Below are 56120 nucleotides of genomic sequence, written 5' to 3'. Positions count from 1 at the left end.
TTTGTTGCTAATTTGTGAAAAGTATCACAAACATCTTTCTTACCTTTGGAAAGGTGATAATATATAAGTGTAGTCAGAAACAAACAAGATCTTGTAAAAACTTATATTAATCCTAAGGGAGATGGAGTACCATGTTAAATCTTTTAAGAAAAAATACTATTGTCGCCGGGATTTTAGCTATCATTCGTGTTTATATAGGCTATGAATTTTTACATGCAGGTTATGGAAAAATAACAAGTGGCGGATTTGATGCAAGTGGATTTTTAAAAGGAGCGATTGCTTCTAGCACGGGTGAACACCCAGCAGTTCAAGGCTGGTGGGCAAAATTCTTAGAACAGGTTGCCTTGCCAAACGCGGATCTATTTTCTTTCTTAGTGCAATGGGGCGAAGTATTAGTCGGAATAGCCTTAATCCTAGGTCTTCTTACGAACTTTGCGACCCTAATGGGTATGGTCATGAATTTCTCTTTCTTGTTCAGTGGTACCGTGAGCACAAACGGACAAATGATTCTTTTAGCCTTCTTCGTCTTAGTTGCTGGAGCAAATGCCGGTAAATTCGGTGTAGATCGATATGTAATGCCCTATGTACGTAGGAACTTTGCAGCTAAAGGACATCATAAACAAGGCACAAATGCTGCGTAATGACAAAAAATGAGCGGAACTTTTTGTTCCCGCTCATTTTTTTGTGCCGTTACCCGAAGTGAAGTGGAAGAACCGTCCCCTGCTTCAGGCACCAGATTTCCTTCCAAGATATGCTTCCACAATTTTTGGGTCTTCTAATAAATTCTGTGCCGGGCCATGGATAATGACTTTTCCGGTCTCTAGTACGTAGCCATAATCAGCGGTCTTCAACGCCTGCTTCGCATTTTGTTCAACGACAAGCACCGTGGTTCCAGCATCCCTAATTTCTTTAATAATCTTAAAGATATCCGCGACAATCAAAGGAGCGAGTCCCATCGAAGGCTCGTCAAGCAGCAGCAGTTTAGGCTTTGACAGCAATGCCCGAGCAATCGCAAGCATTTGCTGCTGTCCTCCTGAAAGCGTGCCGCCAAGCTGAGCTTTCCTTTCCCGCAAGATCGGAAACCTCTCCATCACCGCTTCGATATCCTTTCCAATTTCCTTATCGTTACGCTGGTAAGCACCCATTTCCAGGTTCTCCAACACCGTCATGCCTGATAAAATCGCCCGGCCTTCCGGAACTAAAGAGACTCCTCTTTGCACAAGCTGGTCCGGCCTAAGCCCAGTTATATTTTCCCCTAAAAATTCGACGGAACCGTTTTTAGGCTTCAGCAACCCAGCGATCGTTTTCATGGTAGTCGTTTTACCGGCCCCGTTTGCACCGAGAATGGCCACAATTTTCCCTTGTTCCACTTCAAGGCTGACCCCTTTTAGCGCCTGGATTTTTCCGTAAAAGGTCTCGATTCCAGAAACTTTAAGCAATCTCCTCATCCCCCTCTGAACCGAGGTAGGCTTCAATAACCATCTGGTTGTTTTGAATTTCTTCAGGCGTGCCCTCAGCCAATTTTCTACCAAAGTTTAAAACGGTCATTTTATCACACAGCTTCATGACAAGTGGCATGTCATGTTCAATTAATAGGGTGGTAATGCCTCGTTCTTGAACCTTCTTAATTAAAAAAAACAATTCATCGGTTTCGGATTCATTCATCCCGGCGGCGGGTTCATCTAATAATAATAGTTTAGGGTCACTGGCTAAAGCTCGTGCAATTTCCAGCCTTCTTTGCTGCCCGTAAGCTAAGTTTTCAGAAATTGTCTCTTCGTATTCAGATAAGCCCACTAATTCTAGAAGTTCCATTGCCTTTACACGTAATCTTTCTTCTTCTGTACGCTGTGATTTTGTCCCAAAGACCCCGCTAAAAACGCCAGATTTGCTACGGGAATGCCCGCCGACCAATACATTTTCCATAGCTGTCATTTGTGAGAAAAGGCGAATGTTTTGAAAGGTTCGGCAGATGCCCTTATTGGTAATCTTATACGGTTTAAGACCGGTAATTTGTTCATCCAAAAAGGTAATTTCACCCGATGTCGGTGGGAACATATTGGTAATCATATTAAACATGGTCGTTTTTCCCGCTCCGTTTGGGCCGATCAGCCCATAGATTTCTCCTTCCTTGATGGAAAAAGAAACATCGGTTAAAGCAGAGATGCCGCCGAAATTCTTAGAGATGTTTTGAATGTTTAGAACCATGGTTACTCCTCCTTTTTCGCAGCTGCAACTTCTGTAGAAGGGGAACATCAATAATTCCCTGCGGGCGGAAGGCCATCATTAATACTAAAACAACCCCGTAAATCATATAACGATATTCGCTGATAAATCGTAGGACCTCTGGCATCAAAGTCATAAAGGTTGCTCCGAAAATAGAGCCCCAGATGACATCACTTCCACCGAATACCGCAAAAATAAGAATATCAACTGCGCGATGATAAGAGAAATCAGCCGGACTGATATATCCCATGATATGGGCAAATAATGCCCCTGCAAAGCCTGCGAAAACGGCACCTTGCGCAAAAGATAAAACTTTGTAATACGTGATATTAATTCCCATTGCCTCGGCTGCTTTTTCATCCATTTTGATAGCTGCAAAAGCCCGGCCGACACGAGATTTGTTTAGTCTAATCAAGAACCAGATGAGAAAAATAGTAATAAGTATCAATAGAATCAGGACCATTAAATAAACAAATTGATTGTTTCTTAGACCGATTGAAAGGGGACTGAATCCAGCATCCCTAGAAAACTTAAGCAATTCTCTACCAATTTGGGGGATACCTGAAAGACCGACTGCCCCTTTGGTAACCGACTCCCAATTGATGAGGAATACCCTTATGACTTCCCCGAATCCAAGTGTTGCAATGGCTAGATAAACCCCCGTTAGCCTAAGGGAGGGAATACCGATGAGAATACCGATCAGCCCGGCAACTACTGCCCCTGCAATGATGCCAGCGGCAATCGGCAAATCATAGTTAATGGTGAGTATCGCTGATGTGTAGGCGCCAATTCCCATAAACCCGGCAGACCCTAGCGAAAGCTGTCCGGAAGATAGGGTAATATAAATACTTAAGCCTAGAATAATGTTAATCATGATAAAAGATCCAACTTGAAGGTAGTATGGATTTATAAAATCTCCAAGCATATCATCACGGCCTTCCCTCTGATGTCTTTTGGCCAAATAATCCCTGCGGCCGTACTAAAAGGATCACGATGATTGCGAGGAAGGCAATAGCATCTCGATAACCCGAATCTCCATAGGCAACCATGAGTGTTTCCGCTAAACCAAGAATTAATCCTCCCGCCATTGCGCCTTTCACACTGCCCATTCCGCCCAAGATGATAATGGCAAGCCCCTTTAGCCCGATGGATAAGCCCATCTGCGGATTCACCGAGTTAAATGCCATTCCAACCAGGATGCCAGCAATTCCCCCCATAGCGGAGGCCATCACAACGGTTAAGGTAATGATCTGTTTTGTATTGACACCAAGGATACTGGCAGTGTCTAAGTTCTCCGCAGTCGCACGGAGCGCTTTCCCCGCTCTTGTTTTGGAAAGCCAATAGGAAAGGGCCATCATTAACATCACTGAAATCACAAAAATCACGATTTGCACTACGTATATGGTGATGGAACCGATTGTAAAATGAACTTCGGCAAAGGCATTTTTAAAAGGATGGTTTCCGGCACCGAATAAATGGTGTGATAGATTTTCTAGAAAAATCGATACCCCAATGGTGCTGATTAATGGGGCAAGATGGGAGACACCCTTTTTGCCGCGCAGCGGTCTTAATGCAAATTGCTCAAGCAAATACCCTAAAACAGCAGTGACAATGATGGCGGCAAGAAATGCCATCCAAATGGGTAAGCCCAATGTACCCGTTACCACGACGCCGATAAAAGCGCCAATCATAAAGATTTCGCCATGTGCCATATTAATGATGCCCAGAACTCCAAAAACAAGTGTAAATCCAAGGGCAACGATGGCATAAATGCTTCCAAGTGTTATTCCGTTTATTAATTGCTCCAACAGCAATTCATCTCACCCTTTAACTAAAAAATTTTCCCGTCATGATTTGCATAGGGACGGTTCTTCGATTTCCTGCTACATCAAGAACAGGTTATAGTAATGTAAGGAGGGCACTATTAAAGTGCCCTTCCATGTTCAGCCTATTTTTTATTCAAACAATTGGAATTTCCCATCTTTGATCATCAGAACGGTTGGTTCCATGACAACATCACCGTCTTTATCAAACGAGAAGTTACCAAGAATGCCAGGGAAGTCTTTGATTTCGGCAAGCGCATCGCGAAGTGCATCGCGGTCAGCTTCGCCGGCATTTTTTAATGCTTCCGCATAAATATATAGTGCATCGTAAGCTTGTGCAGCAAATTGGTCTGGCTTTTTCCCATATTCAGCATCAAATTTCTTTACAAAATCTTGTACCTTTTGATCTGGTTTGTCGGCAAACCAAGGTGTCGCAACAATTAATCCATCGGCAGCTTGTCCGGCAATATCAATTACCTGCGGCGAGTTAAATCCATTTCCGCCTACGAACGGTACATCAAGTCCAGCTTTTCTTGCTTGATCCATGATAACCGCGCCTTCATTGTATAATGCGGAACAAAGAATCAGATCCGGCTTAAGCCCTTTGATTTTGGTTAATTGGGCGTTGTAGTCTGACTGACCTTTTTGGAACGTTTCAATCGTTAAGATGTCAAGCCCCAAGTCTTCTGCTGCTTTTTTCATCGTATCAAATCCGGATTTTGTAAACACATCATCGTTCCCATAAAGGATGGCAACTTTCTTTGCACTGTTTTTATCAACCGCCTTTTTGAGTGCTGCCGGAATAGCCAGTGCTTCTGGTAAAGAGTTTCTGAAAACATAATCGCCAATCTGTGGAATTCCTTCAGCTGTTGTGGACGTACCCATAATCGGAATACCATTCATATCTGCTTCAGGACCTACAACGTTCATTTCAGTACTTAAAGTTGGCCCGATTAAGCCAACAATGTCATCGTCACTCATGACCTTTTGAGCGGCAGATAAGGCTTGCTCTTGTTTACCAGCTGAGTCTTCAATCACAAGGTCAATTTTGACATCGCCTTTTGCATTAATTTCCTTCTGAGCCAGTTTCAAACCATTGGTAATCGCTTCACCATAAGCAGCACCAGGGCCGGTAATATAGGAGATTACGCCAAGTTTCGCACTGACCGTATCTCCTTTAGCCGAATTGATCTTACTTGTTTTCTCAGAACTATTGCCGCTGCATGCTGTTAAAGCCAAAAGCAATAGAACAGCCATTAGTAGAAATCCTTTATTAAGATACCTTTTCATTTCTATCTCCCCCTTTTTAGAAAATTCTATATTATCTATTAAATAATAATATTCAAATAATGTAAACACCTTTCAACAGCAACTATATATTTGTTGTTAATTATCGGAATTTTCTTTATACTATCAAGATATACGTTATCATTTCGAGAATAGTTTAGGACAAGTGTTCTAGTGGCACCCGCGTTTTTTCTTAGTAAATGTAAATGGAGTTGAATGAATATGAAAGTAGCCCTTTTTGCCACCTGTTTAGTGGATATGTTCCGTACAGATGTTGGGAAGTCTACGGTTGAATTATTGGAATATCTCGGCTGTGAGGTGGAATTTCCGAAGGGACAAATTTGCTGCGGACAACCAGCCTATAATTCTGGCTATGTGAAAGACTCAAAAGAGGCAATGAAGCATATGATAGAAGTCTTTGAGAATGCTGAATATATTGTCAGTCCTTCGGGTTCTTGTGCCTATATGTTTAAAAAATACCCGGATGTATTTCAGGGAGATCCAATCTGGGAACCCCGAGCCAAAAAGGTCGCTGATAAGACCTATGAACTCACGCAATTTATCGTTGATGTCCTTCAAGTAGAGGATGTCGGTGCTGTTTTTGAAGGGGATGTAACCTATCATATGTCATGCCATATGACGCGTTTGTTTGGCGTGAAAAGCGCTCCACTGACCCTTTTATCGAATGTGCGCGGCTTAAAATACACACAACTGCCAAATAAGGACACTTGCTGCGGCTTTGGTGGAACCTTTTCTGTAAAAATGGAACAGATTTCTGAACAAATGGTGGATGAAAAGGTTCAGCATATTATTGAAACAGGCGCAGAATATTTAATTGGAGCGGATGAAGGTTGCCTTATGAATATTCGCGGACGGGCAGAACGCGTAGGGGCAAAAGTGGAAGTTCTGCATATTGCTGAAATCTTAAATAAACGTAAGATAGAGGTGAATTAATATGCCAATGAAAGTAGGTAGTGAGCCATTTAAGAGCCGTGTTGACGAAGGCATACAAAATACTTTCATGCGCGGAGCTGTATCAGGTGCACAGGATCGTTTAGAGGTTAATAGATTGAAAGCTGTAGATGAATTGGGCGACTGGGAAACATGGCGCTTACTAGGAGAGCAGATTCGCCGGCATGTTCTTGAGAATCTTGATTACTATCTGACACAGCTGAGCGACAATGTTGCCAAGCTTGGGGGATATGTGTACTTTGCTTCAACTGCTGAGGAAGCGCGTGACTATATTCTTAGTGTAGCTAAGCAAAAAGGTGCTAAAAAGATAGTCAAGTCAAAGTCGATGGTAACAGAAGAGATTGATCTCAACCATCATTTATTGGCAAACGGCATCGACGTGGTGGAAACCGATTTAGGAGAATATATTTTACAGCTTGATAACGATCTTCCCTCACATATTGTCGCACCTGCATTGCATCGCAATAAAGAACAAGTGCAGGAAAGCTTTCACCATCATCATGGCTATGAAGGTACATCGCGGCCTGAGGATTTGACAAAGCATGCGCGTAAAATGCTGCGGAATGATTATTTAACAGCTGATATCGGCATTACAGGGTGCAATTTTGCCGTTGCTGAAACAGGATCCGTGTGTATCGTAACAAATGAAGGGAATGCGGATCTTTCAACCTCTCTTCCACCAACACAAATTACCGTGATGGGGATGGAGCGTCTCGTACCGACCTTTGAGGAGCTAGAAGTGCTTGTTAACATGCTGACTAGAAGTGCCGTCGGACAAAAATTGCCTAGCTACGTTACCGTGCTAAGCGGTCCTCGTCATGAGGATGAAATCGATGGCCCTGAGGAATTTCATTTAGTTATTGTTGATAATGGACGTTCTGAAATAGTAGGGACCGAGTTTCAATCGATTTTACAATGTATCCGCTGTGGTGCTTGTGCTAATGTTTGTCCTGTATACCGCCATGTGGGCGGCCACTCCTACGGTTCGATTTATTCTGGCCCGGTGGGAGCGGTGCTTTCTCCGCTGCTTGGAGGGTATGATGACTATAAAGAATTGCCTTTCGCATCAACACTTTGCGGAGCATGTACCGACGTCTGTCCGGTGAAAATTCCGCTGCATGAATTGCTTCATCAACATCGTCAAGTCATTGTTGAAAAAGAAGGCCGCACTCCATTATCCGAACGCTTCCTCATGTCCATTTTTGGAATGGGTTCGTCTTCATCCGGCCTGTATAACATGGGTTCAAAAATAGCTTCAAAAGCATTAAGGCCCATTATTAAAGACAGCCACATTTCCAAAGGAGTAGGCCCGCTGAAAAATTGGATGGAAGCACGCGAGTTCCCTGCACCAAATAAAGAGCGTTTCCGCGACTGGTTTGAAAACAGATCGAAGGGAGGAAACGGATCATGACAGGCCAAATTCAAAATCGTCAAGCATTTATCGGAAAAATTTCACAGAAGCTGAAGCGCAGTGCAGTGCCGTCAGCTATCGAACGGCCACAGTGGGCATACACGCCGCAGTATAACGTATTGAGGGATAAAACACAGGACGAACTTCTGGAAGTTCTGCAGAAACAATGTAAATTGATCAATACAACCTGTAAGGTCACCCCGCTCGCTGATTTGCAAGAAGCTGTCTATGAGACGATTCAATCATATGGCGGCGGTCCGATCATCGCCTGGCAGGATGAGCGCGTTCAACAGTACGGATTATCCGACCTTTTCACTGAACGTCTGCCAAAAGAGCAGGTAGCTGTCCACATCTGGGATCCGGCAATCGGCCGTGAAAACATCTCGCTTGCTGAAACGGCTACTATCGGAATCACCATTGCAGAGCAGACACTTGCTGAATCGGGCACGGCTGTCCTTTTAAGCCATAAAAATCATGGCCGCACCGTAAGCTTTTTGCCGGAAAAATCAATTATTTTAATACCAAAGAGCACCATTGTACCAAGGATGACACAGGTGGCTGTTGATCTTCGCAAACGCATTTTGCAAGGTGAAAAGGTACCATCATGCATAAACTTTATATCTGGGCCAAGCAACTCAGCTGATATTGAAATGATCCTGGTCGTTGGTGTACACGGTCCAATGCGCATGACCTATATTGTTATTGATGATTTGTGAGAGGACAGCTCTAGAAGGAAAATGGGGGTCAGTCCTTCGGCAGGCACGTAAAAGCTTTAGTATACGAGGGACTAACCCCATTAACTCGTCGCTTTTGGCCATGTGTGACATAGTCGCCAAAGTTTCCAGCTTCATGAGGGACAAATCTAGTGGATTGTAAAAGGGATTAGTCCTTCATCGCCTTGATGAAGGCCAAATCTAGTGGACTGCAAAAGAGATTAGTCCTTCATCGGCTACATGAAGGCCAAATCTAGTGGACTGCAAAAGAGATTAGTCCTTCATCGGCTACATGAAGGCCAAATCTAGTGGACTGCAAAAGAGATTAGTCCTTCATCGGCTACATGAAGGCCAAATCTAGTGGATTGCAAAAGGGATTAGTCCATCATCGCCTTGATGAAGGCCAAATCTAGTGGATTGCAAAAGAGATTAGTCCATCATCGGCTACATGAAGGCCAAATCTAGTGGATTGTAACAAAGATTAGTCCTTCATAGTCTTTGATAAAAGATGTTACTTTACACTTTTCTCCGATGACGACATTCTTATTTTTCGGATTCAAAAAAACACGCTGATCTTATTCAGCGTGTTTCTTCCATTCTAGAAGCTTGAAACCTTTTCAAGGTCATCGGGATTTTTATGAACGGTAAGTCTTTCAAGCAGTTTCATGCTTTCCCGATTGACCCCTATAAGATTCACCTTTACTTCATTTTGCTGGTATTTCATGACTACTTTATCGATCGCACCGATGGCAGAGTCGTCCCAAAGGTGGGCGTGGGTTAAATCAATTTCAATTTCGGTTACGTCTTCTTTAAAATTAAAGTGATGGACAAAGTCTGTGACTGAAGCAAAGAAAAGCTGCCCTGATACTTGATAAATTTTTCTATGTGACCCTTTTGGGGATAACGTTTTAATCGTGACTTTTGAAATCTTTGAGGCAAAGAAAATAGCACTCAGGATAACTCCGCAAACCACTCCAATCGAGAGATTATCTGTTGCCACGACCGTAATGACGGTAACGATCATCACCACCGTATCCGATTTCGGCATAACGGTCACTTTTTTCAATGATGACCAATCAAACGTTCCAATGCAAACCATAAACATGACCGCTACTAATGCAGCCATCGGTATTCGAACAAGAACATTATTTAAAGAAACAATCAGGATCATTAAAAATACCGCAGCCCAAAAGGTCGAAAGTCTTCCACGGCCACCTGATTTCACATTGATCCCAGATTGCCCAATCATGGCACAACCGGCCATTCCGCCAAATAATCCCGATACCATGTTGGCGATCCCCTGGCCCCGTGCTTCTTTGTTTTTATCACTCGTGGTATCTGTCAGATCATCGACAATTTGCGCGGTTAACAGCGACTCGATTAATCCAACCACAGCGATGCCAAGTGAATAAGGAAAGACGATACGCAGTGTTTCGAGTGTAAATGGCACGTGAGGGAGCCAAAACGTAGGCAATGCTTGTTTCAATTGCCCTAAATCGCCGACCGTATTGACGTGCGCACCCGTTACTACCGCAATGATGGTAATGACAATAATTGCGACCAGTGGCGAAGGAACAGCTTTTGTGATTCGTGGAAACAGATAAATAATCGCTAATCCTCCTGCGACCATGGCGTACATGACCCAGGTTTGACCTTTAAAATGGGTTAATTGTGCCATAAAAATTAAAATAGCTAATGAATTGACAAAGCCAACCATGACCGAACGAGGAATGAATTTCATCAAACGAGCTACCTTCAGTGATCCGAAGATCATTTGAATCAACCCTGTTAGGATGGTAGCCGCTAATAAATATTCTAGTCCGTGGCCCTTCACTAAACCGCCCATTAATAGGGCGGTTGCTCCGGTAGCGGCAGAAATCATCGCAGGTCTGCCGCCCACAAAGGCAATTACAAGGGCAATGCAAAACGACGCATATAAGCCGACCATCGGATTTACACCCGCAATGATGGAAAAAGCAATCGCTTCTGGAATCAGGGCAAGGGCTACAACTGTACCTGAAAGAATGTCACCCTTTATATTCCCAAACCATTCATATTTAATTGTCTCTACATTCAACAATAAAACACCTCTTCTATTATTATTTTTGACTTTCAACTCTCATGAAAGCCGGGCCGTTGATAACATATGAAAGTATATATGAATGTGACGATTTTGTGAAGAGGAGAATTTTTCCGGAGGGTTCTAGATTTCAACTAGTAAATGGTTGGTTTAAGAGGAAAGCGGAATAGCAAAATGCAAGAAACCAGTTGGTTTGATTCCAGCTGGTTTCTTGCACTTTATATTCTCTCCCTCATCCGCTCGGGAAGAGTCTGAATCGACTGGACCACTAAATCAAGCTTTGCTTCAATTCGGTAAAGCAGATAGAGGGTCACCACAATCGGGAATCCCACCTGGCTAATGATTGGAATGAGCTGTTCCACTTTTCCCACCTCCTTCCCTGACTCTTAAAAAGAGGCCGGCTTCATTGGAATCCGACCTCTCCGTTATTAAGCAAGCTCGTAATCTGTTACATTGCGTTCGATCACTCGTGCTCCTTTTGCAGCAACAAATCTGCCGCTAGCGGTTGTGAACACATCAGATGTAATGATTTGAGCCATCGATAATTTTACAACTTCCTCATCAATGGGCTCTTTTGGACTATCGACCGAAATACGTGCCGTCTTCCCAAACTCCGTGCCAAATTCCAACTCCAACGTCTTTGCCATTTCTATTCACCTCCTCTCGGTTAAGTTTCCACTACTGTACTAGTAGCAATGGTGACAGGCACCATTCCCACTACGTCACTAGTAGAATTGGTGTCAGGCACCACTAGCCAATAATCTCGGAGCTGTCGTTGCGCTCGATTTTGTTTAGCTGGTCGTTGCATAGTCCTGCGATTGCTTGTGCTGCCTGCGATAGTTGATCTGCGGTTGCTGCTTTTGTGACGTTGCTAAACGTCTTTGCTTTGAGGATCGGCTTACCTTCGTCATCGATGCCGGCCTCAAACACTAAGCGAAGCTTCGTGCCTTCTAATAATGCTTGTGCCATTGTCTCTCACCACCTTTCACCTTTTATATAGATAGAAGTCGGCAGAAAGGTCGGGATGGAGAAAAATAATATAAATAGATTCGTAGGAATGCTGCTTTGAATAGTGCATTTAACATATTTGGTAAAAGAACTCTTATCGTAAGCCCATAAAAGTGTTAAAATATTTGGTATATATTATCGAATTCTGCCAAAAGAAGGTAACGCTATATGTCGAATAGACTCATTACAAATGAATCGTCTGCAGATTTTGTGCGGAGAAATGCAGGAGTTGGCCTTTAGATATGAATCTATCCCTTACTAATTTTCATAACCGTCGATTTGAATGGGTTTTTCAAGCGAAGACGGAATTTATTCAGCGCTTTGCAGGTAAAGCAGAGTCCTCCACCATAATAAAGGAAGTTTTGCAAACAGAGCTGGAAAGTCCTGAAGTGAATGAGTTGTCTGTCAATCGTCTAACGATAGTGTATAAAGAGGCAGACGAGGCAAGGAAGCTAGAGCTTGAGCAGTATAAAGAAAGAATGAAACAGCAGGATGAATTAATCACAAATCAACAGCTTTTACTAGATCGTAAAGTGGAAGAGGCTGAAGCGCAGTACAACCAAATTAGCAAGAATATCGAGGTCTATGAGGCTTTTTTGAAAAAGGTTGAATTAAAAAATATGGACCCTGACTATATCGGTGATTTGGTCAATGACATCATCGAATATACACCCCATCATAGAAAAGCGAGTGTCATAAATGATGATGTGTTACGATTGCAGGAAATGGTGGCAAGTGAGCTGGAGAATAAGTTTAGAAGAATCAAGCAGGAAGCGGGTATGTTAAAAATGGGGATCAGTCATCTATTAGAAATTCCCTATTTACCTCCGATTCCAAGGGTTGAGCAGAAAATTGACGCCTTTTGGCTAAAAAGCACCTATGAAAAAACAATATTGGAGATACGCGCTATTGCCTATGAATGGGTGACGGAAATGTATCATAACTATAATCTTCTCCTTACCCCTATTTTTAAGGCAGCCTTTGAGCAAAAGGACCATTTTTTCCAAGAGGCGGAGGCATTGAAGCTTGTTACTACCGAAAAAACAAGACGACTGGAAAGAGATTTAGCAAACTACCAAAAAGTAAAAGCCGAGCTTGATGCCCGCTATCAGAATGTTCATCAATTATGGAATCAGGACCGTGAGCATGCATTACAGCTGCAAGGCTGTTTAATCAAGTATTGGCTTGAGTATAAGGAAGAGTTACAGCGTCACTTCCACTATGGGAATGCTGAAGAACGATGGCTTGCGGCAAAATACTTGCAGCTACTAAGGCAAGACGGTGAGAAACTTATCAAATCGTTACATGAATGAGGAGGGCGGCAAAAGATGGGTACCACACAATCACCAACAAAAACGGAATACGATAAAGCAATGGATGAATTAAAGAAGTTAAACGATGATCTTTTTTACGATGACTTTAAGGAGAAAATCAAACTGTTAGAGGATCATCTCCTACAGCTAACCATGAATAGTACTTCTGATTTTAAAAAGGAAGCAGAATCCGTCGTTGAACAGGCTAATATGGTGGTCCGGCAAATGGAAACGCAAAAACAAGAAATCCGCGAGCTAATGGAAGCGGTTGAGAGCAGTAACAAGGAATTATTGGATCATGCTGTTGCCTCCATTGAATCTGTTTCTACGCATGTAACAGAATTTACTCAGAAGATATCGGATTCAGACGAAAGAAATAGACAATTTTTAGAGCAAAACGAAGCCTTTGTTACCCTTGCAAGAGGACAGATTGCACAAACCGAGGAAAAATTGGCTGCCCATATGGTGGCCTTTCAGCAAACCGAACGTCACTTGGAACAGCTGAGAACCTCGTATGAAGGCATGTTCCAAAAACATTCCGAGTCGATCAAAAGTATTATGGTGGTACGGGAAGAAGCGTTTATCGATAAAGTCGAGCGTCAGTTTGAAGAGTGGTCTGCAAAACAATCGGAGCAGGGCGAGGATCTGCAAAGACAAGTAGATGCTTTGATCAAGGCACAAAGCAAACAAAGCGTTGAAATGCTGGAAGCTATCTCGAATAAGATGGCTAGCAGGGAAGACGTAGCTGGTAGTGAAAAAAGAAATGCCCTTAAAATGAATGTTCTTCTGTCGGTTGTTGTGATTGAAGCTATTTTAATAGGGATTGGATTTTTTATGTAGAGTAGCGTCCATATCATTTTCCAAGGTGCGAGTCCTGCTGTTCTTAAGCAGTGGGACTCGCACCTTTTGTTTATAAGAGGGAACGGTCCTCATTCTGCCTGCCCACACGCCCATATGACCAGTAGAATACCTTGTTAAAAAGATTGTCATATGGAGGGAATAGATGATATGAAAAAACGCAAATGGTTTTGGAATGTTGTTTTAGGTACCATCATTTTGGTTCTCCCATTGCTTCTTGTTTTCTTCAACCATCAGACACCCCAGAATATTGTTCATTCGCCGCAATCAACACAAGAGAATTCAACCACTCATTGGGAACAGAGCCAAGAAACCTCAGCTAACGGGGAGAATCCACCCCCAGCTGATACAAGTACACAAGAGGAGCCGCCGCAAACAGACTCGGGGGATCAAGGAGAGCAGCCTCAAGAAAAACCAGCTCCCGAAGAAAAGCCAACTATTGTTTGGGGGATAGACACTGCTTCGAAAATAGACCAAGCCTTTCTACAGTGTGTAAAGGATAATTATGGAGAACCAGCTGTGATCGGGAGGTATTTGGAAACCAAAGAAGGCATATCAATGGGTTTAACTAAAGAGGAAGCCACTTTACTTCATGAGCAAGGGGCCAAGATCTTACCGATTTTCAACCATTTCACAGACGCAACCGGTTATGAAAATGGGGCTGCGGAGGCCAAGGAAGCCGTTTCCTATGCTCAAAAAATAGGAATTCCTGAAGGAGTTGCACTCTTTGCAGATATCGAACCAAAATATCCGGTCGATGAGGCCTTTATTCGCGGATGGGTGGAACCTCTAATGGAATCGCCTTATAAGCCGGGTATTTATGGGGTTCTCACACCTGAAAGTAAGTTGTCCGCTGCCTATCAATCGGCAGTTTCAAAAAATAAGCAGGTTCAAGATCAAACCATTCTTTGGAGCAGTAATCCAGACCCTGGTGTCACACCAAAGGATCAGGCACCAGCTTACGCGCCAGGCGCACCTGAAAATGTGAATATTTCCATCTGGCAATATGGAATTGATGGGAAGACGTGTAATATTGACACCAACCTTATCCAGTCTTCAGTTTTGGAATCGTTGTGGTAAGGGCCCAGTCCCGCTGCATAGTCAGTGGGACTGGAATCGTTCATTAGGATAATCTGCGATCCTGCGACCTGTGCTAACAATATAAAGTAGGGAATATGAGGCAGGTTTCAACTCTTTTATAGGCTCTTAATGAGACGAATCCTGAAATGCAGCAGGAGAACTGCTTCTGTGCTTTCCAAGTGTTTTCATCAATTGGAGATGCTGTATTCCGAAATAATTGTGCATTTTTTCATAGTAGGTAAAGATAGTTTGATAAAGTGAAGCGCCTTCCTTAGTTGGATAATATGTTTTTTCGATTGGCTGAGCCATATATTGGATTGCGTGTTGTATGTTGTTATAGCCACCATTTTCAGTGCCTGCTGCAACAGCTCCTAAAATTGCGGCACCAATAGCCGGGGCATGATCTGATTGGGAAACCTTAATCGGTTTATTTAGAATGTCCGCATAAATCTGCATTAATAGAGCATTCCGATTAGGTAATCCCCCGGAGGCTACGACTTCATTAATCTCCATACCCCATTTTTGATAGGTGTTCATAATGATTTTCGCACCAAATGCTGTACTTTCTAGATAGGCACGATAGATCTCTTCGGGCTTTGAATGAATGGTTAATCCAATCAAAACACCTGATAAATTAGAATCAGATAATATGGAGCGATTGCCGTTATGCCAATCAAGTGCAAGCATCCCATTCTCTCCAGGTGATAGGGCGCTTGCCTTTTCCTCTAATAGATCAAATACAGAGATACCTAACTTTTCTGCCTCAAGATTATAGGTTTGGGGAATGTGCCCGTTGACATATGAACCGAATAAATCACCGACAGCAGATTGCCCAGCTTCATATGCATACAATCCGGGGATAATGGCATCTTTGACGACACCAGAAATTCCGGGTATTTCCTTGAGTTCTGGATGAAGCATAAGGTGGCAAGTAGAAGTTCCCATAACCATTAGCATGGTATTTGGTTGAGATACTCCCGTTCCCAAAAGGGCCGAATGGGCATCAATAATACCAGTTGCAATTGGCAATCCGATGGGAAGTGACAGCTTATCGGCCCAAGGCTTTGTCAGGGAGCCGGCACATGTTCCGATATTTTTAACCTGCCCCTGTAATTTTTCAAGGAGAGTTGAACCGAATTTGCTATCAAGTTCGTGAAAAAACTCTTCAGGAAATCCCTCTGATTCATTCCAAAATGCTTTGAAACCTAAGGAACAATTATTTCTAGTGATGGTTGAAGTAAGGATGGAGACAATCCAATCCGATGCTTCCATAAAGTATGCGGTATTGGTAAATACGTCAGGGGCATTTTCGAAAACCTCTAAAATTTTCGGGATGGCCCATTCTTCGGAAACGTTATATCCTAATCTTCTTAACCATTTCTCTTTTCGCTGTGTTGCCAGGTGGACGATTTTCTCTGTTTGAGGCTTCGTGTGATGATGTTTCCAAAGTTTTACCCAGGCATGATGGGAATGCTGAAACGCTGGATCAAAGCATAACGGTGTTAATTCATAATCTACAGGTACTAGTGTAGATGAAGTAAAATCAACACCTAGACCGATGATTTGCTTTGGATTGATTTGAGCTTTTGTAATAGCGGAAGGAACTCCTTCTTCTAACACATCAAGATAGTCTTGTGGGTGCTGAAGTGCACTTCCTTTTGGAATCTGATTTGAATAAAAGGGTAAGGTTTCGGTTATAACATTATGACGATAGGGAACAATCTGTGTTGCCTTTATTTCTCCTGTATTGACATCTACGATAACAACTCTTCCTGATTCAGTGCCGTAATCAATACCGATTGAATAGTGTGAATCTCCCACTTACAAATGCACCTCCTTAAGTAAAGGTATTTTCAATGTTCTTTTTTTTTAGTTTAACAAGAGTGAGCAATAATGAGCAATATATTTTTAGAAAATTTTCCGTTTTTGCTCTATTTCACTTGACAATCCAATTTTTAAGCATATATTATTTATTTACAAGTGGAAATGAATAAAAATTTTATGTATATAAACATAAATGAACATTTCAATTGTTTTTTTATGGCATTGTATAAAATGGAGGAGGAGAAATATGCAGCAAAAGGCAGCAACAACCGTTATGTCGCGAACTTTTAGACTTGTTAAACCTGGGGAAGTAGAAGAAATGGCAATTGAGCGAACGATTCGGGATGGTGAAGTAGTCATTGAACCGTCAATTGCCAGTATATGCCACGCAGATTTACGTTATTACTTGGGGCAAAGAAGGGCTGAAGCCTTAGAGAAAAAGCTGCCTATGGCACTTCTTCATGAGGGAATCGGCAAAGTTATCGTTAGCAAAGCAAACGATTTGAAGGTAGGCCAGCGAGTGGTGATTGTTCCTAATATTCCGGGCAGCTTAATTGAAAAAGGTGTGTCAGAGGATTGTAGTTTTATCCGTGGGAATGATTTTAGAGAAAACTACAGCGAAAAGAATGAATTTCTGGGAAGCGGTTACGATGGGATCGCACAAAATTGCTTAGTCTTACCTGCTCAATGTGCCATCCCTATCCCTGATTCTATTCCAGATGAAATTGCGGTTCTTTGTGAACTGTGTACAGTATCTTACCGTGCGATTAGCCGGGTAAAAGAGCAGCTTATGGCATCAAACACGAAAGTGGCTGTATTTGGTGATGGGCCTGTTGGGTATTTGACGGCAGCTCTAATCAACCGAATTTACGGACTTGATTCTACTAGATTAAAAGTGTTTGGAGCCATCCCGGATAAGCTTGCCCATTTTCACTTTGCCGATTGTTCCATGGTGCAGGATTTTGACTTTTGTTCAGCAGAGAAAGTGGATATAGTGGTGGAATGTACAGGCGGGAAATTTAGTGAAAGTGCAGTAAATCAAGGAATTGATCTCCTCAAACGCGGCGGTTCCTTAATTCTTATGGGTGTAACCGAGGATAGGGTTCCGATTAATACCCGGGATGTTTTGGAAAAGGGATTGTCATTGTATGGGAGCAGCAGAAGTTCGATTCCGGACTTTCAGGCAGTGGTTTCCGCCATGCAGGATAGGGAGTACCAAAAATTACTACGTGCCATTCTTCCGACAGAATTTACACCTATTCGAACGGTGAATGACTTTAAAGAAGCGATGGATTCTGCAGGACAGCATAGGGGATGGAAGAAGGTAATTTTAGAGTTTAATTGGGCACAATAATCGTTATCATGAATGGATAGTCTATCGAACCGGATATTCTGGAAGATAGACTATTTTTTATGGGATGATTTGCAGGAAAAATGAAGGTTTAATTATGAATTATTCTTTAATAGTGTATTCAAACTGTTGACAATTAGAGCTTAATAAACATAATCTTAATATATCCTTAACAGAGATAAACAAAATTAAAAATATTTTTATATGGGAGTGATAATATTGCTAGCTGCCGAGAGAAAACTGAAAATCATTGAATATGTTAAGAAGAATAATGTTGCATCGGTATCTCAATTGTCAGAAGAATTCAATGTGCATGAAGCAACTATACGACGGGATCTGTCAGAAATAGAAAGGGAAGGTCGTTTAAGAAGAACCCATGGCGGCGTCGTGCTAGCTGATGGAATCAGTTCAGAACCGTCATTTACCGTCCGTGCCACTGAAAGGGTTGAAGAGAAAGAACGGATTGGTCAAAAGGCAGCGGAGCTGATTAATGAAGGTGAGTATATCATTCTGGACTCTGGAACGACCACACTGCAAATTGCAAAGAATTTAGTAAACAAAACGAATATAACAGTTGTTACAAATGATATAAATATTGCTGCAGAACTAAAGGATTCTAAAGGGATAAAAGTAATCGTAACGGGCGGGATTCTTTACCCTGAAAGTTTTATGTTAAATGGAATGGTTACCAATGATGTCTTAAAAACGATTCATGTCCATAAAGCGTTTGTTGGCACGCCGGCTATTCACCCCAAAGTTGGACTTACTCATTTTGAGGAACAGCTTGTTCCTGCCAAGATTGGGATGATTGAAGTAGCTGACGAAGTGATTGTCGTAACAGACCACACAAAAATAGGTGGGATTTCTCTCCATAAGGTAGCCTCCGTGGAGAAAATTCACAAGTTAGTAACGGGAATCGAAGTCTCAGAGCTACAAATCCAACTTTTTAAAGAGGCGGGGGTAAGTGTTTTAACTGCTTAAAGAGTCTATAGAGCATCTCTTCTATTTGTTAGTGATCTTCTTGATCGGTTCACTAACCAAAGAACGAGGTGTTTTTATTTTTAAAATAGTAGTTCAATACGTCGCGGAATTTACAAATTTTGTGAGTAGAAATAAACATTAATGAACATAATAGTTGTTTGTTTTGGTCTTTCCATTTAAAAATTCAGAAAAATTCAGAAAAAACATTGACAACTAATCGAATTTAGGATATTTTTTATTTAAACAAATTTTAAATACTAATGAACATTATTTTTTACAAAATAAACATTTATGAGTGAAAGGGCGCATAAAGTGCAATATAACTATCAATAAAGCAAATTTAGTTAAAGTTTATACTAGATTTCTAGATTGATCACAGATTCGCTTTCGTGATTCTTTATTTGGAAGGGCTTACAGTTATTCCTAAAGATATATTGGACATATGGTAACTATAATAGAATCAACATAAGATAAGGGGGAATTGTTCTTGGCATCCATCGAGTTTGTAAATGTAACAAAAGAATTTGATAAAAAGGCCATTATTAATAACTTGAATTTAACAATAGAAGATGGTAAATTCACCGTTTTAGTAGGTCCATCTGGGTGTGGGAAAACCACCCTTTTACGAATGATTGCAGGGATTGGCCCACAGACGTCTGGTTCTGTTCTCATTGACGGGAAGGACATTACGGATATTGCCCCCGGGAAAAGGGGAGTAGCAATGGTTTTTCAAAACTATGCCATTTACCCGACCATGTCCGTGCGAGAAAATATTGAATTTGGCTTAAAAAATAATAAGGTTAAAAAAGCGGAAAGAACTCAATTAGTAGAAAGCATTAGTGCTTCGGTTGGCCTATCAGAGTATCTGGATCGTAAGCCGTCTACTTTATCCGGCGGTCAGCGCCAGCGTATTGCGCTGGCTCGTGCGATGGTAAAAAACCCATCCGTATTTTTAATGGATGAGCCGCTTTCAAACCTTGATGCAAAACTTAGAGCGCAAATGCGAATTGATTTGATTGAATTACATAAAAAATTAGGAACGACTTTTGTTTATGTAACCCACGATCAAGTAGAGGCAATGTCGATGGCTGATACCATTGTTCTCATGAATCAGGGTCTTATACAACAAGAGGCGCCGCCAGAAACCATTTATCATGAGCCTGCTAATTTGTTTGTCGCACAGTTTATTGGTGTCCCACCGATGAACATTGGTGATTTAGGAGTAGATGGAGTGAAGTTTGGTTTTCGTCCAGAGAGTGCTGTAGGATCGCTTGAGAGAGTAGAAGCGCCATTTTCCATCCAAGGAGAGGTAGTAACAAGAGAAATGCTAGGTTCAGAGACTTTATATAAGATCAAATGCAAGGATGCTTCATTTATGATTAAGAGTCTAGAAGACCGGTTCGCTGTGAATCAAACAGTATATATTGGTGTTCCTGTAGAGAAAATGTACTTCTTTGGAGAGAACGGGGACCGAATTCAAAAGCATCATGAGAAGTATTCTGACTATATTAAGGCGCTAAGGGGTTTGTAGGATGAATAAAAGGAGAGTATGGGAAGCGATCCGGCCGTATGTAATGATTGGTCCCGCCATGATTGGTATTGGTCTTTTTGTTATATACCCACTTATCTATTTAATTTATTTAAGTTTCTATAAGTACAACTTGCTTAATAAATCGATGAGTAAATTCATTGGGCTTGATAATTACGTGCAAATTTTCAGCAGGGGCGATTTCTATAAATCACTATCCAATACAGTGATTTACACGGGTGGTGTCGTAATCTTAACGATGGCATTATCTTTACTCATTGCCATCTGGCTTAGTAAGAGGACACGCATTAATGCAATCGTACAAGCTGGTATTTTTACCCCGCACATCATTTCGATTGTATCCGTTTCCCTTATCTGGCTATGGATTATGGAACCAAATTTAGGGTTTCTCAACTATATTTTAAAAACGCTGCATTTGCCGACATCCCAATGGCTGCAAAGCTCAAAAACGGCGCTACTTTCGATTATTATCGTTTCTGTCTGGCAGGGAATCGGCTACTATTCACTCATTTTAGTTGCAGCCCTTCAAGGGGTATCGCCAACCATTTATGAAGCTGCGGCACTTGATAATGCCAGCAAATTTAAGGTGTTTCGCAAGATTACGTTACCGCTTATCTCTCCACAAATGTTTTTTATCCTTGTCATAATGACGATTGGATCGTTTAAGGTTTTTGATACGGTAAGAATTATGACGGGAGGCGGACCGAATAATGCAACCAACACCCTTGTTTACTATATTTATACGTTTAGAACCACCAATATTGGTTTTGCTGCAGCAACAGGGGTAGTATTAATGTTCATTATCGGAATATTAACAATCATCTATTTCCGCTTGATGGCAAAGAAGGTTCATTACCAATAGACGGTCACGACTTGGGGGTGCTGTTAGATGAAGAAATTGAAAGCCAAAAATATGTGGCTGACACTAGATACGATCTTAAAAATTGCGATATTACTTGCTTTTATCTTCCCGTTTTTATGGATGATTTCCACATCGCTGCAGACGTTGAAGGAAACGATGAATTTTCCGCCGACAATCATTCCGGAGATTCCGCAGTGGATTAACTTTGTTGATGCAATGACATCAGGGCCGTTTTTAACGTATGCGAAGAACTCCTTCATCATTACTTTTTCGATCATTATCATTCAGTTGCTCGTGATGATCCCGGCAGCCTATGCCTTTGCAAAATATGAATTTGCCGGTAAAAATATCTTATTTGGCTTAGTATTAATCGCTTTTATGATTCCGGGACAAATCACCTTTATTCCTATCTATTTAATGATGGCGGATTGGGGTATGATTCAAACGCTTTTACCGCAGATCTTGCCATTCATGGCGAATGCTTTTGGTATCTTCCTCTTGCGGCAGTATTTTATGCAAATTCCGGAAGAAATTATTGAGGCGGCCAGACTCGATAATGCCAATGAGTTTAAAATTATGTGGAAAATCATGGTGCCAATGTCAAAACCGGCATTAGCGACGATCGGGCTCTTCAGTTTTGTTAGCCATTGGAATGACTATTTCTGGCCGCTTGTGATGACAGACTCAAATGAAGTAAGACCCTTGACGCTTGGAATTTCCATGCTTAGGGAGACAGAGGGAATCAGTAATTGGCATATTATCATGGCGGGCAATGTGGTATTAGTGGTCCCGATTCTCATCGTCTACCTTTTCTGCTCAAAGCAAATTGTCAAAGCCTTTGTTTATTCAGGGATTAAATAAATCTTTAATCTCCTTAAAATAAAAAAATATATTAAAAAAACGGAGGGTGAGTTATGAAACGACTATTTTCACTTTGTGTTGCTGTACTGATGATCTTTTCTTTACTGGCAGCATGTAGCAGTAAGGAGGAAAAGACGGCTAGCACACCGAAAGATCAGGACAAACAGGAAGGTAAGACGACGATTCAGTTTTGGCACTCCCTTGGTGGGGTAAATGGGGAGTATATGGATGCCTTAATCAAACGGTTTAATGATAGTCAAGACAAAGTGGAAGTGGTGGGAACGTTCCAAGGTACATATGACGAGACTTCCACCAAGCTCCAACAAGCACTATCTGCGAACACTGCCCCAGATGTAGCTATGATTGAACGTGCCTATGTTCAAATGTTTGCAGAATCAGATGTGTTAGAGGATCTGAAGCCTTACTTTAAGAAAAGTGGTTTAAGTGAAGATGATTTTGCGAAAGGCTTGATGGGCCATTCAACTTTTAATAAAAAGTTGGTATCACTGCCTTTAAACAGATCAACGCCGATCCTCCATGTGAATAAAACGATGTTAGATGAAGCTGGACTTAAAGTTCCAACAACCTGGGATGAGTTGAAGGAAGTCTCCAATGCCTTGGTGCAAAAGGAAGGAAATGAAATTAAGCGTTATGGTTTGACCATGCCGTATGATACGTGGTATCCAATTGCGATGATTTCTCAATCAGGAGGAAAATTCTTTAATAAGGATAATACCTCTGATGGATTTAATAAAAACGGTATTGGTAAAGAAGTCTTTGGATATCTGAAAGATTTGCAAAAATCAGGTGCCCTTTACTATCCACCGGCACAGGATTCCGGAAATATCGTCAATCAAATGTTTTCGAGCGGTAAAGTGGCGATGATGTTCCAATCAACAGGAACCATTGGCGGTATCGCTCAAAATTCCGATTTTGAGTATGTTACGGCATTTTTACCGAAAAATGACGAGTATGCAACACCAACTGGCGGCGGCAACGTGTCCATGATAGCAAACAGTAAAAATAAAGAGGCAGCGTGGGAATTTATTCACTTTATGATGGATGATCCGCAGGGATTGCAACAATTTATCCTAGAATCCGGCTATCTTCCTTTTACAAAGAAAATGGCAGAATCAAAAGAGATTCAAGAACTATGGGCGAAAGAACCGAATCGTAAGACGGCATATGAACAATTAAAATATGCGACTGATACAAATAAAAATACGGCATGGCCAGAAATTATGCATGAATTCTTCTCCGCAATTGAAGCGATTATGTATGATGATGCCGATATTCAAAAATCGCTCGATACCTTTACGAAGGAAACGGAAAGAATCTTAGCCCAGTAATCTATTAACAAAGTAGAGCCTATCAGAAATACAGACACGATCATCATCCATTCTGTTTTTTGTAGATAGGCTCTTTCCTATTATTTTTGAAAAAGAAAGGGATGCAAAAAGTATGATAGAACGACTGAAAGAGGGCTCTTCCATTATTGTTGCTGGACATCGGGGATATAAATCTGCCTTTCCGGAAAATACCTTGCTTGGATTCCAACAGGCAATAGACTTGGGGGTAGAGATGCTTGAGTTCGATCTAAGGCTCTCAAAGGATAAAGTGCTAATGGTTATTCATGATGATTCGCTTGATCGAACCACAAATGGATCGGGGAAGGTCAGTGATTATTCTAAGAAGGAATTGAAGGAATTTGATGCCTGTAATGGGTTCAGTGATTTTGGGAAGCAGGAAATACCAACCTTTACTGAACTTTGTGAGCTGCTAAAGCCCTGCCAAGACATTTTATTAAATGTGGAAATTAAACCAAGTGTCGATGCAAAGGAAGTGGCGGATCAGGCGATTGCCATGCTAAAGGAGTATGGCTATCTCTCACGGTGCGTTTTCACGAGCTTCGATGCGGATATTGTTGCGTATATTCATGATGTATATGGTCTTAAAACGCAAGGATTTCCAGGAGAGATTATGTTTCATTTTGCACCGGGTGATAACGGCACTTACTCAAAAATGTGGGCGGTGGGTGTCAGTATGAAATTGTTAACGCCAGAAAGGGTTCAATTTTTTAAAGAGCAAGGAATTTTAGTTTGGTGTTACTGTCCTGATGATGAACAACAGGTACTGTATGCGCTGGAATGCGGGGCTACTTTATTGACCTGTAACAATCCTGTGCCAGCACTGTCCATTCGTGAAAAGGTAGGAAAATAACGGCGATAGGAAGATAGAGTATGTTAAGGGAGGAGGTGGACGCATGGATGCTATCTTCTCCATTGCAAGAGATTATGAGATGTATATTCGTGTAGTTGTTAGTACCATTCTCGGTTTTCTGATTGGATGGGACCGGGAGGCAAAGAATAAACCAGCAGGACTAAAAACCTATATGTATGTTTGTGTTGCAAGTACATTAATTACCTTGCTTTCTATTTACAGTGTGGATAAGTACGGTGATATGAATAGCTTGACACGAATGGATCCGATGCGATTGACTGCGCAAATTGTGTCTGGTTTGGGGTTTCTTGGTGCAGGTGTCATTCTAAAAGATGGAACGAGGGTAAAGGGACTGACTTCGGCTGCTATGATTCTCTTTGCAGGTGGAGTTGGGATAGGAATAGGTGCAGGGTTTTATGGGATTGTGATATTTTCGGTGTTCGTCTCACTCCTGCTGGCTAGGGTTGCCAGCTTTGTTGAGAAAAAAAAGACGGTCCGTCTAAATAAGCAACTTAAAGACAAGGGAGTAGGGGCGTAAAAAAATTGAACGTTCATTTATTATGCGGAGGTGCGAAGTGAAATTTGTACATGATTCTAGCAGGAAATTGAATGGTAATCGGTTGGGTAAAGGGTTGGTAGCGAAGGTGGTTGTAGGGGCACTGGCGCTTAGTCTATTTTCAATGGCACCATTGGATAGTAATGCAAAGCAGCCTATTCCTAATTCGAAGGTATTTGACCTAGCGGCTCCCGGAAAAGAATTGATTCGTGACAAGAGATTGTACAATGGCACAGTACAACAATCATTTGCCTTTGATAATGTCAATCAGCATATTTATATTGTTCAACTAATGGCCGGTGGACAGCAGCTGCCTGGGGAAGATTCACCTGTAAGCGGAACAAATCGTGGAAAGCAAGGGGATTTAACCTTAACCAAGCTTGATCTTGACGGTAACATATTAGGTCATATGTTTCTTAAAGGATTTGGCCATGGTGTCCAAATGGGGGTAGAAGTTGACGGGGATACGCCATATTTATGGACCGAAACGGATTCTGTTGCAGAAGGTAATGATGGTTGGGGAACCCAGCTTGCTAGATTTACATTTGAAGATGGAGCAATATTGACCCCGGATTCCCCGCAGCTCGAAAAACATCGCTTAATTGATGGGGCCGACCGTACAACGGTTAGTATCGATCCTGCTAATGAATTATTAACAATGCGTTATCGTAAAGAAGGAGTCTTCCATTTCGCTTTATTTGACTTAGAACAGGTGAAGCAGAACAACTATGTCCCTCTTGCTGATGTGCTCCAACCACCGATGGGGACCTTTCAAGGATTTACTTCTTATGGTGGGTACTTGTATACGTTAGAGGGTAATGCCTATGGCAGTAGTGGTTCAGTCGAGCCGTACGGTAATACGTATATCACTTCTGTAGATTGGAACACGGGAAAAGTAGTGGATCGAGCGTTATTCACTGGAGGAGATTCCCTTACCTTTAGAGAGCCAGAGGGCCTGGCCATCCGTATACCAAATATAAAGCACCCGCAAAAAGCCCAGCTTGGTGTAGGATTTGCCTCCAACTTCACTCCTGATAGATGGGGGAATGTTTATTACCTTGATCAACCTGTTCCGGAGGAAAGCCTAAAACGCTAATGTTGCATGAGAGCGGTTCAATACCGTAAACATACCAGCCAATTAGCTGCTTAATATAAAACTCTAACTTTCGGGGGTCACATCAATTTTATGCTAGTAGTGCCTTGCCCTTTTCAACGCTAAAATAAAAATGTGCAAAATTTTTGATTGCTCAAATTTAAAAAAATGTCAGAGCCTTCAATGGGCTCTGACATATGATTGGATAATGTTTATTAATAAATAATAACAGGTTCATTTTTGCTAAGATTGTCATAAACGGTTTTCATGATACTTGGCTGTGTGTTGACGCAGCCGCCTGATCCTGCGTTGAGGTAGGCATCGCTTTTCCAGTTTGTCCGCCAGCTTGCATCGTGAAACCCGCATCCACTGAGGGTGAATGGTGCCCAATATTGGACTTTAACGGAATAACTCCCACCATGACCTGCACTTGTTCCTTCGAGTATGGAGGGTGTTTCTTTGTACATGATATACCATACCCCAGGTGGTGTATCTTCTTTGGTGTCATGTCTGCCGGTCACCACATTGGTGGTGAGGGCTAATTTTCCATTTTTATAAATCCAAATGCGTTGTTCAGCAATGGACACTTCAGCGTAGGTGTCACCGATGCCGTCGTTGGCGGTGGTTTTAAAGCCTGTGCCGTAAGTGCTCCAGCCAACTCCGTAAACATGACTCGCTTCGAGTGACTTTTCCCCTTTTTCAAAAGCTGCCTTTACTTGCTCTGTTTCCTTATCAACTTTCAGTGCCCAGCCATAGGATTCCCCTTTTACGGATATGACCGAACCGGAATGGGTTTTAAAGGAAAAATTCTTTTTTAAGGTGGATTGGGCATTGTTAATTTCCGTTACCTTGTTTTTAATATCCGCTGGGTCAATCCTTACTTGCATATCCTTTGTCACGGTGGCGTTCTTTATTAAATCGCTGCCATTTAAGGTATACACAGTGTCCTGCACTTTATAATCAACGGTCCGTTGCACAAGTTCCTGCAACGTTTTCTTTTCCCTTTTTATAATCGGGTTGTCCGCTTTAATCGGTTGTATGTAGGCGGTCTTCAGATGGATTTCACTTGTATAATCATGGTTTTGGTAAGCCTTCATTAACTGAGCGACATCATGCTGCTTCCCATCCACGCTTTCAGAAACGATAATTTTCCCTTGTTCCAAGCGTGCCTCTGCATCTTTGGGAACTAGTAAGCTAGTATTCATGGAAATTAGCTTATCCTTTACAAGCTTTTTCAGTGTTTGGGTTCGGTACTGGTCGGTTTTGCTTGGCTGCAGCCTATAATTTTTTTCCTTTGAGGAAGGCCAAAACGTCTGCTGCCTTTTTAATAGTTTCTTCACACTAGGTAAATCCTTCGCCGTAAAGCCCATTTTCGTGTCTCTTCCATCGAAAATTTGCTCTTTTCCTACATAGACTTTATTTTTTAAAACAGATGACGCTAATTTTTTTAATGCCTGGTCAGCAGTTAGTCCGCCGACTTTTGTGTTGTTGATTGTGACATACTTATTGAACTGGGTGGATTGATGATAGTAGATACCTGCAAACACAATCGCTAAGATACCTATAACACTACTTACCATGATTATTTGAATTTTACGCAAGACCTTCACCTCGTTGGCGGAATAGAGCTTTATTATACCAAAAAAAGGAGAAATAAGGTGTGGTTCTTTGCTTTATTTTCTGCAGGCAATTACGGTGCCAAGTACCAGACAGTAGGTCAGTAGTTCACAATAACTTCAAGACTTTGTTGCTAATTTGTGAAAAGTATCACAAACACCTTTCTAACCTTTGGAAAGGTGATAATATATAAGTGTAGTCAGAAACAAACAAGATCTTGTAAAAACCTATTTTAATCCTAAGGGAGATGGAGTACCATGTTAAATCTTTTAAGAAAAAATACTATTGTCGCCGGGATTTTAGCTATCATTCGTGTTTATATAGGCTATGAATTTTTACATGCGGGTTATGGAAAAATAACAAGTGGCGGATTTGATGCAAGTGGATTTTTAAAAGGAGCGATTGCTTCTAGCACGGGTGAACACCCAGCAGTTCAAGGCTGGTGGGCAAAATTCTTAGAACAGGTTGCCTTGCCAAACGCGGATCTATTTTCTTTCTTAGTGCAATGGGGCGAAGTATTAGTCGGAATTGCCTTAATCCTAGGTCTTCTTACGAACTTTGCGACCCTGATGGGTATGGTCATGAATTTCTCTTTCTTGTTCAGTGGTACCGTGAGCACAAACGGACAAATGATTCTTTTAGCCTTCTTCGTCTTAGTTGCCGGAGCAAATGCTGGTAAATTCGGTGTAGATCGATATGTAATGCCCTATGTACGCAGAAACTTTGCAGCTAAAGGTTATCATAAACAAGACACAACACGTGTTTAAAACTGATTGAGTAGGGTGGAGACGTTAGTCTCCGCCCTACTTTTCTGGATGAACTTGTCATTTTTTTGCAAATACGTGTCGATATATTTTTTTAACAAGAATTTAGGGCTTTTTTCAAGTTAATAATTAAAATGGGCCGGTTTCCTCAAAGGAAACCGGCCTAACTTCTATATTAAACTAGCTCGTAATCTGTTACATTGCGCTCAACCACTCTAGCCCCCTTTGCAGCCACGAATCTTCCACTAGTAGTTGTGAAAATATCAGATGCCACAATCTGTGCCATTGATAGCTTTACCACCTCTTCATCAATCGGTTCCTTTGGATTATCAACCGTAATACGCGCAGTCTTCCCAAACTCAGTTCCAAATTGCAACTCTAAAGTCTTCGCCATTTTGCTCACCTCCCATCCCTTCTTTGATATAAACTAAGTGCCAATGTTGATATTGGTGACAGGCACCACTTATGGACACTTTCCGTGCGGGGTGGACATCCCGCGCCATTTCCTAGTCTACTAGCCTAGGATTTCCGAACTGTCGTTGCGTTCGACTTTGTTTAGTTTGTCGTTGCATAATACGGCGATTGCTTGTGCTGCCTGCGATAATTGATCTGCGGTAGCTGCTTTTGTGATGTTGTTAAATGATTTTGCTTTTAGGATCGGCTTGCCTTTATCATCGATGCCTGCTTCAAACAATAGACGAAGCTTTGTTCCTTCTAATAATGCTTGTGCCATTGTCACTCACCTCCTTTCACCTTATATATAGATAAAAGTGGGTAAAAGGGACATGGTGGATTGGAATTCGTTTGGATACGGATTTTTGTGCGATGAGCGACGAAAAAAACTTTTTACTAGTCATTTTTAGTAGAATTGCTTTTCATTTGCTTGATGAAGGACAAATCGCAGTGATTTTTTTAAGGATTAGTCCTTCATAGCCTGGATGAAGGACAAATCTCGGTGAGTTTTATAGGATTAGTCTTTCATAGCCTTGATGAAAGACAAATCCCAGTGATTTTTAAAAGATTAGTCCTTTCTCCATTTCCTCTGCCTTTAATGACGTTGAACAATGCAATCCCTCTTTGAGGGGAGATACAGGGATGTAGTGGATGCGAAAAAAACCTAGTAAGCTTTATCAATGTATAGAAACCGGTTTCCTACCTGTAGGTAATTATTTGAAATAATAGTTGATTATTTAGAAAAATAGATATATAATTTCTAAAGAAAGCGGTTTCCGCCACTAATATATAAACTTACTAAACTAATTATAGAAACCGGTTTCCAAAGTATAAGCCATTATCTTGTTTTTTGAAGAAGAGCTATTCGAAGGAGGTGGGGGGTACATAGTAAGCATTTCCAATTTATTTTTGTAGTAGCATTCCATAGTTGAAAGCCTAACAAAACAATAATAGGGGGAATCTCAATTGAAAAGCTTGAAAAAACTGGCTGCGATCGGATTATCAACGGCTCTGGCCTTGTCGCTAGCAGCATGTAATGGAAATGAAAAGGCCTCATCTGATAAGGGTGAAAGTGGAGATAAAAAGATCACCTTAAACTTCTGGGCATTTGGTGCTACAGGATATGAAGATTTAGCGAAAGCCTATGAGGCAGAAAACCCTGGTGTCAAAATAAAAGTGAGATCGGCTGAAACGGCTGAACATCATGATGCCTTATTTACCGCCCTATCCGCTGGAAGCGGGGCACCGGATATCACGATGTTGGAAATAGACCAACTAGATCGCTTTAAAGCGGCACAAGACCGCTTCGAAAACTTATATGATCTAGGTGCGAAGGATATTAAGGATCAGTACCTTGATTGGAAATGGAAAACAGGCGAGAACGACAAAGGTGATTTCTTAATTGGCTTGCCGACAGATATCGGCCCGAAAGCCTTATATTACCGGACAGATGTATTTGAGGCTGCAGGTCTGCCGACAAATCCAGAAGAAGTAACGGCATTGATCAGTTCACCAGCTGCATTTGAAGAAGCAGGGCTCAAAGTGAAAGAAAAAACAGGAAAGCCATTTGTAGATAGTATTGAAATGGCATTCAGAGCCTACTTAGACGGTGCGAAAGAAACATTCCTTAATCCTAAAGGGGAATTATTGCTAGAGAAGGATGGAAACTCTGTTAAAAAGGCCTATGATTATGCCGTGAAATTAAACAAATTAGGCGTTGTTGGTAAATTTGAAATGTGGTCACCAGAGTGGGCAAATGCCGTGAATAAAGGGGAATTTGCTGCTGAATTAGGAGCTGGCTGGTTAAAAGGCTGGATGGAAGGCAACGCGACAGAAGCTGTTGGTAAATGGAAAGTGGCAACACTGCCAACTGAATTTGCAGCAAACTGGGGCGGATCTTTCATCGCCATTCCAAGCGAAACCAAGCATGCGAAAGAAGCTTATAAATTTGCAGCATGGTTAATTTCTCCTGACAATCAATTGAAATCTTTCCAAGCCAAGGGACTTTTCCCTTCTGCACAGTCTGTATATGAAATGGATGCCTTTAAAAATAACCAAGATGCATTCTTTGGCGGCCAAGCAACTGCACCAGTATTTGCAAAAGCGGCACAAGATATTAATGGAGCAGTTTATAAAGGAGAAAAATACTTCCCGATCTATTCAGAAGTGTTGAACGCCTTGAAAAATGTTCAAAATAAGGGGACGGATCCTGAGAAAGAATGGAAAGATGCTGTTAAGCGCGCCGAAGGTTTGTTAAGCCGCTAATCTGATAGTTTACTAGAAATAAGGAAGGTGGATCTGGCGGATCCTGAAAGGTATGCGCCACTTCCACCTTTGATCTGAAACGAGGTGTGAAAATGGATCCAGTGAAGGCGAATCCCGTCAGTAATCATGTGAAAATAAAAAAGAAGCGATACAGGTCTGAAGCGAAAAAAGACATGATTTCAGGCTATTTATACATTGCGCCTTTCTTTATTATTTTTGCGATTATTGGCTTGTATCCGGTATTATTTAGTATTTATTTAGGATTTCAAAAATGGAACGGGCTAAGCCCTATGACATTTGTGGGATTGGATAATTTTAAACTTGTCTTAACAGACCCCCTTTTTTGGAAATCGGTTTATAATACGATTATCATGGGAATCATGGGCACGGCTCCGCAATTAGTGTTTGGAATCATTTTTGCCTATTTATTGAATCTGGCCTTTCTAAAATTTAAAAACTTCTTCAGAGTTACCATTTTTATGCCCTATATTACCTCAATGGTGGCAGTAGCCCTGATTTTCAGTGTGCTGTTTAGTGACCATGAATCCTCTTTGGCCAATTATGTTTTGAGTCTCGCTGGACTTGATCCGGTGAATTGGGGCAGTTCTGAATGGGGAACGAAAATTGCGATATCCATTATGGTCTTTTGGCGATGGGTCGGCTATAACACCATTATTTACCTCGCCGGAATTCAAAGTATCCCAAATGATTTGTATGAAGCCGCCACGATAGATGGGGCAAATAAATTCCAGCAGCTCCTCTATATTACGATGCCGATGTTGAAGCCGTTTATTGTTCTCACTGTCTTTACCTCAACGGTTGGGGCACTGCAGTTATTTTCTGAGCCGACCGTCTTTTTAGGAACGAGTGCCTTTACGAGGGATGAGGCGATGACGATTGTGATGTATTTGTATCGTGATGCTTTTAAATTACAATCCTTTGGTACGGCTTCCGCTACCGCGATCATTTTATTAGTGTTAATTTCAGCGTTTGCGGCCATCAATGTATTCTTAACGTCCGGTATTGGCCGAAAAAGGAGGAAAGGACAATGACAAATAGGGAAAAAACAAGAAAGTTGTCCGTTGGCAAACTCCTGGTTTATGTATTTTTATCCCTTGCTGCGTTATTATCGTTGTTTCCGTTTTATTGGATGTTTGTGATGGCCACGAGTCCAAGCTCAGCCTATAACTCGATACCGCCCACGATTACGCCAGGAAGCTTGCTGGTTGAAAACTTTAAAAAGGTTTTAAATCAAATTGACTTCTTCCAATCGATGTGGAATTCCTTTGTGATTTGTGCCGTTGTGACGCTGGTTGTCTTGTTCATTAGTTCATTAGCAGGTTTTGCCTTTGCGAAGTTTCGATTCCGAGGGAAAAATATCTTCTTTGTTGCGATTCTGTTAACGATGATTATTCCGCCGCAATTAGGGTTAATTCCGCAATATTTCCTCATATCGAAGGCGGGATTACTTGATACCTTACCAGGTGTGATGATTTTGTTCTTTTTAAATCCGCTGGGCATCTTTCTTATGAGACAATATATTAGTGAATCGGTCCCAGATGAGTTAATCGAAGCGGCCAAATTGGATGGCTGTTCAAACTTCAGAATTTATCGCAGTATTGTCCTGCCGATTATTCTGCCGGCCTTTGCCACCTTAGGCATTATTGTCTTTACGGCTGCATGGGGTGAGTTCCTATGGCAGTTTACTGTTTTGCGCGATCCGGAAAACTATACGATTCAGGTGGCATTAGCCCAATTAAGCAATACTCGAAATGTCGACTTTGGGATGATTATGTCAGGTGTATTCTGGGCAACAGTGCCGCTGTTGTTGGTGTTCTTATTCTTTAACCGATTATTTATTTCGAGTATTACCGATGGTTCTGTAAAATAACAAAATCATTGTTATCTAGTGAAACTCCTAGTAATCTAACACTGAGGTTAGCTTATTATTGGTAAATAGAAGGGATTATAATGAATTTAACCATTAAGGATATTGCGCAATTGGCAGGTGTTTCTCAAGGCACCGTTTCAAAGGTTATTAACAACTATGAGGGAATCAGTGAGAGTACAAAGAAAAAGGTTATGGATATTATTAACCAAAAAGGTTACGAGCCTAACTTTTCTGCCAGGTCGCTGGCAACGAAAAAGTCGAACTTAATCGGGTTAATTTATGCCGGAAAGATTAATGTCGACATGACTCACCCTTATTTCAATGAGGTTATTTCCTCTTTTAAAAAAAATATCGGTTTACTCGGTTACGATATTTTAATGTTTTCGAATGAACGCTTTCATTCAGATAATGGCAGTTATTTAGCAAGATGCCGGCATTTCCATGTGGACGGCTGCTTGATCATTGCCGGGGAGGAAGTGGAGGAATCTACCTTCGATTTGGCTTCGGAAGGCCTTCCTTGTATTGGGATCGATATTGAGTTGAAAGGGCCGAAATCAAGTTACATCATGACTGATAACGTGGATTTATCCAGAAAAGTGGTCGAGTATTTTTACCTTCATACGATAAAAAGAATCGGTTATATCGGTGGTAAGTTCGACTCCGCCATTTCTACTTTTCGAAAACAAGGCTTCTTAGAGGCGATGAATCAATTTGGTCTTGAAATCCGCGATGACTGGATTCAATATGGTGATTTTCATGAGGAAAGCGGGTATTTGGCAATGAAGAAAATACTCCAATCTAAGGAGCTGCCTGAAGCCGTTTTTGCAACCTCGGATTTGATGGCACTTGGGGCATTGCAAGCGATTAAGGAAGCTGGCCTACAGTGTCCACAGGACATTCGGATTGTTGGTTGTGATGATATTGCCGCCTGCCGCTACAGTGAACCGAAGCTGACGACGGTGAAACAGGATAAAGAGAAGTTTGGGAAATTATCAGCCTATATGCTCGATGATTTAATTAATGGCAGGTCACAATTAAAGCCGGTCTTTATTGATTCTGAATTAATCATTCGGGAATCATGCGGTACAAATTCCGCGATTCGGTGACGGTCCGGCAGTTATTTTTTTAAAAAGAAAGAAGTTGGGTGAAAGAGGAGGTCATATGGTGAATTACTACGCGGTGCTTGATGTTGGAGGTTCCTCTATTAAATATGCCCTTATGGATGAAGCGGGTGCGTTTATTGAAAAATCCTCCGTGCCCACGCCCAAAACGAGTCTCACCTTGTTTATGGATACGGTCGATTCCATCGTTAAAGGTTTGGGGAAGAATCAACCGTTACAAGGCCTGGCCGTTAGTATGCCTGGTGCGGTAAAGGTTGAAACCGGAATGATTGAGGGGGTCTCAGCACTTCCTTATATTCATGGGCCCAATATGAAGGACCTGCTTCAGGAGCGAACACAATTACCGGTTGAACTTGAAAATGATGCGAATTGTGCCGGCCTGGCGGAAGGCTGGATTGGGGCAGCGAGAGATGTGAACGATTACCTTTGTATTGTGATTGGCACCGGTATTGGTGGTGCGGTAGTTCTTGATAAAAAGATCCGCCATGGAAAAAATGGCTTTGCTGGCGAATTTGGCTATATGTTGATGGAGGATTACCTGGGTCGGCAGGAAGTTGCGGAAACATGGAGTTCGATAGCGGCGGTTGGCGGCTTGGTTAACCAGGTGGCCAAACGAAAAAAAATGGCCCCCGATGATCTTACGGGTAAAGAGATATTTGCTCTGGCGGAAAAGGGGGACACGGACGTACAGGATGAGATTGAAAAGTTTTATAAGCGGCTCGCTGTCGGCATTTATAATTTGCAATTTATTATTGACCCGGAGAAGATTTTGATTGGCGGGGCCATCAGTCATCGGGAGGGCTTTGTTAAACAACTTAACGAAACATTACAGCAAATGAAATATGATCAAGAGGGTTTAACGGTCCAAGTGGAAAAATGTCAGTTTGGCAATGATGCTAATTTAATCGGTGCCTTGTACCACTTTTTGCAACGGCAGAAGGAAGGGAGATTGAAACTATGATACATAAAACACTTAAACCGTTTCCGCATGACTTTTTATGGGGGGCTGCCTCTGCTGCTTACCAGGTCGAAGGGGCGTGGGATGTAGACGGGAAAGGGGTAACCAACTGGGATCAATTTGTCCGGATTCCCGGTAAGACCTTTAAGGGTACGACGGGGGATGTGGCCGTTGACCACTATCATCGTTTTAAGGAAGATGTCCGTTTGATGGCGGAAATGGGTTTGAAGGCCTATCGGTTTTCCGTATCCTGGGCGCGTATTTTTCCGAATGGAAGGGGCGAAGTCAACGAGAAGGGCGTTGCCTTTTATGACGAGTTAATTGATGAACTGCGCAGCCATCAGATTGAGCCGATTTTGACTTTGTATCATTGGGATTTGCCACAGGTGCTTCAGGATGAATATGGCGGTTGGGAGTCGCGCAGGATCATTGAGGATTTTACGAATTATAGTGTGGAATGCTTTAAGCGCTTTGGTGACCGTGTGAAATATTGGGTCAGCTTGAATGAGCAAAATATTTTTACGAGCCATGGGTATGTCCATGCCACGCATCCACCGGGTGTGAAAGATAGGAAACTATTTTATCAAGTTAATCATCATGCAAATCTAGCCAATGCAAGTGTGATCAAGGCATTCCGCCACTATGTTCCGAATGGGAAAATTGGCCCGAGCTTTGCCTACTCCCCTGCCTATCCGGCATCGTCTAAGCCGGAGGATATCTTGGCTGCCGAAAATGCAGAGGAATTGAACAACCACTGGTGGATGGACATTTATACTTGGGGGAAATACCCGAAAGCAGCGTGGAACTACCTAGTAGAACAAGGCCTTGCGCCGGCGGTGGAAGAGGGAGACTATACCTTATTACAAGAAGGCAAGCCTGACTTTATGGGTTTAAACTATTATCAAACCACGACATTTGAAGCGAATCCATTAGAAGGCGGTGTCGGTGCCGGGGAGATGAATACGACCGGTGTTAAAGGGACGTCAAAGGATACGGGCATTCCCGGGTTGTTTAAAACCACGGCGAATTCAAATCTGGAACGGACGAACTGGGATTGGAATATTGATCCACAAGGCTTACGGATTGCGCTTCGCCGGATCACAAACCGGTATGATTTGCCGATTTTGATTAGTGAAAATGGACTGGGGGAATACGATCAGCTGGAGGGTCAGGATTTCATCCATGATGATTACCGGATTGCCTATCTCCGTGCCCATGTTGCGGCCATCCAAGAAGCGATTTCCGATGGTGTCGAAATGCTGGGCTACTGTGTCTGGTCATTTACGGATTTATTGAGCTGGCTAAACGGCTTTCAAAAACGCTATGGATTCGTCTATGTCAATCAACATGAAGAGGGAACGCACGATTTGCGTCGGATCCAAAAGGATAGCTACTACTGGTATAAACAAGTGATTGAAAATAATGGACTTTAGGAGGCAGGGGTGATGACCCTGCTTCTTTCTTTTTGAGTGTAGCCGTTCGGGGGGATGGATCTACTTTATGTGCGGAATGCGACAGTTGTTTGATGAAGAACATTTCTCATGGGGTTTTAGGATATGTCCTTCATTGGCATGATGAAGGACATACCCGAGTTCCTAGCGAGTGGTATGAAAAGTGGCATTGACGTATTGTGAATTTTTACTGTCTCCGCCGATCGTAATGAGAGAGTGGGTCATAATGGCCGTGTTCTCTTTTCTCTTTACGCCATCAAGCAGCAAGCCATCGGTGATTCCGGTTGCGACAAAGAAACAATCCTCGGTCTTGACAATCTCATCTAATGTTAACGGTTTTTCAGGATGTGGAATGCCCATCTGGATACACCGGTTATATTCAGCTTCATCTTGTGGAATTAGTATTGCTTGGAAATCTCCTCCTAAGCATTTTAAGGCGGTGGCTGCAATAACACCTTCTGGGGCACCGCCTGTTCCAACCAATAAATCAACGTCCATCCCATCAATAGCGGTCCCAATTGCACCGGTGATATCGACATCTGAGAATAACTTTATGCTGGCACCGGCAGCAATCACCACATTCATGAACTCGTTATGTCGCGGCCGATCCTGCATCATAACGGTTAAATCCTTCATGTCCTTTCCAAGTGCCTTTGCTACAGCCCTCATGTTATCGATTAATGGTAATTCAATATCGATACAGCCCTTCGCTTTTGGTCCAACCGCAATCTTTTTCATGTACATATCGGGGGCATGTAGTAAACTTCCGCGCTCAGCAACGGCAATAACAGTAAGTGAATTTCCTTGCCCGTTTGCCATTAAGGTTGTTCCTTCGACAGGGTCAACAGCGATATCTACCATGGGGCCGATTCCAGTTCCGAGTTCCTCATTAATGTATAGCATGGGGGCTTCATCCATTTCACCTTCACCAATGACAATTTTGCCCCGCATATCAATCGCGTTCATGAGGGTGCGCATCGCTGCAGTACCCGCACCATCCGCTTCCAGTTTGTTTCCTTTACCAATCCAAGGAAAGGATGCAATCGCCGCCTGTTGTGTGACAGCGAGAAAATCCATCACCAAGCCCTGTGTGCAGACTTTACTTTTCGTTTGCATAGTATAATCCCCCTGTATTTATCATTTACCTATATTGACCGAAAATAAAGTGAGATTAGCAGCATGACCCGTTAAGTAGATATTCCTTTTCTTTATCCATGATTTGATTGATTTTTCTTGAAGAATTACCACCTTGAAAGGAAACGCTTAAGTAGGCTTCAGTCACTTTTTTTGCTAGCTCTATACCAATCACTTTTGCTCCGATGGTCATGATTTGGGCGTCGTTACTAAGTTGGGCGCGTTCTGCGGAAAATACATCATGGCATTGGGCCGAACGGATCCCTGGAACCTTATTGGCTGCAATCGACATGCCGATCCCCGTTCCGCAAAAAAGAATGCCGCGTTCTAGTTTGTTCGTTGTCACGTCAGTTGCTACATGAAATGCCACCCCAGGGTAATCCACTGCGTCTTCTGAATAACAGCCATAATCGATCACTTCATGCCCTAAACTAGTAATATATACTTTTACTTCCTCCTTCATTTGAAAGGCGTTGTGATCTGAACCAATTCCAATTTTCACAATTATCACTCCAATTTGTTTGATTATCCATATTTTTTCATTTATTTTCGTTTATGTCAATGATTTTCTTTGCAAACGAAAGATAATGAAAGTAAATGATTGAATTAATCCTTTATTAATTCTCTGTTTAAATGAAGTATTATATGAAAGAAACGTGAAAAGTAGTTAAACAGTTGAATTATTCCTACATTTCGAGACTTTTACTTTCATTTACTTTCACATAAAATTAAATTTTCAAAAAACAATTGACAAAACAAAAACAAATGATAATATTCTAAATAGAGGAACAACTTGTTTGCTCATTATCATTTGCAAACGTTTGATATGGATTGAAAGATTTCTTAATTGAAAGTAGTTGATTATCGAAAAAGGGGGAAATGGCAAATGACGATTAAATTTGGTTGTCACGGATCGACATGGGTACTTGATTATGATGAAAAAGTCGATTGCTTAGATCATATGCTTGATACGATTAAGGAAGCTGGATTCAAGGGGATTGATGTTCAGTATGCCTTATTGGGGAAATATAATGCAGCACCTCAAAAACTAAAAGAGAAGCTTGCTCGCATGGATCTTGAGCTAGCGGCAATCACTTTACCATTCAGTTGGGAAAGTGATAAAGAATCGGAAGAAGAAAAGCAACGTGCCGATTATTATATTAGCTATTTAAAGCACTTCCCGAATGCAAAGTTAAATTTACCAGCACGAGTAGGACCTAATCGTGACAATCTCGTAAAAAGACAACGAGAGATTATTAGCTGCGTGAATGCTGTTAGTAAACGTGCTGTCGAAAATGGCGTTGTTGCTGTATTCCACCCACATTCTCCAGCAACCTCCTATTTTAGAACAGAAAGTGATTATACCCTTCTTTTTGAAGAATTAGATACACGGTATGTAGCTTACACACCTGATGTCGGTCATATTGCAGCCGGTGGGATGGATCCTGTTGAAGTGGTTAAAAAGTACCTACCAATTATCAAACATGTTCATTTTAAGGATTGCTCGGTAGACTTCGAGTGGAAGAAGATGGGAACTGGAGATATTGATTTTCCTGCGATTGTTCAGTCGTTAGTTGAGTATGGTTATGATGGCTGGATTATGGTCGAAGAAGAAACAGAAGAAACCAAAACAAATGCTGATCAATGTATCTATGATATTAGTAAATATGTAGATGAGAAATTGAAGCCGATTGTTAACGGAGTGAAAATATAATGGGGAACCGAATCATTCCATCCTTGCTCGTTACAGAAGTGTTTTTTCCGGTGAAGGATGAAAAGGGGTTCGCCGCTGGTGTAGTAGAAAATTTGGGGTCTCAAGGATTTTACCGTTCGTTTGAAATCGGTGATGGGTATGATCAAGAGGATCGGAAAAGAATTTTACGTGCGAAGGAACAAAATAACTTATCGATCTTGCAGTGGTTAACCTTTTTAACGTATAAGACGGATCTAAATGTTTCGGCGATAGATGCTAGTTTAAGAGGAAAGACCGTCAAGCAGATTAAAGAAAGCTTATATTTGGCAGCGGAGTGCGGCGTTTCAACTGTTGCATTTGTTCCGGGTCCTGACCCAGGCGTCCATTTACGCAAACAGGGACTCGAAGCATTTTATGAAAGTCTTTGTGAAATTTGTGAGGAAGCAGCTACGTTTCATATGCATGTATCGATTGAAGCGATGGACCGCGAAGTACACAAAAAACGAGTACTAGGTCCCACAAGTGAAGCGGTTCCGATCATTTCTAAGGTGAAGGAAAAGTTTTCAAATGTTGGTCTCGTATTTGATACAGCCCATGTAGCACTTAATCGCGAGGATATTTTTACCTCATTAGATTTAGCGAAAGCAACAATGGATCGCCTTCATTTTGCGAATGTCGTCTTAGATCCTGAAAGCCCCTTATATGGGGATAACCACATGCCAATAGGGGAGCCAGGCTTTTTAACAGTCGAAAAGATGTCGCGTATATTGCGAAAGGCAGATGAACTTGGCATTCAGGCTGAAAAAGGCTTACCTGTTGCAGTGGAAGTGCAAGGGAGAGACAGGATTGATTATTTTGCAAATGAGCGAACCATTAGAGCCGCATTAGAACGTGCGATGAATCTTGTCGGAAGTATCTGAGCTTATGTCTTCCAAGGTAAGCAGTATGACTATCCTTTTCTTTCTACGTAAGATGGGATAGATTTTTTTACCATCCGTGAAAGCGCTATCTTAGATATTTAAGGTAGAAAAAAATGAGTATATGAGGAGGAAAAACATGAAAACAGAACAGGCGCTTCAGACGGATTTTCCGGCCAAGTCAGCAAAAACGAATAAGAAATTTCGTTGGACGGTGGTTATTTGGCTATTAATCGGTGGGATCATTAACTACCTAGACCGAACGAATCTATCGATTGCGGCTCCAGCTATGATTAAAGAATTAGATTTAAATATGACGCATATCGGCCTTTTAGGAACGATCTTTTCTTGGACCTATGCGTGCATGCAGCTTCCTTCGGGCTGGCTCATTGATAAATTTGGAGCGAAGCGGGTTTATTCGATTGCGGTTCTTTGGTGGAGTGTTGCAACCGCCTTAACTGGCGCATGTAACAAGCTACTTACCTTAGTTGGAGCGAGGTTCTTGCTAGGAGTCGGGGAAGCGCCATGTATGCCTTCTAATGCTAAAATTACTGCACAGTGGTTTCCTAAGAGTGAACGTGGATTAGCAACAGGGTTCTGGGATGCGTCCTCAAAAGTGGGTCCTGCCATTGCACCACCTATTCTAGTTGCGATTCAAGTAGCGTTTGGCTGGCGTGCTCTATTCTTCATTACCGGTGGTATTGGTATTATCTTTATCCTTTTATTTATGAAATTCTACAAATCACCTGATCAAAGTAAGCTCCTTTCCAAAGAGGAATATGATTATATCAAAGCCCAAGGCGGCGCAAGCAACGATACCGTTGAATCGACCAATATTAAATGGAAAGAACTATTTAAGTATAGAAGTGTTTGGGGAATGATTCTTGGCTTCTTCTGTACCATTTGGATCTGGAATATTTTCCTTACCTTCTTACCATTATATCTATTAAACACACAAGATATTTCTTTTAAAGAACTTGGTTTTTATGCAGCTGTTCCCTATATTGGTGGGATTGCCGGCAATTTAGGCGGAGGATACATCACAAAGGTGCTAGCGGATAAAGGGATTTGTTCCCCGATTAACGCGAAACGCGGTCTGATTGCCATCAGTGCGATTCTTGCTGCTGCATTTGTCATTATGCTTCCATTTGTCCATGGATTAGCGATCACGATTACCTTGATGACGTTAGCACTTGCTGTCGTTTCTGCCATTACGGGCAGTGCGTGGGCATTGGCTGGTGATGTAGCACCCCCTGCTATGGTTGGATCTGTTGGTGCGATCCAAAACTTCGGTGGTTACTTTGGCGGCGCATTTGCCCCATTGGTAACGGGTATCATTTTAGATACAACAGGTTCTTATTCAATCGCCTTTATTTCTGGTGGGATTATCGCTGGTTTTGCAGCCTTCTTCTATTGGTTTATTGTGAAAGAACCAATTAAACCAGCGAAAGCATAGTCTTTAGAATGGACAAGAGGGCTGCTAGTATGTAGCCTTCTTGTTTTGTTTACCCCTTTTTTTAAAAATGATGATGATGAATTTTGTCGAAATAACGCAGAAAATTTGACCTAATAACAATAATATGAAAATTGACACAATTAAAATAGAAGTTTATGATAGTAAATAACAACAAACACAAGCAAATGAAAATACAAGTTTTTCCTTTTATGGAAAGGGGAGTTTACTTTGAAGAAAATTATCAACCAACCTGAATGCGTAGTTGAAGAAACCATTGAAGGTTTCTTGGCAGCATATAAACGTACATATCAAAAAGTTGAAAATGTAAACGGACTCATTCGTCGAAATCGTAAAGATAAAGTAGCGATCGTTACAGGAGGCGGCAGTGGCCATGAACCATTGTTTTTGGGGTTAATCGGTGAAGGACTCGCTGATGGCGTCACATTGGGGAATGTTTTTGCGGCTCCGCCACCAACAAATGTGTTTGAAGTGGCGAAAGCTGTTGACTCTGGTAAAGGTGTTCTCTTTATCTACGGAAATTATTCCGGTGATATATTAAACTTCGGCATGGCAGAAGAACTACTAGAAATGGAAGATATTCAGACTAGTACAGTCCTCGTTACGGATGATGTAGCATCAGCCCCTGTTGAACGAAAAGGAGATCGCAGAGGGATTGCCGGAGACATTTTTGTCGTCAAGATTGCGGGTGCCGCGGCAGAAAGAGGGCTGTCTTTAGAAGAAGTTACCCAGGTGACCCAGAAAGCGAATGATCATACTTTCTCGATTGGTGTTGCCTTAGCTCCTGGGTCCATCCCTGGTGCAACAGAGCTGCCGTACACACTTGGTGATGATGAAATTGAGATTGGCATGGGCATCCATGGAGAACCAGGAATGGAACGCACAAAAATGATGTCTGCCGATGTGTTGACAGATAAGTTGATGGAAACATTGCTTGCTGAAAGCCATATTGAGTCCGGCGATGAAGTGGCTGTATTAGTCAATGGCCTTGGCTCAACGACTTTAATGGAGCTATTAATTGTAAACCGCAGAGTGGCGCAAATGTTAGAGGAAAAAGGGATTAAAGCATATGACATGGATGTTAATAGCTATTGTACGACACAGGAAATGGCTGGATTCTCTATCACGTTCCTAAAGTTAGATGATGAATTAAAGGATTTATATAATGCACCAGCTGATTCACCGTATTACAAAAAGGGATTGTCATCAACTAGTATCGGAGGCAGCATTTATGTCAAATAGTACCTATGAAGTCAAGCTAAATGCCGAACAGGTGAAAGAAATGTTCCTGTATGTGGGAGAGCAAGTTATCGAGAACAAGCCGTTTTTAACCAAAATTGATAGCGCTATCGGCGATGGAGACCATGGAATCGGCATGTCTGTTGGGTTTAAAAAGGCAGAAGAAAACTTAAACAAAAAAGAATTTACCACCATCAATGACGTTTTTAAAACCATTGGGATGTCGATGATTGCGAACATGGGCGGAGCATCCGGTGTTATTTTCGGTACATTGTTTACTGGTGGCGTGAAAGGTCTCAACCCACAGGAGGATTTGACCCTGCCATTATTAGGACAAATTCTTGAAGGGGCAGTGAAGTCGATTAAGGAACGTGGGAAGGCTGAATTAGGCGATAAAACGATGATCGATGCACTTGAACCTGCAGCCGCGGGGATCAAACAAAGTATCGAAGCCAATCATAGTTTACTAGAAGGACTTGTTGTGGCTGAGAAATGTGCAGCAGACGGTGTAGAAAAATCAAAGGAATATGTTGCCAAGTTTGGCAGGGCGAAGTCGCTTGGCGAACGAGCGATCGGTCATCAAGATGCCGGGGCAACGACGGTCTGGATTATGTTTAAATCAATGAGAGAATGGGTCGAGAAAGCCGCTGCTCAACACTAAAGCTGGAGTATCATTGATCAATCGAAACCCATGCCCATCACCGAATGAAGCAAATGGAGTAAAACTTAGCGAGGAACAGGAGGAAATAGGATGACAACCAAAAAACTTCAAGGGGTTATCCCCCCGGTATCGATCATTTTTGACGAACAAGGTGGCCTTGATAAAAAAGGAATGGCAACTGTTATTGATTTTTTAATTGATTCGGGTGTGGATGGATTGTTCTTTCTGGGAACAGGTGGCGAGTTCTCGCAAATGTCTGTGGAAGAACGAAAGGAAGTAGCTTTGTTTACGACGGAATATGTGGGCGGCAGGGTGCCAGTCCTGATTGGGACGGGAAGCACGAGTACGCGTGAAGTTGTTCTTCTTAGTCAACATGCGGAATCGGTAGGTGCCGATGCGGTTGTCATCATCAATCCATACTATTGGTCGTTGACAGAGGAAAATTTATTTGCTCATTACAGTGAGATTGCCAACTCCGTTCACGTACCGATTTTACTTTACAATTTCCCTACCATGTCAGGACAGGATTTGAGTCCGGAATTCGTTCTTAAATTGGTTGATGCACATGAAAATATCGTCGGAATTAAGGAAACGGTTGAAAGTGTGGCACATATTCGCGATATGATTTTAACCGTTAAAGGAAAGCATCCAGATTTTGCTGTGTTCTCTGGTTTTGATGATCATTTCTTCCAAACCTTGACACTTGGCGGGGATGGCGCGATTAGTGCTTCCATTAATTTTGCCCCACAACTAGCGCTTGGTGTTTACAAAGCATACAGAGAGAACCGTATCGATGAGGCTGTGGCTTTTCATCAACGCATGGCGATCTTGCCAACCATGTACAAACTCGATTCACCGTTTGTTAGTGTGGTAAAAGAGGCGATGAAATTAACAGGATTGGATATTTCGACACATGTTCTTGCACCGGCTCGTTCGTTATGTACTGAAAAAATCGAGGAGCTTAAAAAGATTCTCGTTCAGGCGGACTTGTTAGAAAGTGAACCAGTTCAATAATGTTTAAAAAAAAGATCTCCACCGTGGGATCTTTTTTACAAGATTTTGCTAATTTAACAGGAAAGAGGGGGCTGTTATGTCCAAAGCACGAAGACTGTCACACCTTTTTTCAAATGATGGAAAATCGATTATACTGGCGCTGGATGGATACTATTTTTCTAGCAAAACAGCGGGTATTGATCGAACCATGGCTAGTATGCCACAGCTGATTGAAAACGGACTTGATGCTGTGATTGTTACCTATGGGATGGCGAAACTGTATGCAGAGGCATTTGCCGGCGTGGGTTTAGTGGTGCGTGCTGACATATCTACCAGTGTATACGATGCAAGGATTCCTCAAACAACAGAGCTTCTCTCGGTTGAAGATGCGTTAAAGCTTGGGGCGGATAGTGTGATTTCGATGACTTTCCCTGGAGCAGCTGATGAAGCAGCCTCACACAAAATAGCTTGGAATCTTGCCAAGGCAGCAGATCACTGGAATGTTCCGTATATGTGTGAAACCCTGCCGTATAGCTACCATGTGACAAGTCCGGAATCGAATCAAATCGAAACGATTGCTATGGCTGCAAGGATTGGGACAGAGCTAGGCGCAGATATTATTAAAACAAGATTAACCGGAGAACCAGAAGATCGAAGAATCATTGAAGCGGCCAAACGTCCTGTCCTCGTGTTAGGAGGGCCAAAAACGGATACCATTCTGGACTACTTTACATATGTGAAGCATTGCATGGATGTGGGGGCCAAGGGTGTGGCTGTTGGTCGGAATATTACACTTGACGAAAATCCCATTGGTGTCGTTGCTGGGTTAAATACCATCATCCACCGCAACGGGACAGCGGAAGAGGCCTATCAATGCTATCAAAATAGCCTTGCACTACTCGAAGCTTAAGGTTCAGGCCGCATGGTTGGTGGTAGCTGATTAAGACCTGCCCAGGAAGAAGTAATTGAATCAATCAGTAAAGGAGAAATGTAGAATGAGTACACAGTTTATTCCTTCCCTACTTGTACCTGAAATCTATTTTCCTGTTCATCATGAACAAGGTTTTACGGTCAAATTACTTGAAAAAATGGCAGCTGACGGATTCTATCGTTCGTTTGAAATTGCCGATGGGCAAGATCAACAGGAGCGCAAACGCATCTTGGCTTTAAAGGAACAATACCATTTTCACCTAACACAATGGTTAACCTTTTTAATAGATAAAAACAAACTTGATGTTTCGTCAGTTGATTCGCAACTTCGCTCAGAATCCGTTCGCCAGATCAAGGAAAACATCTATTTAGCTGCAGAATGTGGGGCGAGCAATATAGCCTTTGTCCCTGGACCAGACCCTGGCCCGGAACGGCGACTAGAGGCAATGGAAGGTTTTTACCATGCCTTGTGTGATATTTGTGAAGAAGCCGCTAAATATCAGATGAATGTTTTAGTCGAACATCTTGATCGCTTTGCCCATAAAAAACGTCTGATTGGGCCAATGAAAGATACGGTCGAATTACTTTCACGGGTGGCTGAAAAACACGATAACATCGGTTTAGCCTTTGATACTGCGCATGCTGCATTAAATAAGGAAGGCATTGCCGAGGCGTTAGAGCTAGCTAAAGCCGAGATTCACCAGATTCATTTTTCCAATGCAGTGGTTGATCCAAATAGTAATTTATATGGGGATTTCCATATGCCAATTGGAGAGCCTGGTTTCTTAACGATTGAGAAGATAAGCGATATATTACGAAAGGCTGATGAACTCAGTCTTAGGTCTGAGCATGGTTTACGGGTGGCTGTAGAAGTGCGAGGAACGGATAAAGACAATTACCAAGCGAATGAAAAAACGGTACGGTCGATTTTAGAAAAAGCATTGGGTTTAGTAGCTAGTAGATAATGTGAGGTTACTAGGAGAACGGATGAAAGAGGATGCTGATATGAACAAGATTTGGATCGGGACCAATTGGAAGATGACAAAGACAATCGCAGAAGGAGTCGCGTTCACAAAAGAGCTGCGGTCCATTTCAGAAGCGATTCCCTCTTCTATTCAATTATTTATCATTCCTTCCCACACCGCCCTTGTTCCGATTAAGGAGCTAACGAAGGAAACCGACATGTATTTAGGGGCACAAAACATGCACTGGGAAGATAGCGGCGCTTATACGGGTGAGATTTCCCCACGGATGTTAGCTGAAATTGGCATTGATTTGATTGAGTTGGGTCATTCGGAACGCAGGCAATATTTTAATGAAACGGACGTGGCCATTAATAAAAAAGTCCATGCTGCCTTAAAATATTCTATTAAACCACTGATTTGTATTGGTGAAAACTTGGATCAAAAGGAGCAGCTGATTTCGAAGGAAACATTGGCGGCACAGCTTAAAGTTTGCTTACAGGGCCTATCAAAGGAAATGGCGAAGGAGATTCTAATTGCTTATGAACCTGTCTGGGCAATAGGAGATCAGGGGGTTCCGGCTGAGGCTGCTTACGTTGCAGGCATCCATCATTTTCTTCGGAGTACCTTGGTAAAGCTGTTTGAGGAAGTTGGCTTGACTATTCCACTCTTGTATGGCGGTAGTGTTAATCAAGAAAATTTCCTTGAATATATAAAACTTGAAAATGTTAATGGCTTATTTATTGGGAGGGCAGCTTGGGATATAGAGAGTTTTCAAAAAATCCTTTCCACGCTTGAGGCGAAATTAGGTGTGTAGAATGTATATATGAGTTCCTTTATAGAATATCCCCTCCATTGTAGATAGACTAGGAAGATTCTACTCTATCTATAATGGAGGGGATTTTTTTAGCCGCTTGTTATGTTTCTCACTGTTTGGTTTAGTATTTATTCATTCACTGCGTTGAAGTAACGAAAAACAATACAAAGTGAAAATATCTTTAACGAAAAGGAAAAGGAAATTTTATCATTTCTGAACCTTTTACAGGACTTTTTATCTAGAAACTTATATAATAGGAGTACTAATATTATTTCGGGAGAATGTTTGAGGAATGAACGAAAGGAAATGAAAGGGTGATAGGATGTTCGCCGATCAACGGAGAAAACTAATAATTGAAATGCTGACAGAAAAAGGGACGGTCAATGTAAATGATTTGACTGATTTGCTTAAGATTTCTGCAGCTACGATCAGGTCTGATTTAAATCAAATGGAGAAACAAGGCCTCCTTATCCGCACACATGGCGGGGCGATGCTTAAAGGAGATGAACCGGATCCAATCGATAAAACGTATGAGAATCGGGGAAAGAAATTCCACGCGGAAAAACAACGTATCGGCTATAGCGCACTAAAGTATATTCAACAAGGCCAGTGTATCCTTTTAGACGCAAGTACGACATGTTTTGAGCTTGCCAAATATTTAAGTGAAACGAAAATGAGACTTACGGTCGTTACCAGTGGTATAGCTACAGCAGCATTGTTAAAGGAAAATCCAAATTTAACCGTCATTATTATTGGTGGTATTGTCCGCCATTCTTCTAATTCAGTGGAAGGACTGCTTGGGGAAGAGCTTTTAAGAAAAATTAATATTGATCTGCTTTTCACGTCAGCATATGCATTTAATACACGGGATGGATTATCCGATTTTAGTTTTTATGAAGTGGAATTAAAAAGGACTATGGTATCTGTAGCTAATAAAGTCATTGTTTTACTAGATCATAGTAAAATAGATAAAAGCTCAAGTGCAACATTCGCCCGCCCGAATGATATTGATACATTTATTACAGATCAACATGTTACAGAAGAAATAAGAAATTACTTTGCTGATAACCAGATCAATTTAGAAATTGCCGAATAGGAGTCAGTGCCAAATGGAGGAATAAATCGCACACCATTGCGAGTATTCCTAGTAGCGGGTGTTACAGGACAAGTGCCAGAACATGTAGTTCCAGAATTACAGAGTCTTGTAAAATGATAAACAAGAAAGGAGAGGCTTAGAGGCTTCTCCTTATTTGTGTTTTTTAGGAAACTATACTTCGCCCACAATAATCAATTTCCAGTGGTAACGTGACGCAAAGGGTGAAGTTAAATATCTAAATATTAAAATAAATTGTTGCAAGAAAAGTAGGTGTATTGTATGATTTAGTTAAAGAATCACATATATGATTTTACATCACATATGTGATTTGGGGAGGTAGTAAGATGTCGGTGAAATCAGCAGAGCGGGTATTGATGGTATTTGATTTACTTGCCCAGCATCCAGTTGGATTAACGATAAAGGAAATTAGCGAAATCCTTTCCTTTCCTCAAAGCAGTACTTCAGGCTTGGTTGAAACGCTATATAAAAACAGCTACCTGACCGTAGATCATTTTCGGAAATATAAGCTAGGGCCCAAGTTAATCCAGCTTGGCGGTGCAGCAAAGGATGCATTTGACCTTTCTGCGCAAGGGTACCCTTTTCTGGAAAGATTAATGGAAACGGTTCAGGAAACGGTATTTATGGCCACTCTTGAACAATCTGAATTGGTGTATGTAGCAAAAATAAATAGTAATCGCTCCATACGAACCACGGCAGAGCCTGGAAAAAGTAAACCGCTGTACTGTACGGGTTTAGGCAAAGCATTCTTAACGTTTCTTCCTGAAAATAAGAAAAGTGAAATTTTAGGGCAATTACGACTTGAACCGATCACGCAAAAGACCATTACGAAAAAGGAGGACCTTCTGCAGCAATTAGACATGTTTGCGAAACAGGGTTACTCGATTGACGATGAAGAGAATGAAGAAGGCCTCTATTGTCTTGCGGCTCCTGTTTATGGAGTAGACCAGACCATTCAGGCAGCCATTAGCGTAGCGGGGCCGAAAGAACGAATGCTTAAACAGAAGGAAATGGTTATCGATAAACTGCTCGCTGCCGCGATGAACATATCATGCAGCATTGGATACAGATAAATAAAATCGTCTTTATCAAATTTGGTTAAATGAATGGGTCATTATATGGTTTTGTAAACCATTTAAAATAAGTATGATAGCGCAGAATTCCATATTTTAAGAGATTTATGAAACCAAATTTTTTTTGCCATATAATGAAAACGCTATCACTTTTTGTAATTATTTTTATTTTTAGAAAGAGAGGGAAGAAAATGAGAAATAGTTTCGTAGGGTTTAAAAAGGCAGCTGGTTATCTTGCATTAGCTGTAGGGATTAGTTCCGCGCTTGCAGGCTGTAGTGGCGGGTCTGATACCTCAACAGGATCTAAATCATCAGATAAAACGGAGAAAAAGGTACAAGAGATTCGCGTGGTGGCCGCTAACCATCCATGGACAGAATCGATTAAAAAGGAATTACCTGCATTCGAGAAAGAGACAGGAATTAAGGTTAAGATTGATAGCTACTTTGAGGATCAACTGACACAAAAAACATCCGTCGAGTTTGCTTCTAATTCAAAGGGTATCGATGTTGTTATGTTCCGTCCGCTACAAGACGGGAAAATGTACCAACAGAGTGGATACTTCGCAGATATGACCGACTATGTCACAAAAGATAAAGACTATACAGCAGACTTTATTCCTTCTTCCCTTGGAAGTGTCAAAGAGGGAGATAAGTTTTATGGACTGCCTCTTGTAACTGAAACACAGGTTTTATACTATCGTAAGGACCTGTTAGAGAAGGCTGGAATCGAAGTTCCGAAAACACTTGAGGAACTCGAGAAAGCAGCAAAGAAATTAAATGATCCTGATAATGGGGTATCTGGTTTTGTTTCCCGTGGTAAGCGGGCTGCAGCTGTTACTCAGTTCTCTAGCTACTTGTATGCTTTTGGCGGTGACTTCATGAAGGATGGCAAGTCCACCATTACTTCCCCAGAAGCGCTTGAAGCGTTTAATTACTACGGCAACATGCTAAATAAATATGGCCCTAAAGGGACGTTAAACATGAGCTGGCCTGAAGCGATGGCTGTGTTTACCCAAGGAAAAGCAGCATTCTATACAGATGCTTCATCCCTATTTACTAACGCGACGGATGCGTCTAAATCACAGGTAGCCGATAAAGTTGGTTTTGCCCCATTCCCAGCGGGTCCAAACGGAGCGAAGCCTTATAATGTTACTTCTTGGGCGCTTGGAGTCGGAGCTAACTCTGAAAAGAAAGATGCAGCATGGGAATTCATTAAGTGGGCAGAAAGTAAAGAAATGGTTCTAAAGCTGCAAGCGGATGGAAATCCTGGTGCACGTATTTCTGTCTGGAACTCTCCAGAAGGAACAGCGAAATACCCGAAAGATTTAGCAGAAGCGATTGCAGCGAATGGCGGCGATAAGGGTGTCCCTTACGATCGACCAGTTATTGTGAATGTAGGAGCTGCACGTGACGTGATTGGTGATGTTATCCTTGCCGGAATTGAAGGAAAAGATGTGAAAGCAGCTGCAGAAAAAGCAGATGGAGAATTCCAAAAGATTCTTGACAGCGAGAAAAAATAAAACCGATAACACCTAATTCGAAACGGCTTTCGGTTAGCAATCTGGGGTGGAATTTCTGGATGCTCGCTTGGAGGCCGTTTTTTTAAAAAGGCGAGTATCATTGAGTAAGGAGGAGCAGAAGAATGTCAAATTGGATTGATCGCAACATCAAGTGGGTTTTTACCATGCCTGCTGTAATCTTTGTAGGACTCATGATGGTTATGCCTGTTGGATACACCTTTTGGCTCAGTTTTCATGACTGGAATATGTCGAATATTACCCCGCCGTTATGGGTAGCTTTGCAAAATTACCTCGATTTATTTCATGATGAGCTTTTTATCAAATCATTGAAGCTAATGTTTTATTTTACCATTGTAGCGGTAGCAGTTGAAACGGTGTTAGGTGTGGGACTAGCCGTCTTAATGAACCAAAATATTGTTGGCAAAGGGCTCGTCAAAACATTGTTCCTATTGCCAATGGTAGCGACACCGGTTGCAGTAGGTTTAATCTGGGTGCTAATCTACGAACCTAATATCGGGATTGCCAATGTGTTCTTGGAAAAATTAGGACTCCCAGGTCAGGAATGGTTAACGTCACAGAATCTTGTTATGCCTTCGTTAATTTTTATTGACGTATGGGAATGGACGCCAATGATTGCGTTAATCGTGCTGGCGGGTCTCGTATCACTGCCAAAGGATCCATATGAGGCAGCGATGATTGATGGCGCCAATACATGGCAATCTTTTTCAAAGATTACCCTGCCTTTATTGAAGCCGACGCTTTATTCGGCTGTCCTGCTAAGAATGATTGATGCCTTGAAAACGTTCGATATTATTTATGCGACCACACAAGGCGGACCAGGTACATCTTCACAGACGATTAATATTTACGGGTATGTTTTGGGCTTTCAATATTTTAAAATTGGTCAGGCATCTGCCTTACTGATGATATTTTTCATTATTGTCCTATCCATTAGTATATTTACGATTCTTTTACGGAACAGAGCGGGGGTAAACCTATGAGTGGAAAAAAACCAAAACCAGTTAAAGTCATCTTGACTCATGTTGGTGTCTACTTATCTCTGTTTTTGTTTTTGCTCCCTTTCCTCTGGATGCTCCTTGCGTCATTTAAAACGCAAGTACAAATACTGGATACATCAAAGCTATTTGAAATTACGGCAAGTTTTAAAAACTATGTAAGTGTTTTTAATGAATATTCTTTTCTTACCTTTATTTGGAACAGCTTTATCGTTGGGGTTGGAGCGACGATCTTTGGGCTCATCCTGGGATTACCCGCCGCCTATGCCATTGCGAAATACAAGCAGCAGGGGCTTGGGCTGTTAATCCTAGTTGCCAGGATTGTCCCGGGTATTTCCTTCCTTATTCCCTGGTTTATCATTTTCTCAAAATTGAACTTAATCGATACGTATACATCCCTTATTCTTAGTCATATGCTTGTCACCATGCCGTTTATTATCTGGGTCATGATCCCGTTTTTTGAAGGTCTGCCACATGAGCTGGAAGAATCCGCTCGAGTGGATGGCTGTTCCATCCCGTCTGCCTTTGTAAGAGTTATGCTTCCCATATCAGGGCCGGGAATTGTGACCTCATCGATCTTAGCGTTTATTTTCTCCTGGAATAACTTCATGTTTTCCTTGATTCTTGCCGGTGATAAAACAAAGACATTGCCGATTGCCGTCTTTAATTTTATTTCCTACTCAGATATAAACTGGGGAGGACTGATGGCTGCTTCCGTGATCATCACCGCACCGGTTCTTATTTTGGCACTCTTTGCCCAAAAGTATATTATTGCGGGATTAACGGGAGGCAGTGTAAAAGGTTAAATCACTACCACAATGGGAGATGAAGTGAAATGTGCACCGCGGCATTAGAGGAAATAAAGAGGGCAAAGCTCGTGGCCATTATTCGTAGCCAATCTTCTGAGGGGCTAGAAAATACGGTTAGAAGTCTTTATCAAGGAGGGATCCGGGCGGTAGAAATCACGTTGAATACCCCCGGAGCTTTTACCGGAATTGAACGGATGAAACAAAAGTTTCCTGAACTGCTGATTGGGGCCGGGACTGTACTAGATTCGGAGTCTGCTAGACTGGCGATTGCATCAGGTGCAAGCTTCCTGCTCACCCCGACTTTAAAAAAGGAAACGATTGAAACCGCCAGGTACTATCAGGTGCCGATTATCCCTGGGGTCATGACCCCGACAGAGGTGTTAACGGCCTATGAATATGGAGCTAAAATGGTCAAGATCTTCCCGATTCGTCCGCTTGGTCCTAAGTATTTAACGGACCTAAAGGGACCGTTGCCGTTTGTGGAAACAATGGCTGTTGGTGGTGTCTCTTTAGAGAATGCAAATGTTTTTTTAAAGGCAGGGGCGCATTGCTTAGGAATTGGCAGTTCGCTTGTGGATGACAAGCTCGTACAACATGGTGATTTTACAGAAATTGAAAGACGGGCAGCTCGTTTTGTAGAGATTGTCCATGAAGTCCAATCACCAAATTGAATCGATGAGAAAAGCGGTGGTGAATGTGAAAGTAATCCTGATTGATTCTGGAACGACTAACTCCAGACTAAGACTATATGACAAAACAACAAGTAGGGTCCTTGATACCGAAAAAATACGAGTAGGTGTAAGGGACACAGCTATTTCAGGCAGCAATCACAACCTGAAAATCGAATTAAAGCAGGGACTTGAACGACTTTTAGCTAAACATCAATTAACCCCTTCGGATATAGCGTATATTGCAGCATCAGGAATGATTACGTCCAATTTAGGCCTTTATGAAGTCCCGCATATTCCAAGTCCTGCGGGATTAGAAGAGTTTGCCAAGTGCTCAAAAGTGACCCGGCTGGAGGAATTCTTGGATATCCCTTGTGTCTTTATTCCGGGGATGAAAAATAGGATTGATCCAACGGATACGAAGGATTTGGTTGCGTGTATTAACGAATTTGATGTGATGCGCGGCGAGGAAGTTGAATCCTTTGGCTTGCTGAAACAGTTTGATGTGACGGGCAAGGGGATGATTGTTCTGCCTGGTTCACATACCAAATTTGTTGCCGTAGATGAGCGCAGGGATCTGTTATATTGTCTATCGACACTAGGAGGCGAAACACTAAGTGCCCTCCAGAAGGAAACCATTCTTTCTAATTCCTTGGGTTCAGGTCTGATTAAAAGCGTTGATCAGAGGATGCTGGAATGTGGGTTCGAGGCGGCGAAACAGCATGGCGTAACAAGAAGTTTTTATCATATTCGCTTATTGGATTTATTTACGGATTTGGATGCGAATCAGCGGGCGAATTATTATGCCGGATCGGTCATCTATAGTGATCTTCAGGCTCTTTCTCAATCGCGGGATGGAATGGATGAAATCGAATGGATGATTGTCGGGGGTTCAGATCCCTTACGAAAGGCCTTTACCCATTTGTTACGGTATATGAATAAGAACTGGGCCATTATGGAAGCGATGGATCAGCAGGTGGAGGATTCCCTTGTCTTTGGGGCAACTGAGATTTTAGCCAATTGTAAGGATTTATTTTTAAAAAATGATGTAAAAGGGAGTGCGTATGATGAAAATTCGCAGCTATGAGCTTTTCCAGGTTCCACCGCGCTGGTTATTTTTAAAAATAGAAACCGATGAAGGCATCATTGGCTGGGGCGAACCGGTCATTGAAGGAAGGGCTTCGACGGTTAAAGCTTGTGTGGAAGAATTAATGGAATATTTAATTGGTAAGGATCCCTTACGAATTGAAGATCATTGGAGCATGTTATATCGCTCCGGATTTTATCGCGGCGGCCCGATTTTGATGAGTGCGATTGCTGGAATCGACCAGGCCCTTTGGGATATTAAAGGAAAATATTTTCATGCGCCTGTCTATCAGTTGCTTGGTGGTGCCTGCCGGGATTCGATTAAAGTGTATTCTTGGATTGGCGGTGACCGGCCATCTGATGTGGGAGAAGCGGCTAAAAAAATCGTCGATGCGGGCTTCACGGCTGTCAAAATGAACGGAACGGAAGAACTGCAATATATTGATTCCTATGAAAAGATTGATCAGGTAGTAGAACGAATTGCGGCGGTTCGGGAGGCGGCTGGGCAATACGTAGGAATTGGGATTGATTTTCATGGCCGCGTCCATAAACCAATGGCTAAGATTCTTGCGAAGGAATTGGAGCAGTTCCGCCCGATGTTTATCGAAGAGCCGGTACTGGCCGAAAATAATGAAGCCTTACGAGAAATTGCGCAGCATACGTCGATTCCAATTGCTACAGGAGAGCGGATGTTTTCACGCTGGGATTTCAAATCGGTGCTGGCCAATGGCTATGTCGATATCATTCAGCCGGATGTATCCCATGCGGGCGGCATTACCGAATGCAAGAAAATCGCCACAATGGCTGAAGCCTATGATGTCGCGCTTGCACCGCATTGTCCGCTTGGTCCAATCGCACTCGCGGCCTGTTTGCAAGTAGATGCGACGGCCCATAATGCCTTTATTCAAGAGCAAAGTTTAGGGATCCATTACAATCAAGGCAGCGACCTGCTCGATTATATCGTCGATAAATCCGTATTTGACTATAAAGACGGCTATGTCAGCATCCCGCAAGGACCTGGCCTAGGCATTGAAATCAATGAAGAATATGTAAGAAAACAAGCAGAAGTCAGTCATAACTGGAAGAATCCAGTTTGGCGCCACAAGGATGGCAGCGTAGCGGAATGGTGAAGCAGGGGACGGTTCTTGCGGAATGAAATGAGTGAATTGGGATATTGCGCAAGTGCGACGTCTTCGATGAAGACCGTTTTGTGGGAATCCCTTTGGAGTTTTGGTCTTCATCGACAGGATGAAGGCCATTTTGCATGTAATCGATGAGCAATTTGGTCTTCATTAACATGATGAAGACCTTTCCGTTGTTTTCTATTTGAGATTTGGCTTTCCTTCTTACGCCTCGTTTTATGCCAGCTGTAATTTTTAGAATTGTAGAAATTAATTAGGGTGGATGATAAATAATAGACTATAATATA

General features: G+C 42.0%; 55 protein-coding genes. 40 read left to right on the top strand and 15 right to left on the bottom strand.

From position 1 onward, the window contains the following. Nucleotides 1-131 precede the first annotated feature (131 nt). Nucleotides 132-641 (top strand): DoxX family protein, encoded by a 510-nt coding sequence (locus G6554_RS17445; RefSeq protein ID WP_166244156.1) that lies wholly within the window; start codon nt 132-134, stop codon nt 639-641. An 84-nt stretch (nt 642-725) separates the two neighbouring features. Here the strand turns inward: G6554_RS17445 and G6554_RS17440 are convergent, their stop codons facing one another. The 5 genes from G6554_RS17440 to G6554_RS17420 form a co-directional block, all read right to left on the bottom strand. Beyond that, on the bottom strand, nt 726-1439 hold the full coding sequence (locus G6554_RS17440) for an ABC transporter ATP-binding protein (protein ID WP_166244154.1): 714 nt from the start codon (nt 1437-1439) through the stop codon (nt 726-728). After that, on the bottom strand, nt 1432-2205 hold the full coding sequence (locus G6554_RS17435; RefSeq protein WP_166244152.1) for an ABC transporter ATP-binding protein: 774 nt from the start codon (nt 2203-2205) through the stop codon (nt 1432-1434). The genes G6554_RS17440 and G6554_RS17435 overlap by 8 nt, the downstream gene beginning before the upstream one ends. Next, nucleotides 2177-3148: a branched-chain amino acid ABC transporter permease gene (locus G6554_RS17430; protein ID WP_166244164.1), complete on the bottom strand. Its 972-nt coding sequence runs from the start codon at nt 3146-3148 to the stop codon at nt 2177-2179. Before G6554_RS17430 ends, G6554_RS17435 begins: the two co-directional genes overlap by 29 nt. 4 nt (nt 3149-3152) lie before the next feature. Continuing rightward, on the bottom strand, nt 3153-4037 hold the full coding sequence (locus tag G6554_RS17425; RefSeq protein WP_166244150.1) for a branched-chain amino acid ABC transporter permease: 885 nt from the start codon (nt 4035-4037) through the stop codon (nt 3153-3155). A 141-nt stretch (nt 4038-4178) separates the two neighbouring features. Further along, nucleotides 4179-5336 carry an ABC transporter substrate-binding protein gene (locus tag G6554_RS17420; protein ID WP_166244148.1) on the bottom strand — a complete coding sequence of 386 codons (1158 nt, stop codon included), beginning with the start codon at nt 5334-5336 and terminating at the stop codon, nt 4179-4181. A 219-nt stretch (nt 5337-5555) separates the two neighbouring features. Here G6554_RS17420 and G6554_RS17415 point away from each other — a divergent pair, with 219 nt between their 5' ends. From G6554_RS17415 to G6554_RS17405, 3 genes are read left to right on the top strand one after another with little or no spacing between them, the layout of a single operon-like run. Continuing rightward, entirely contained in the window at nt 5556-6287 is a 732-nt protein-coding gene (locus G6554_RS17415) for a (Fe-S)-binding protein (protein WP_166244146.1), read from the top strand. A 1-nt stretch (nt 6288) separates the two neighbouring features. Next, complete coding sequence (locus G6554_RS17410) at nt 6289-7716, top strand: LutB/LldF family L-lactate oxidation iron-sulfur protein (RefSeq protein WP_166244144.1); 1428 nt, start codon at nt 6289-6291, stop codon at nt 7714-7716. Continuing rightward, the gene (locus G6554_RS17405) at nt 7713-8432 is read left to right on the top strand and encodes a LutC/YkgG family protein (RefSeq protein WP_166244142.1); all 720 of its coding nucleotides are present in this window, start codon (nt 7713-7715) and stop codon (nt 8430-8432) included. Before G6554_RS17410 ends, G6554_RS17405 begins: the two co-directional genes overlap by 4 nt. 595 nt (nt 8433-9027) lie before the next feature. Here G6554_RS17405 and G6554_RS17400 read toward each other — a convergent pair. From G6554_RS17400 to G6554_RS17385, 4 genes are all read right to left on the bottom strand, one after another. Then, nucleotides 9028-10506 (bottom strand): SulP family inorganic anion transporter, encoded by a 1479-nt coding sequence (locus tag G6554_RS17400; RefSeq protein WP_166244140.1) that lies wholly within the window; start codon nt 10504-10506, stop codon nt 9028-9030. Between the two features lie 221 nt (nt 10507-10727). Next, nucleotides 10728-10871 (bottom strand): YvrJ family protein, encoded by a 144-nt coding sequence (locus tag G6554_RS17395; RefSeq protein WP_088090000.1) that lies wholly within the window; start codon nt 10869-10871, stop codon nt 10728-10730. A 66-nt stretch (nt 10872-10937) separates the two neighbouring features. After that, nucleotides 10938-11156, bottom strand: coding sequence for a DUF2922 domain-containing protein (locus tag G6554_RS17390; RefSeq protein WP_166244138.1), 219 nt, complete (start codon nt 11154-11156; stop codon nt 10938-10940). A gap of 103 nt (nt 11157-11259) precedes the next feature. Continuing rightward, nucleotides 11260-11478, bottom strand: a complete 219-nt coding sequence (locus G6554_RS17385) for a DUF1659 domain-containing protein (protein ID WP_166244136.1) — start codon at nt 11476-11478, stop codon at nt 11260-11262. 281 nt (nt 11479-11759) lie between these two features. Here G6554_RS17385 and G6554_RS17380 point away from each other — a divergent pair, with 281 nt between their 5' ends. From G6554_RS17380 to G6554_RS17370, 3 genes are all read left to right on the top strand, one after another. After that, nucleotides 11760-12830 carry a hypothetical protein gene (locus G6554_RS17380; protein ID WP_166244134.1) on the top strand — a complete coding sequence of 357 codons (1071 nt, stop codon included), beginning with the start codon at nt 11760-11762 and terminating at the stop codon, nt 12828-12830. 15 nt (nt 12831-12845) lie between these two features. Next, nucleotides 12846-13670: a coiled-coil domain-containing protein gene (locus G6554_RS17375; RefSeq protein ID WP_166244132.1), complete on the top strand. Its 825-nt coding sequence runs from the start codon at nt 12846-12848 to the stop codon at nt 13668-13670. A 168-nt stretch (nt 13671-13838) separates the two neighbouring features. Then, entirely contained in the window at nt 13839-14768 is a 930-nt protein-coding gene (locus G6554_RS17370; RefSeq protein ID WP_166244130.1) for a glycoside hydrolase domain-containing protein, read from the top strand. A gap of 126 nt (nt 14769-14894) precedes the next feature. On the opposite strand, the gene G6554_RS17365 is transcribed toward G6554_RS17370, so the two are convergent. Beyond that, on the bottom strand, nt 14895-16589 hold the full coding sequence (locus G6554_RS17365; protein ID WP_166244128.1) for a ribulokinase: 1695 nt from the start codon (nt 16587-16589) through the stop codon (nt 14895-14897). 250 nt (nt 16590-16839) lie between these two features. Here G6554_RS17365 and G6554_RS17360 point away from each other — a divergent pair, with 250 nt between their 5' ends. The 9 genes from G6554_RS17360 (at nt 16840) to G6554_RS17320 (ending at nt 26068) form a co-directional block, all read left to right on the top strand. Continuing rightward, the gene (locus G6554_RS17360) at nt 16840-17946 is read left to right on the top strand and encodes an alcohol dehydrogenase catalytic domain-containing protein (RefSeq protein ID WP_166244126.1); all 1107 of its coding nucleotides are present in this window, start codon (nt 16840-16842) and stop codon (nt 17944-17946) included. A 216-nt stretch (nt 17947-18162) separates the two neighbouring features. Continuing rightward, nucleotides 18163-18924 (top strand): DeoR/GlpR family DNA-binding transcription regulator, encoded by a 762-nt coding sequence (locus G6554_RS17355; protein WP_166244124.1) that lies wholly within the window; start codon nt 18163-18165, stop codon nt 18922-18924. Between the two features lie 487 nt (nt 18925-19411). Beyond that, nucleotides 19412-20455, top strand: coding sequence for an ABC transporter ATP-binding protein (locus G6554_RS17350; RefSeq protein WP_166244122.1), 1044 nt, complete (start codon nt 19412-19414; stop codon nt 20453-20455). Nucleotide 20456: 1 nt separating this feature from the next. After that, entirely contained in the window at nt 20457-21335 is an 879-nt protein-coding gene (locus tag G6554_RS17345) for a carbohydrate ABC transporter permease (protein WP_166244120.1), read from the top strand. Nucleotides 21336-21362: 27 nt separating this feature from the next. Continuing rightward, nucleotides 21363-22196, top strand: a complete 834-nt coding sequence (locus G6554_RS17340) for a carbohydrate ABC transporter permease (protein WP_166244118.1) — start codon at nt 21363-21365, stop codon at nt 22194-22196. A 53-nt stretch (nt 22197-22249) separates the two neighbouring features. Next, on the top strand, nt 22250-23545 hold the full coding sequence (locus tag G6554_RS17335) for an ABC transporter substrate-binding protein (protein ID WP_166244116.1): 1296 nt from the start codon (nt 22250-22252) through the stop codon (nt 23543-23545). Between the two features lie 112 nt (nt 23546-23657). Further along, nucleotides 23658-24416, top strand: coding sequence for a glycerophosphodiester phosphodiesterase family protein (locus G6554_RS17330; protein ID WP_166244114.1), 759 nt, complete (start codon nt 23658-23660; stop codon nt 24414-24416). 43 nt (nt 24417-24459) lie between these two features. Then, nucleotides 24460-24954 carry an MgtC/SapB family protein gene (locus G6554_RS17325; protein ID WP_166244112.1) on the top strand — a complete coding sequence of 165 codons (495 nt, stop codon included), beginning with the start codon at nt 24460-24462 and terminating at the stop codon, nt 24952-24954. A 37-nt stretch (nt 24955-24991) separates the two neighbouring features. Continuing rightward, entirely contained in the window at nt 24992-26068 is a 1077-nt protein-coding gene (locus tag G6554_RS17320) for a phage baseplate protein (protein ID WP_166244110.1), read from the top strand. Nucleotides 26069-26280: 212 nt separating this feature from the next. On the opposite strand, the gene G6554_RS17315 is transcribed toward G6554_RS17320, so the two are convergent. Further along, a complete protein-coding gene (locus G6554_RS17315; RefSeq protein WP_166244162.1) occupies nt 26281-27645 on the bottom strand; it encodes a L,D-transpeptidase family protein in 1365 nt (454 codons plus the stop codon). A 294-nt stretch (nt 27646-27939) separates the two neighbouring features. On the opposite strand from G6554_RS17315, the gene G6554_RS17310 reads away from it, so the two are divergent. Next, nucleotides 27940-28449 (top strand): DoxX family protein, encoded by a 510-nt coding sequence (locus G6554_RS17310; protein ID WP_166244108.1) that lies wholly within the window; start codon nt 27940-27942, stop codon nt 28447-28449. 172 nt (nt 28450-28621) lie between these two features. Here the strand turns inward: G6554_RS17310 and G6554_RS17305 are convergent, their stop codons facing one another. Both G6554_RS17305 and G6554_RS17300 read right to left on the bottom strand, forming a co-directional pair. Then, complete coding sequence (locus tag G6554_RS17305; RefSeq protein ID WP_166244106.1) at nt 28622-28840, bottom strand: DUF2922 domain-containing protein; 219 nt, start codon at nt 28838-28840, stop codon at nt 28622-28624. Nucleotides 28841-28960: 120 nt separating this feature from the next. Continuing rightward, the gene (locus G6554_RS17300) at nt 28961-29179 is read right to left on the bottom strand and encodes a DUF1659 domain-containing protein (protein ID WP_166244104.1); all 219 of its coding nucleotides are present in this window, start codon (nt 29177-29179) and stop codon (nt 28961-28963) included. 686 nt (nt 29180-29865) lie between these two features. Between G6554_RS17300 and G6554_RS17295 the strand changes: the two genes are divergently transcribed. From G6554_RS17295 to G6554_RS17270, 6 genes are all read left to right on the top strand, one after another. Further along, nucleotides 29866-31164: an ABC transporter substrate-binding protein gene (locus tag G6554_RS17295; protein ID WP_166244102.1), complete on the top strand. Its 1299-nt coding sequence runs from the start codon at nt 29866-29868 to the stop codon at nt 31162-31164. A 92-nt stretch (nt 31165-31256) separates the two neighbouring features. Then, nucleotides 31257-32216, top strand: coding sequence for a carbohydrate ABC transporter permease (locus G6554_RS17290; protein ID WP_166244100.1), 960 nt, complete (start codon nt 31257-31259; stop codon nt 32214-32216). Continuing rightward, nucleotides 32213-33055 (top strand): carbohydrate ABC transporter permease, encoded by an 843-nt coding sequence (locus tag G6554_RS17285; RefSeq protein WP_166244098.1) that lies wholly within the window; start codon nt 32213-32215, stop codon nt 33053-33055. Before G6554_RS17290 ends, G6554_RS17285 begins: the two co-directional genes overlap by 4 nt. Nucleotides 33056-33135: 80 nt before the next feature. Beyond that, nucleotides 33136-34161, top strand: a complete 1026-nt coding sequence (locus G6554_RS17280) for a LacI family DNA-binding transcriptional regulator (RefSeq protein WP_166244096.1) — start codon at nt 33136-33138, stop codon at nt 34159-34161. Between the two features lie 55 nt (nt 34162-34216). Then, nucleotides 34217-35137 (top strand): ROK family protein, encoded by a 921-nt coding sequence (locus tag G6554_RS17275; RefSeq protein ID WP_207627667.1) that lies wholly within the window; start codon nt 34217-34219, stop codon nt 35135-35137. After that, a complete protein-coding gene (locus G6554_RS17270) occupies nt 35134-36567 on the top strand; it encodes a glycoside hydrolase family 1 protein (protein WP_166244094.1) in 1434 nt (477 codons plus the stop codon). The genes G6554_RS17275 and G6554_RS17270 overlap by 4 nt, the downstream gene beginning before the upstream one ends. A gap of 162 nt (nt 36568-36729) precedes the next feature. Here G6554_RS17270 and glpX read toward each other — a convergent pair whose 3' ends face one another. Both glpX and rpiB read right to left on the bottom strand, forming a co-directional pair. After that, on the bottom strand, nt 36730-37701 hold the full coding sequence (gene glpX, locus G6554_RS17265) for a class II fructose-bisphosphatase (RefSeq protein WP_166244092.1): 972 nt from the start codon (nt 37699-37701) through the stop codon (nt 36730-36732). Nucleotides 37702-37756: 55 nt separating this feature from the next. Further along, a complete protein-coding gene (gene rpiB / locus G6554_RS17260; protein ID WP_166244090.1) occupies nt 37757-38221 on the bottom strand; it encodes a ribose 5-phosphate isomerase B in 465 nt (154 codons plus the stop codon). Between the two features lie 384 nt (nt 38222-38605). Between rpiB and G6554_RS17255 the strand changes: the two genes are divergently transcribed. From G6554_RS17255 to dgoD, 17 genes are all read left to right on the top strand, one after another. Continuing rightward, on the top strand, nt 38606-39433 hold the full coding sequence (locus tag G6554_RS17255; RefSeq protein WP_166244087.1) for a sugar phosphate isomerase/epimerase family protein: 828 nt from the start codon (nt 38606-38608) through the stop codon (nt 39431-39433). After that, entirely contained in the window at nt 39433-40332 is a 900-nt protein-coding gene (locus G6554_RS17250; protein ID WP_166244085.1) for a sugar phosphate isomerase/epimerase family protein, read from the top strand. Before G6554_RS17255 ends, G6554_RS17250 begins: the two co-directional genes overlap by 1 nt. Before the next feature lie 136 nt (nt 40333-40468). Then, nucleotides 40469-41785, top strand: coding sequence for an MFS transporter (locus G6554_RS17245; protein ID WP_166244083.1), 1317 nt, complete (start codon nt 40469-40471; stop codon nt 41783-41785). Nucleotides 41786-42013: 228 nt separating this feature from the next. Then, entirely contained in the window at nt 42014-43045 is a 1032-nt protein-coding gene (locus G6554_RS25600; RefSeq protein ID WP_207342947.1) for a dihydroxyacetone kinase subunit DhaK, read from the top strand. Beyond that, nucleotides 43035-43703 carry a dihydroxyacetone kinase subunit DhaL gene (gene dhaL, locus G6554_RS25595; RefSeq protein WP_207342946.1) on the top strand — a complete coding sequence of 223 codons (669 nt, stop codon included), beginning with the start codon at nt 43035-43037 and terminating at the stop codon, nt 43701-43703. The genes G6554_RS25600 and dhaL overlap by 11 nt, the downstream gene beginning before the upstream one ends. 90 nt (nt 43704-43793) lie before the next feature. Next, complete coding sequence (locus G6554_RS17235; RefSeq protein ID WP_166244081.1) at nt 43794-44717, top strand: dihydrodipicolinate synthase family protein; 924 nt, start codon at nt 43794-43796, stop codon at nt 44715-44717. Nucleotides 44718-44793: 76 nt separating this feature from the next. Beyond that, nucleotides 44794-45606, top strand: a complete 813-nt coding sequence (locus G6554_RS17230; RefSeq protein WP_166244079.1) for a class I fructose-bisphosphate aldolase — start codon at nt 44794-44796, stop codon at nt 45604-45606. Nucleotides 45607-45691: 85 nt separating this feature from the next. Next, on the top strand, nt 45692-46591 hold the full coding sequence (locus G6554_RS17225) for a sugar phosphate isomerase/epimerase family protein (RefSeq protein WP_166244077.1): 900 nt from the start codon (nt 45692-45694) through the stop codon (nt 46589-46591). A 40-nt stretch (nt 46592-46631) separates the two neighbouring features. Next, nucleotides 46632-47405 carry a triose-phosphate isomerase gene (locus G6554_RS17220; protein ID WP_166244075.1) on the top strand — a complete coding sequence of 258 codons (774 nt, stop codon included), beginning with the start codon at nt 46632-46634 and terminating at the stop codon, nt 47403-47405. Between the two features lie 322 nt (nt 47406-47727). Beyond that, nucleotides 47728-48501, top strand: coding sequence for a DeoR/GlpR family DNA-binding transcription regulator (locus tag G6554_RS17215; RefSeq protein WP_166244073.1), 774 nt, complete (start codon nt 47728-47730; stop codon nt 48499-48501). A 344-nt stretch (nt 48502-48845) separates the two neighbouring features. After that, nucleotides 48846-49592: an IclR family transcriptional regulator gene (locus tag G6554_RS17210; RefSeq protein WP_166244071.1), complete on the top strand. Its 747-nt coding sequence runs from the start codon at nt 48846-48848 to the stop codon at nt 49590-49592. A gap of 191 nt (nt 49593-49783) precedes the next feature. Continuing rightward, the gene (locus G6554_RS17205) at nt 49784-51112 is read left to right on the top strand and encodes an ABC transporter substrate-binding protein (protein ID WP_166244069.1); all 1329 of its coding nucleotides are present in this window, start codon (nt 49784-49786) and stop codon (nt 51110-51112) included. Nucleotides 51113-51234: 122 nt separating this feature from the next. Next, nucleotides 51235-52113, top strand: coding sequence for a carbohydrate ABC transporter permease (locus G6554_RS17200; RefSeq protein ID WP_166244067.1), 879 nt, complete (start codon nt 51235-51237; stop codon nt 52111-52113). Continuing rightward, the gene (locus tag G6554_RS17195; RefSeq protein ID WP_166244065.1) at nt 52110-52934 is read left to right on the top strand and encodes a carbohydrate ABC transporter permease; all 825 of its coding nucleotides are present in this window, start codon (nt 52110-52112) and stop codon (nt 52932-52934) included. Before G6554_RS17200 ends, G6554_RS17195 begins: the two co-directional genes overlap by 4 nt. 29 nt (nt 52935-52963) lie before the next feature. Next, a complete protein-coding gene (locus G6554_RS17190) occupies nt 52964-53608 on the top strand; it encodes a bifunctional 4-hydroxy-2-oxoglutarate aldolase/2-dehydro-3-deoxy-phosphogluconate aldolase (protein WP_166244063.1) in 645 nt (214 codons plus the stop codon). Continuing rightward, entirely contained in the window at nt 53586-54692 is a 1107-nt protein-coding gene (locus G6554_RS17185) for a 2-dehydro-3-deoxygalactonokinase (RefSeq protein ID WP_166244061.1), read from the top strand. Before G6554_RS17190 ends, G6554_RS17185 begins: the two co-directional genes overlap by 23 nt. After that, complete coding sequence (gene dgoD / locus G6554_RS17180; protein ID WP_166244158.1) at nt 54673-55821, top strand: galactonate dehydratase; 1149 nt, start codon at nt 54673-54675, stop codon at nt 55819-55821. Before G6554_RS17185 ends, dgoD begins: the two co-directional genes overlap by 20 nt. Nucleotides 55822-56120: the final 299 nt, after the last annotated feature.

Source organism: Bacillus sp. MM2020_4 (assembly GCF_011250555.1).
GTDB lineage: Bacteria > Bacillota > Bacilli > Bacillales > Cytobacillaceae > Neobacillus.
Note: the sequence above shows the minus strand (reverse complement) of the source record. Positions and strands in the feature narration are given on the sequence as shown.

Excerpts from the sequence above, each read along its gene's own strand:
- G6554_RS17375 (WP_166244132.1), top strand. The coding sequence starts at position 12,846 with ATGGGTACCACACAATCACCAACAAAAACGGAATACGATAAAGCAATG.
- G6554_RS17435 (WP_166244152.1), bottom strand. The coding sequence starts at position 2,205 with ATGGTTCTAAACATTCAAAACATCTCTAAGAATTTCGGCGGCATCTCT.
- G6554_RS17195 (WP_166244065.1), top strand. The coding sequence starts at position 52,110 with ATGAGTGGAAAAAAACCAAAACCAGTTAAAGTCATCTTGACTCATGTT.
- G6554_RS17210 (WP_166244071.1), top strand. The coding sequence starts at position 48,846 with ATGTCGGTGAAATCAGCAGAGCGGGTATTGATGGTATTTGATTTACTT.
- G6554_RS17360 (WP_166244126.1), top strand. The coding sequence starts at position 16,840 with ATGCAGCAAAAGGCAGCAACAACCGTTATGTCGCGAACTTTTAGACTT.
- G6554_RS17325 (WP_166244112.1), top strand. The coding sequence starts at position 24,460 with ATGGATGCTATCTTCTCCATTGCAAGAGATTATGAGATGTATATTCGT.
- G6554_RS17290 (WP_166244100.1), top strand. The coding sequence starts at position 31,257 with ATGGATCCAGTGAAGGCGAATCCCGTCAGTAATCATGTGAAAATAAAA.
- G6554_RS17225 (WP_166244077.1), top strand. The coding sequence starts at position 45,692 with ATGAGTACACAGTTTATTCCTTCCCTACTTGTACCTGAAATCTATTTT.
- G6554_RS17300 (WP_166244104.1), bottom strand. The coding sequence starts at position 29,179 with ATGGCACAAGCATTATTAGAAGGAACAAAGCTTCGTCTATTGTTTGAA.
- G6554_RS17275 (WP_207627667.1), top strand. The coding sequence starts at position 34,217 with ATGGTGAATTACTACGCGGTGCTTGATGTTGGAGGTTCCTCTATTAAA.
- dgoD (WP_166244158.1), top strand. The coding sequence starts at position 54,673 with ATGAAAATTCGCAGCTATGAGCTTTTCCAGGTTCCACCGCGCTGGTTA.
- G6554_RS17415 (WP_166244146.1), top strand. The coding sequence starts at position 5,556 with ATGAAAGTAGCCCTTTTTGCCACCTGTTTAGTGGATATGTTCCGTACA.
- G6554_RS17270 (WP_166244094.1), top strand. The coding sequence starts at position 35,134 with ATGATACATAAAACACTTAAACCGTTTCCGCATGACTTTTTATGGGGG.
- G6554_RS17410 (WP_166244144.1), top strand. The coding sequence starts at position 6,289 with ATGCCAATGAAAGTAGGTAGTGAGCCATTTAAGAGCCGTGTTGACGAA.
- G6554_RS17200 (WP_166244067.1), top strand. The coding sequence starts at position 51,235 with ATGTCAAATTGGATTGATCGCAACATCAAGTGGGTTTTTACCATGCCT.
- G6554_RS17235 (WP_166244081.1), top strand. The coding sequence starts at position 43,794 with ATGACAACCAAAAAACTTCAAGGGGTTATCCCCCCGGTATCGATCATT.
- G6554_RS17445 (WP_166244156.1), top strand. The coding sequence starts at position 132 with ATGTTAAATCTTTTAAGAAAAAATACTATTGTCGCCGGGATTTTAGCT.
- G6554_RS17310 (WP_166244108.1), top strand. The coding sequence starts at position 27,940 with ATGTTAAATCTTTTAAGAAAAAATACTATTGTCGCCGGGATTTTAGCT.
- G6554_RS17280 (WP_166244096.1), top strand. The coding sequence starts at position 33,136 with ATGAATTTAACCATTAAGGATATTGCGCAATTGGCAGGTGTTTCTCAA.
- G6554_RS17315 (WP_166244162.1), bottom strand. The coding sequence starts at position 27,645 with ATGGTAAGTAGTGTTATAGGTATCTTAGCGATTGTGTTTGCAGGTATC.
- G6554_RS17385 (WP_166244136.1), bottom strand. The coding sequence starts at position 11,478 with ATGGCACAAGCATTATTAGAAGGCACGAAGCTTCGCTTAGTGTTTGAG.
- G6554_RS17405 (WP_166244142.1), top strand. The coding sequence starts at position 7,713 with ATGACAGGCCAAATTCAAAATCGTCAAGCATTTATCGGAAAAATTTCA.
- G6554_RS17380 (WP_166244134.1), top strand. The coding sequence starts at position 11,760 with ATGAATCTATCCCTTACTAATTTTCATAACCGTCGATTTGAATGGGTT.
- G6554_RS17230 (WP_166244079.1), top strand. The coding sequence starts at position 44,794 with ATGTCCAAAGCACGAAGACTGTCACACCTTTTTTCAAATGATGGAAAA.
- G6554_RS17185 (WP_166244061.1), top strand. The coding sequence starts at position 53,586 with ATGAAGTCCAATCACCAAATTGAATCGATGAGAAAAGCGGTGGTGAAT.
- G6554_RS17245 (WP_166244083.1), top strand. The coding sequence starts at position 40,469 with ATGAAAACAGAACAGGCGCTTCAGACGGATTTTCCGGCCAAGTCAGCA.
- G6554_RS17220 (WP_166244075.1), top strand. The coding sequence starts at position 46,632 with ATGAACAAGATTTGGATCGGGACCAATTGGAAGATGACAAAGACAATC.
- G6554_RS17430 (WP_166244164.1), bottom strand. The coding sequence starts at position 3,148 with ATGCTTGGAGATTTTATAAATCCATACTACCTTCAAGTTGGATCTTTT.
- G6554_RS17420 (WP_166244148.1), bottom strand. The coding sequence starts at position 5,336 with ATGAAAAGGTATCTTAATAAAGGATTTCTACTAATGGCTGTTCTATTG.
- glpX (WP_166244092.1), bottom strand. The coding sequence starts at position 37,701 with ATGCAAACGAAAAGTAAAGTCTGCACACAGGGCTTGGTGATGGATTTT.
- dhaL (WP_207342946.1), top strand. The coding sequence starts at position 43,035 with ATGTCAAATAGTACCTATGAAGTCAAGCTAAATGCCGAACAGGTGAAA.
- G6554_RS17285 (WP_166244098.1), top strand. The coding sequence starts at position 32,213 with ATGACAAATAGGGAAAAAACAAGAAAGTTGTCCGTTGGCAAACTCCTG.
- G6554_RS17330 (WP_166244114.1), top strand. The coding sequence starts at position 23,658 with ATGATAGAACGACTGAAAGAGGGCTCTTCCATTATTGTTGCTGGACAT.
- G6554_RS17345 (WP_166244120.1), top strand. The coding sequence starts at position 20,457 with ATGAATAAAAGGAGAGTATGGGAAGCGATCCGGCCGTATGTAATGATT.
- G6554_RS17250 (WP_166244085.1), top strand. The coding sequence starts at position 39,433 with ATGGGGAACCGAATCATTCCATCCTTGCTCGTTACAGAAGTGTTTTTT.
- G6554_RS17370 (WP_166244130.1), top strand. The coding sequence starts at position 13,839 with ATGAAAAAACGCAAATGGTTTTGGAATGTTGTTTTAGGTACCATCATT.
- G6554_RS17340 (WP_166244118.1), top strand. The coding sequence starts at position 21,363 with ATGAAGAAATTGAAAGCCAAAAATATGTGGCTGACACTAGATACGATC.
- G6554_RS17215 (WP_166244073.1), top strand. The coding sequence starts at position 47,728 with ATGTTCGCCGATCAACGGAGAAAACTAATAATTGAAATGCTGACAGAA.
- G6554_RS17305 (WP_166244106.1), bottom strand. The coding sequence starts at position 28,840 with ATGGCGAAGACTTTAGAGTTGCAATTTGGAACTGAGTTTGGGAAGACT.
- G6554_RS17335 (WP_166244116.1), top strand. The coding sequence starts at position 22,250 with ATGAAACGACTATTTTCACTTTGTGTTGCTGTACTGATGATCTTTTCT.
- G6554_RS17205 (WP_166244069.1), top strand. The coding sequence starts at position 49,784 with ATGAGAAATAGTTTCGTAGGGTTTAAAAAGGCAGCTGGTTATCTTGCA.
- G6554_RS17190 (WP_166244063.1), top strand. The coding sequence starts at position 52,964 with ATGTGCACCGCGGCATTAGAGGAAATAAAGAGGGCAAAGCTCGTGGCC.
- G6554_RS17255 (WP_166244087.1), top strand. The coding sequence starts at position 38,606 with ATGACGATTAAATTTGGTTGTCACGGATCGACATGGGTACTTGATTAT.
- G6554_RS17390 (WP_166244138.1), bottom strand. The coding sequence starts at position 11,156 with ATGGCAAAGACGTTGGAGTTGGAATTTGGCACGGAGTTTGGGAAGACG.